Source organism: Micrococcus sp. IITD107 (assembly GCF_041927415.1).
Taxonomy (GTDB): Bacteria; Actinomycetota; Actinomycetes; order Actinomycetales; family Micrococcaceae; genus Citricoccus; species Citricoccus terreus.
This window is the reverse complement of the sequence record NZ_JBHFFN010000002.1, coordinates 507,870-565,540: the sequence shown is the minus strand read 5'-3', so window position 1 is coordinate 565,540 and position 57,671 is coordinate 507,870. Positions and strand designations below refer to the sequence as shown.

General features: G+C 70.4%; 42 protein-coding genes and 1 tRNA gene (1 of these 43 only partly in view). 14 read left to right on the top strand and 29 right to left on the bottom strand.

Going from position 1 to position 57,671, the window contains the following annotated elements:
• Nucleotides 1-29 precede the first annotated feature (29 nt).
• The gene (locus ACEXHE_RS06930; RefSeq protein ID WP_374785212.1) at nucleotides 30-515 is read left to right on the top strand and encodes an Rv3235 family protein; all 486 of its coding nucleotides are present in this window, start codon (nucleotides 30-32) and stop codon (nucleotides 513-515) included.
• Nucleotides 516-543: 28 nt separating this feature from the next.
• Here ACEXHE_RS06930 and secA read toward each other — a convergent pair whose 3' ends face one another.
• The 7 genes from secA to mtrA all read right to left on the bottom strand — a co-directional run bounded on the left by secA (nucleotide 544) and on the right by mtrA (nucleotide 10,801).
• Complete coding sequence (gene secA / locus ACEXHE_RS06925; RefSeq protein WP_374785211.1) at nucleotides 544-3,288, bottom strand: preprotein translocase subunit SecA; 2,745 nt, start codon at nucleotides 3,286-3,288, stop codon at nucleotides 544-546.
• 102 nt (nucleotides 3,289-3,390) lie between these two features.
• Entirely contained in the window at nucleotides 3,391-4,656 is a 1,266-nt protein-coding gene (locus ACEXHE_RS06920) for a winged helix-turn-helix domain-containing protein (protein ID WP_245760531.1), read from the bottom strand.
• 88 nt (nucleotides 4,657-4,744) lie between these two features.
• Nucleotides 4,745-5,419 (bottom strand): ribosome hibernation-promoting factor, HPF/YfiA family, encoded by a 675-nt coding sequence (gene hpf / locus ACEXHE_RS06915; RefSeq protein ID WP_374785210.1) that lies wholly within the window; start codon nucleotides 5,417-5,419, stop codon nucleotides 4,745-4,747.
• A gap of 184 nt (nucleotides 5,420-5,603) precedes the next feature.
• Entirely contained in the window at nucleotides 5,604-6,452 is an 849-nt protein-coding gene (locus ACEXHE_RS06910) for a ComF family protein (RefSeq protein ID WP_374785209.1), read from the bottom strand.
• A 196-nt stretch (nucleotides 6,453-6,648) separates the two neighbouring features.
• Complete coding sequence (locus tag ACEXHE_RS06905) at nucleotides 6,649-8,355, bottom strand: LpqB family beta-propeller domain-containing protein (protein WP_374785208.1); 1,707 nt, start codon at nucleotides 8,353-8,355, stop codon at nucleotides 6,649-6,651.
• Nucleotides 8,352-10,037, bottom strand: coding sequence for an MtrAB system histidine kinase MtrB (gene mtrB / locus ACEXHE_RS06900; RefSeq protein ID WP_374785207.1), 1,686 nt, complete (start codon nucleotides 10,035-10,037; stop codon nucleotides 8,352-8,354). Before mtrB ends, ACEXHE_RS06905 begins: the two co-directional genes overlap by 4 nt.
• 86 nt (nucleotides 10,038-10,123) lie before the next feature.
• Nucleotides 10,124-10,801 carry an MtrAB system response regulator MtrA gene (gene mtrA, locus ACEXHE_RS06895; RefSeq protein WP_356967687.1) on the bottom strand — a complete coding sequence of 226 codons (678 nt, stop codon included), beginning with the start codon at nucleotides 10,799-10,801 and terminating at the stop codon, nucleotides 10,124-10,126.
• 509 nt (nucleotides 10,802-11,310) lie between these two features.
• Between mtrA and ACEXHE_RS06890 the strand changes: the two genes are divergently transcribed.
• The 5 genes from ACEXHE_RS06890 to ACEXHE_RS06870 are packed head-to-tail and all read left to right on the top strand — an operon-like array spanning nucleotide 11,311 to nucleotide 16,821.
• Nucleotides 11,311-12,429 carry a hypothetical protein gene (locus ACEXHE_RS06890; protein WP_374785206.1) on the top strand — a complete coding sequence of 373 codons (1,119 nt, stop codon included), beginning with the start codon at nucleotides 11,311-11,313 and terminating at the stop codon, nucleotides 12,427-12,429.
• Between the two features lie 4 nt (nucleotides 12,430-12,433).
• Nucleotides 12,434-13,105, top strand: coding sequence for a DUF4129 domain-containing protein (locus ACEXHE_RS06885; RefSeq protein WP_374785205.1), 672 nt, complete (start codon nucleotides 12,434-12,436; stop codon nucleotides 13,103-13,105).
• Complete coding sequence (locus ACEXHE_RS06880; RefSeq protein ID WP_374785204.1) at nucleotides 13,102-14,421, top strand: DUF4350 domain-containing protein; 1,320 nt, start codon at nucleotides 13,102-13,104, stop codon at nucleotides 14,419-14,421. Before ACEXHE_RS06885 ends, ACEXHE_RS06880 begins: the two co-directional genes overlap by 4 nt.
• On the top strand, nucleotides 14,418-15,524 hold the full coding sequence (locus tag ACEXHE_RS06875; RefSeq protein ID WP_374785203.1) for an AAA family ATPase: 1,107 nt from the start codon (nucleotides 14,418-14,420) through the stop codon (nucleotides 15,522-15,524). The genes ACEXHE_RS06880 and ACEXHE_RS06875 overlap by 4 nt, the downstream gene beginning before the upstream one ends.
• 4 nt (nucleotides 15,525-15,528) lie before the next feature.
• The gene (locus ACEXHE_RS06870; protein WP_374785202.1) at nucleotides 15,529-16,821 is read left to right on the top strand and encodes a DUF58 domain-containing protein; all 1,293 of its coding nucleotides are present in this window, start codon (nucleotides 15,529-15,531) and stop codon (nucleotides 16,819-16,821) included.
• Nucleotides 16,822-16,860: 39 nt separating this feature from the next.
• Here the strand turns inward: ACEXHE_RS06870 and ACEXHE_RS06865 are convergent, their stop codons facing one another.
• The 7 genes from ACEXHE_RS06865 to ACEXHE_RS06835 form a co-directional block, all read right to left on the bottom strand.
• Nucleotides 16,861-18,045 (bottom strand): hypothetical protein, encoded by a 1,185-nt coding sequence (locus ACEXHE_RS06865; protein WP_374785201.1) that lies wholly within the window; start codon nucleotides 18,043-18,045, stop codon nucleotides 16,861-16,863.
• Nucleotides 18,042-18,437 (bottom strand): chorismate mutase, encoded by a 396-nt coding sequence (locus ACEXHE_RS06860; protein WP_277244978.1) that lies wholly within the window; start codon nucleotides 18,435-18,437, stop codon nucleotides 18,042-18,044. Before ACEXHE_RS06860 ends, ACEXHE_RS06865 begins: the two co-directional genes overlap by 4 nt.
• A 60-nt stretch (nucleotides 18,438-18,497) precedes the next feature.
• Entirely contained in the window at nucleotides 18,498-19,682 is a 1,185-nt protein-coding gene (mnmA, locus tag ACEXHE_RS06855; RefSeq protein WP_374785200.1) for a tRNA 2-thiouridine(34) synthase MnmA, read from the bottom strand.
• A gap of 4 nt (nucleotides 19,683-19,686) precedes the next feature.
• Nucleotides 19,687-20,943 carry a cysteine desulfurase family protein gene (locus tag ACEXHE_RS06850; RefSeq protein ID WP_374785261.1) on the bottom strand — a complete coding sequence of 419 codons (1,257 nt, stop codon included), beginning with the start codon at nucleotides 20,941-20,943 and terminating at the stop codon, nucleotides 19,687-19,689.
• A gap of 28 nt (nucleotides 20,944-20,971) precedes the next feature.
• Nucleotides 20,972-22,057: a diacylglycerol/lipid kinase family protein gene (locus ACEXHE_RS06845; protein ID WP_374785199.1), complete on the bottom strand. Its 1,086-nt coding sequence runs from the start codon at nucleotides 22,055-22,057 to the stop codon at nucleotides 20,972-20,974.
• A gap of 117 nt (nucleotides 22,058-22,174) precedes the next feature.
• Nucleotides 22,175-23,992 carry an HNH endonuclease signature motif containing protein gene (locus ACEXHE_RS06840; RefSeq protein ID WP_374785198.1) on the bottom strand — a complete coding sequence of 606 codons (1,818 nt, stop codon included), beginning with the start codon at nucleotides 23,990-23,992 and terminating at the stop codon, nucleotides 22,175-22,177.
• A gap of 269 nt (nucleotides 23,993-24,261) precedes the next feature.
• Nucleotides 24,262-25,209, bottom strand: a complete 948-nt coding sequence (locus tag ACEXHE_RS06835; protein WP_374785197.1) for a hypothetical protein — start codon at nucleotides 25,207-25,209, stop codon at nucleotides 24,262-24,264.
• A gap of 129 nt (nucleotides 25,210-25,338) precedes the next feature.
• On the opposite strand from ACEXHE_RS06835, the gene ACEXHE_RS06830 reads away from it, so the two are divergent.
• The 3 genes from ACEXHE_RS06830 to ACEXHE_RS06820 are packed head-to-tail and all read left to right on the top strand — an operon-like array spanning nucleotide 25,339 to nucleotide 28,594.
• The gene (locus tag ACEXHE_RS06830) at nucleotides 25,339-26,406 is read left to right on the top strand and encodes a DnaJ domain-containing protein (protein ID WP_374785196.1); all 1,068 of its coding nucleotides are present in this window, start codon (nucleotides 25,339-25,341) and stop codon (nucleotides 26,404-26,406) included.
• A gap of 2 nt (nucleotides 26,407-26,408) precedes the next feature.
• Entirely contained in the window at nucleotides 26,409-26,954 is a 546-nt protein-coding gene (locus ACEXHE_RS06825) for a tRNA (cytidine(34)-2'-O)-methyltransferase (protein ID WP_091693530.1), read from the top strand.
• A gap of 56 nt (nucleotides 26,955-27,010) precedes the next feature.
• Complete coding sequence (locus tag ACEXHE_RS06820; RefSeq protein WP_374785195.1) at nucleotides 27,011-28,594, top strand: anti-sigma factor domain-containing protein; 1,584 nt, start codon at nucleotides 27,011-27,013, stop codon at nucleotides 28,592-28,594.
• Nucleotides 28,595-28,614: 20 nt separating this feature from the next.
• Here the strand turns inward: ACEXHE_RS06820 and ACEXHE_RS06815 are convergent, their stop codons facing one another.
• Complete coding sequence (locus tag ACEXHE_RS06815) at nucleotides 28,615-29,382, bottom strand: PIG-L deacetylase family protein (RefSeq protein WP_374785260.1); 768 nt, start codon at nucleotides 29,380-29,382, stop codon at nucleotides 28,615-28,617.
• A gap of 73 nt (nucleotides 29,383-29,455) precedes the next feature.
• Nucleotides 29,456-30,970, bottom strand: a complete 1,515-nt coding sequence (locus tag ACEXHE_RS06810) for a S1C family serine protease (protein ID WP_374785194.1) — start codon at nucleotides 30,968-30,970, stop codon at nucleotides 29,456-29,458.
• 261 nt (nucleotides 30,971-31,231) lie between these two features.
• Between ACEXHE_RS06810 and ACEXHE_RS06805 the strand changes: the two genes are divergently transcribed.
• The gene (locus ACEXHE_RS06805) at nucleotides 31,232-33,379 is read left to right on the top strand and encodes a TPM domain-containing protein (protein ID WP_374785193.1); all 2,148 of its coding nucleotides are present in this window, start codon (nucleotides 31,232-31,234) and stop codon (nucleotides 33,377-33,379) included.
• A 146-nt stretch (nucleotides 33,380-33,525) separates the two neighbouring features.
• Complete coding sequence (locus ACEXHE_RS06800) at nucleotides 33,526-34,332, top strand: PspA/IM30 family protein (protein WP_374785192.1); 807 nt, start codon at nucleotides 33,526-33,528, stop codon at nucleotides 34,330-34,332.
• Between the two features lie 158 nt (nucleotides 34,333-34,490).
• Here the strand turns inward: ACEXHE_RS06800 and ACEXHE_RS06795 are convergent.
• From ACEXHE_RS06795 to ACEXHE_RS06785, 3 genes are all read right to left on the bottom strand, one after another.
• Nucleotides 34,491-34,564 (bottom strand) — tRNA-Met (locus ACEXHE_RS06795).
• A gap of 111 nt (nucleotides 34,565-34,675) precedes the next feature.
• Complete coding sequence (locus ACEXHE_RS06790) at nucleotides 34,676-37,624, bottom strand: UPF0182 family protein (protein WP_356967721.1); 2,949 nt, start codon at nucleotides 37,622-37,624, stop codon at nucleotides 34,676-34,678.
• A 310-nt stretch (nucleotides 37,625-37,934) separates the two neighbouring features.
• Nucleotides 37,935-39,008, bottom strand: coding sequence for a PDZ domain-containing protein (locus ACEXHE_RS06785; RefSeq protein WP_374785191.1), 1,074 nt, complete (start codon nucleotides 39,006-39,008; stop codon nucleotides 37,935-37,937).
• A gap of 261 nt (nucleotides 39,009-39,269) precedes the next feature.
• Here ACEXHE_RS06785 and ACEXHE_RS06780 point away from each other — a divergent pair, with 261 nt between their 5' ends.
• Nucleotides 39,270-40,775, top strand: a complete 1,506-nt coding sequence (locus tag ACEXHE_RS06780; RefSeq protein ID WP_374785190.1) for a zinc-dependent metalloprotease — start codon at nucleotides 39,270-39,272, stop codon at nucleotides 40,773-40,775.
• A gap of 33 nt (nucleotides 40,776-40,808) precedes the next feature.
• Here the strand turns inward: ACEXHE_RS06780 and ACEXHE_RS06775 are convergent, their stop codons facing one another.
• A complete protein-coding gene (locus tag ACEXHE_RS06775) occupies nucleotides 40,809-41,465 on the bottom strand; it encodes a M48 family metallopeptidase (protein WP_374785189.1) in 657 nt (218 codons plus the stop codon).
• A 160-nt stretch (nucleotides 41,466-41,625) separates the two neighbouring features.
• On the opposite strand from ACEXHE_RS06775, the gene ACEXHE_RS06770 reads away from it, so the two are divergent.
• A complete protein-coding gene (locus ACEXHE_RS06770) occupies nucleotides 41,626-42,648 on the top strand; it encodes a TOMM precursor leader peptide-binding protein (RefSeq protein WP_374785188.1) in 1,023 nt (340 codons plus the stop codon).
• A 10-nt stretch (nucleotides 42,649-42,658) separates the two neighbouring features.
• Here ACEXHE_RS06770 and ACEXHE_RS06765 read toward each other — a convergent pair whose 3' ends face one another.
• Complete coding sequence (locus tag ACEXHE_RS06765) at nucleotides 42,659-44,833, bottom strand: ATP-dependent DNA helicase UvrD2 (protein WP_374785187.1); 2,175 nt, start codon at nucleotides 44,831-44,833, stop codon at nucleotides 42,659-42,661.
• On the bottom strand, nucleotides 44,834-45,841 hold the full coding sequence (gene nudC, locus ACEXHE_RS06760) for an NAD(+) diphosphatase (RefSeq protein ID WP_374785186.1): 1,008 nt from the start codon (nucleotides 45,839-45,841) through the stop codon (nucleotides 44,834-44,836).
• 110 nt (nucleotides 45,842-45,951) lie between these two features.
• Between nudC and ACEXHE_RS06755 the strand changes: the two genes are divergently transcribed.
• Nucleotides 45,952-47,301 carry a macrolide 2'-phosphotransferase gene (locus ACEXHE_RS06755; RefSeq protein WP_374785185.1) on the top strand — a complete coding sequence of 450 codons (1,350 nt, stop codon included), beginning with the start codon at nucleotides 45,952-45,954 and terminating at the stop codon, nucleotides 47,299-47,301.
• Between the two features lie 18 nt (nucleotides 47,302-47,319).
• Here ACEXHE_RS06755 and ACEXHE_RS06750 read toward each other — a convergent pair whose 3' ends face one another.
• The 7 genes in view from ACEXHE_RS06750 to ACEXHE_RS06720 are tightly spaced (at most 50 nt apart) and all read right to left on the bottom strand, a layout consistent with a single transcriptional unit that may run on beyond the window.
• Entirely contained in the window at nucleotides 47,320-50,886 is a 3,567-nt protein-coding gene (locus ACEXHE_RS06750) for an ATP-dependent helicase (RefSeq protein ID WP_374785184.1), read from the bottom strand.
• Nucleotides 50,886-54,263, bottom strand: a complete 3,378-nt coding sequence (locus tag ACEXHE_RS06745) for an ATP-dependent helicase (protein WP_374785183.1) — start codon at nucleotides 54,261-54,263, stop codon at nucleotides 50,886-50,888. Before ACEXHE_RS06745 ends, ACEXHE_RS06750 begins: the two co-directional genes overlap by 1 nt.
• 50 nt (nucleotides 54,264-54,313) lie before the next feature.
• Nucleotides 54,314-54,730 carry an MGMT family protein gene (locus tag ACEXHE_RS06740; RefSeq protein ID WP_374785182.1) on the bottom strand — a complete coding sequence of 139 codons (417 nt, stop codon included), beginning with the start codon at nucleotides 54,728-54,730 and terminating at the stop codon, nucleotides 54,314-54,316.
• Nucleotides 54,727-55,413, bottom strand: coding sequence for a thiamine phosphate synthase (locus tag ACEXHE_RS06735; protein WP_374785181.1), 687 nt, complete (start codon nucleotides 55,411-55,413; stop codon nucleotides 54,727-54,729). Before ACEXHE_RS06735 ends, ACEXHE_RS06740 begins: the two co-directional genes overlap by 4 nt.
• 5 nt (nucleotides 55,414-55,418) lie before the next feature.
• Nucleotides 55,419-56,198, bottom strand: coding sequence for a hydroxyethylthiazole kinase (gene thiM, locus ACEXHE_RS06730; RefSeq protein WP_374785180.1), 780 nt, complete (start codon nucleotides 56,196-56,198; stop codon nucleotides 55,419-55,421).
• Nucleotides 56,195-57,580, bottom strand: coding sequence for an MFS transporter (locus ACEXHE_RS06725; RefSeq protein WP_374785179.1), 1,386 nt, complete (start codon nucleotides 57,578-57,580; stop codon nucleotides 56,195-56,197). The genes thiM and ACEXHE_RS06725 overlap by 4 nt, the downstream gene beginning before the upstream one ends.
• Nucleotides 57,577-57,671, bottom strand: the 3' end of a protein-coding gene (locus ACEXHE_RS06720; RefSeq protein ID WP_374785178.1) for a bifunctional hydroxymethylpyrimidine kinase/phosphomethylpyrimidine kinase. The gene runs 1,519 nt beyond the window's last position; the window shows 95 of its 1,614 coding nt (coding positions 1,520-1,614); the start codon falls outside the window, past its right edge; its stop codon occupies nucleotides 57,577-57,579. Before ACEXHE_RS06720 ends, ACEXHE_RS06725 begins: the two co-directional genes overlap by 4 nt.

Here is a 57,671-nt window from a genome sequence, read left to right as displayed (position 1 = left end):
ACCCCACCCAGACCTCTCCAGGAGCAGACATGACCATCGCCACCGCCACCCCGTCCGAGGCCACTCACACCGCCGTCGGCCCAGGACCCGGCGGCATTCCGTCGGCACTGCGGACCCCGACTGGTCAGTTCACCCCGCACCGCTCACTGCGCGAGGAGGGACTGCGGCAACGAGAACGCGAGCTGCAACGGCATATCCGCAGCCTGGCAGGCATCGTCGCCCAGGCCTGCGTGGAGGCCGAACGGGGCCTGAGGCCGGCCCGTCAGCTGGCGGCATGGCTGGATCTGGAGACGTACGGCAAGATGGCCCGCCGGGCTGACCTGGCCGAGCGCACCCGCACCGGCCGTTCCGCCCAGACCTCCCCCCGCACACTGCAGGCGCGGTGCTGCCAGGTCAGCCCCACCGTCTTCGAGGCCAGCGCCTCCGTGCGCTGCGGTGGACGAGTCCGCGCCCTGGCCATGCGCATCGAACTCCGCCGCGACCGGTGGAAGGTCACCGCTGTCGAGATGGGCTGACCCGTCCGGACGGACGACGGCAGGAGCGTCAGCGGCGCTTGCGCTTGCCGCGTCCCTTGCCGCCGGACGGCGCGTTCGGCGCCGCCCCCTCCTGGTCCTTCTCCGCGGCGGTACCGGTGCGACGCACCTGGGTGGTCACCTCGCCGGAGTCCGACGGGGCGGAGAACCGCAGCGTGGCCGGCTGCCGCGGAGCCTCGAGCCCCTTCACATTCAGCACCGGGGTCATGGTGGCCCCACGGCCGTCCTGCACCCCGGGCAGCGAGGTGGCCGGCTGCTGAGCCTGGACCTCCAGGTTGAACAGATAGCCCACCGACTCCTCGCGAATGGCCTCCATCATGGACTGGAACATGATATAGCCCTCACGCTGGTACTCGACCAGGGGCTCGCGCTGAGCCATGGCGCGAAGACCGATGCCCTCCTTGAGGTAGTCCATCTCATACAGATGGTCCTGCCACTTGCGGCCGATCACCGAGAGCACCACACGACGCTCCAGCTCACGCATGGCCTCCGAACCGATCTGAGCCTCGCGATCCTCATAGGCCAGCTTGGCGTCGGAGACCAGCTCCCGCTTGAGGTCAGCCGGCTTCAGCCGGCCCAGGCCCCCGGACTCCTCCAGCACATCGTCGATCTCGATGCCCACCGGATACATCTGCTTCAAGTCGGTCCAGAGCTGCTCCAGGTCCCAATCCGTGGGCGAACCGACTGCGGTGGTCTCATCCACCATCGTCCCGATGGCGTCCTCCAGGAAGTTCTGAGTCTTCTCGTGCAGGTCGTCGCCTTCGAGGATGCGACGGCGATCCGTGTAGATCGCCTCGCGCTGGCGGTTCATCACGTCGTCGTACTTCAACACGTTCTTGCGCTGCTCGGTGTTGCGGGACTCGACCTGGGACTGTGCGTTCTGAATGGCCGAGGAGACCATCTTCGACTCCAACGCCATGTCATCAGGCACCGAGGAGGAGTTCATGATCCGGGAGGCCGCCGCCGGATTGAACAGGCGCATCAGATCATCGGTCAAGGACAGGTAGAACCGGGACTCCCCCGGGTCTCCCTGGCGACCGGAACGTCCACGCAGCTGATTGTCGATTCGGCGCGACTCATGCCGCTCGGTGCCCAGCACGTACAGTCCGCCCAGTTCACGGACCTCGTCGTGCTCCTTCCTCACGGCTGCTTTGGCCGCCTCCAGCACCTCCGGCCAGACCTGTTCGTACTGCTCCGCGTTCTCCTCGGGGTCCAGCCCACGACGCTGCATCTCGGCCACGGCATCGAACTCTGCGTTGCCGCCGAGCATGATGTCGGTGCCGCGGCCGGCCATGTTCGTGGCCACGGTGACCGCACCCTTGCGGCCGGCCTGGGCGACGATGGCCGCCTCACGAGCGTGGTTCTTGGCGTTGAGCACCTCGTGGCGCACACCAGCCTTGCCCAGCAGCTTGGAGAGGTACTCGGACTTCTCCACCGAGGTGGTGCCCACCAGGACGGGCTGTCCGGCTTCGTGCCGTTCGACGATGTCCTCGACCACGGCGTCGAACTTGGCGACCTCGTTCTTGTAGATCAGGTCCGTCTTGTCGATGCGGTGCACGCCCTTGTTCGTGGGGATCGGCACCACACCGAGCTTGTAGGTGCTCATGAACTCGGCGGCCTCGGTCTCGGCCGTGCCGGTCATGCCGGAGAGCTTGTCGTAGAGGCGGAAGTAGTTCTGCAGGGTGACCGTGGCCAGGGTCTGGTTCTCGGCCTTGATCTGCACGCCCTCCTTGGCCTCGATGGCCTGGTGCATGCCCTCGTTGTAGCGGCGTCCGGCCAGCACGCGACCGGTGTGCTCGTCCACGATCATGACCTCGCCGTCCATCACGACGTAGTCCTTGTCCTTCTTGAACAGCTCCTTGGCCTTGATGGCGTTGTTGAGGAACTGGATCAGCGGGGTGTTCGCGGACTCGTACAGGTTGGTGATGCCCAGCCAGTCCTCGATCTTCTCGATCCCGGGCTCGAGCACACCGATGGTCTTCTTCTTCTCGTCGACCTCATAGTCGGTGTCCTTGGTCAGGCGCGGGACCAGTCCGGAGAAGACGGTGTACCAGCGATTGGCATCGCCCTGAGAAGGTCCGGAGATGATCAGCGGGGTGCGTGCCTCATCGATCAGGATGGAGTCGACCTCATCGACGATCGCGAAGTGGTGGCCTCGCTGGACCAGCTCGTCCAGCGACCAGGCCATGTTGTCCCGCAGGTAGTCGAACCCGAACTCGTTGTTCGTGCCGTAGGTGATGTCCGCGGCGTACTGCAGGCGCCGCTCGGCCGGGTCCTGGTTGGAGAGGATGCACCCGGTCTCCATGCCCAGGAACCGGAAGACACGGCCCATCAGGTCCGACTGGTAGCTGGCCAGGTAGTCGTTCACGGTGATCACGTGCACGCCCTTGCCGGTGAGAGCGTTCAGGTAGGCCGGGGCGGTGGCCACCAGGGTCTTGCCCTCACCGGTCTTCATCTCGGCGATGTTGCCCAGGTGCAGGGCGGCACCACCCATCATCTGGACGTCGTAGTGGCGCTGGCCCAGGGTGCGACCAGCGGCCTCTCGCACAGCGGCGAAGGCCTCCGGAAGCAGCGAGTCCAGGCTCTCGCCGTCGGCAGCCCGCTCCCTGTAGCGGTCCGTCTCGGCGCGCAGGTCGGCGTCGGTGAGCTCCCGGTACTCGTCCTCCAGGACATTGATGGCGTCTGCGAGCCCCCTCAACTGCTTGAGGATCTTCTTGTCCCCGGTCTTGAGGATGCGCTCGATGAAAGATGCCACGTGTGTCGACTCCCTGTCGCCTGCGAACCGGCATGCCGGCGTTCTTAGTGCTCGTCGTAGATCGTCCCGACGCCGTGGGTCCGGGCCGGGCACCCGCTCAGTCTACGGTCTGTTGCCTGAGAGCTCCCTCAGTGCCCTGGTCACCTCCGGCACCAGGTCCCCCGGCGCCTCCGGAGCCATCACCACCTCACCCAGGCCCAGCCATCCGGCCAGCTGCGCCAACTCCTCCACCAGCTCCCGGGAGATCTCCCGCAGAGGTGACCGGCCGTCGTCGGGACCGGTCTGCTCGGACCAGACTCCGCGCACGCTCAGCCGGCCGGCCGCGCGCTCCGCTGCCAGGTCCACCTGCGCCACCAGGTGCTCGCCGAGCAGGAACAGCAGCGGGTAGTAGCCGCGCGTGCGCTGGGCGGCCGGGGTGTAGATCCCGATCCGGTAGCGCACCCCGAACAGCTCCTCCACGCGAGGCCGGTGGAACACCTGCGGGTCGAAGGGGTTGAGCAGGGCGCGGGCCGTCACCGTGCGGGGCGTGCGCGCCGCGGCGTGTCGCCAGGCAGGACGCTCGGTGCCGCTCCAGGTCTGCAGGCGCACCGGTTCCAGTTCTCCGGTGCCCTCCAGGATCCCCACGGCGCCACGCACCTGGTCCTGCCGGATCCGGTAGTAGTCGGCGAGGGAGGCCAGGGTGGCCACGCCCAGGGCAGGTGCGGCGGCGCGCACCAGCTGCAGTGCCGCCTCCTCGGCGGAGGGCAGCCCCGCCGGGCCGGGCAGGGCGTCCGGGACAAGCACGCGTTCGGCCAGGGCGTAGCGGCGTTCGAACTGTGCGGTCCGTCCGGCGCTGGTCACGACGCCGTCCACGAAGAGGTCTTCGAGCACGCGTTTGACGTCCGACCAGTTCCACCCCCAATGGCCGGTGGACCGTGCCCCCGACTGCACCTTGGACTCCAGCTGGCGGGCGGTCAGCGGACGCGATGAGCGCAGCACCTCGATCACCTGTGCGGCGATCTCCTCTCGCCGGGACTCCTCCATCCGGTGGGCGCGCATCCACTCACGCCGCTGGAGGGTGATCAGCGCCGGCCGCAACGGACTGGGCACCAGCGAGGCCTCATGGGCCCAGTACTCCGTCCAGGTGCGCGGACTGCGCTGCCAGCGTCGGGTCAGCGCCTCCACGGGGTACGGGCCGAGTCGGGAGTACAGCGGCATCAGGTGCGCCCGGGCCAGCACGTTCACGGAGTCGATCTGCACCACCTGCAGGCGGTCCAGGATCCGTCCCAGATGGCGCCCGGTGGTCCGCTCCGGCCGCGGCAGGTGGAGGTGCTGGGCGGCCAGGGAGGTGCGCCGAGCCTGGGAGGCGGTGATCAGGGGTGTGCTCACGAAGGTGCTCCTGAGGGGTCCGCAGGGCCTGACACGACGGTGCCCGCCCCGAGTGGGGCGGGCACCGTGTCTGCAGGACCCAGAAGGGTCAGACGGCGGCGCGGTATCCGCGCTCGACCTCCTGGGGTTCGGCGTCCTGGTGGTCCGGGTCCAGGCTGATCACTCCGTAGCTCCAGCCGTGACGCCGGTAGACGGCGGAGGGGCGCTGGGTCTCGGCGTCCACGAAGAGGTAGAAGTCATGTCCGACCAGTTCCATGGCGTCCACGGCGTCGTCGGCGGTCATCGGGGTGGCGGGGAACACCTTCTCGCGGATGCGCACCGGTGCATCGGACTCGGCCTCCTCCGCGGCATCCTGCTGCTGCTGTGCCTGCAGGACCTGGTCCACCAGGAGCGTGCCGGTGTCTGCCGGCGGCAGATCCGCAGTCGCCTGACCCACGGAGCCCTGGCCCCGGCGGTGGTCCTTGCGGCGATCGCGCAGACGACGCAGGCGCTCCAGCAGCTTGCCGAAGGCGGTGTCGAAGGCGGCGAACTTGTCATCGGCCTTGGACTCCGCGCGAATGACCTTGCCCTTGCCCACCACGGTGAGCTCGACGGTCACGTTGCCCTCGGAGTGCCGGTGATGGGCCTCCTTCACCACCTTGATCTCCAGCCGCTGAGCACGAGTGGAGAGCTGCTCGATCTTGTCGAACTTGTCTTCGGCGTACTCCCGGAAACGGTCCGGGATGGCGATGTTGCGGGCAACGTAGTTGACGTCCATGGTCATTGTGTCCTCCTTGGCGCCTGTCGGCTCTCGAAGAATCCCAACCCGTGCGGGCCGGCACTGAGCCGGTGCTTAACGCACGACGGCGGCTGGAAGAAGTCCTCCTTCCCGCCGCCGGCTGGACGGATCCGCATCCGAATCCGTGATTCCACACTAGCCCTTCCGTCACCTGGAGTTAAGCCCCAGATCATGTTCGGTCAGACTGGCGTTCGTCCTGGTCGGCAGGCGGTGAGACGGCGGCCAGCACCACGGCACCGACCGGGACCAGGCCGGTCGAGGCCAGCGCCTGGACCGCGGCGGCGAGAGTGGAACCGGTGGTCATCACATCGTCCACCAGCACGATCGGCGGGACGGGTGCCGCCCTGCTGCCCGAGCTCAGCTGGATCGCCGCACGGGTCGGCCGGAAGCGACCCTGCCCCTGACGGCGACGGCCGGAGACGGTGGCCCCGGAGTGGCTTGCGCGCCCTATTCCACCGGACCGCAGCAGTGCGACGATCCCCTGCGGCGGGCTCCTCCACGGAGCGAGCAGACCGGGGCGCAGCTCCCAGCCGTGCGGGAGCGGGCCGGCCAGCAGTTCGGCGAGTGGATCGTATCCACGACGGCGGAACCCTGCGGCACGGCCCGGCATCGGCACGAGCAGCACCCTGGGCCACCGACCGCGAGGATCCCCACCGATCACGCCGGGGACCAGCTGCTCAGCGGCCACCATGGCCCGATGCAGTGCAGGACGCAGCACCACGGAGAGTCCGGTCCGACCGTGGTCCTTGAAGGCGAGCAGGGCCGCGGCCACCTCATTCCGGTAGGGCGCTGTGGCCACGACCGGGAGCGGCAGCAGATCCTGGCCCAGCAGAGGCAGAGCAGCGGCTCCCTCCTCCGCCCGGTACGGATGCAGGAGTGCGGCACGCAGCCGTGGCTCACAGTCCCGGCACAGGGTGCCCGGCGGACTCGTGCAGACAGCACACAGCGAGGGCAGCAGCAGGTCCATCAGGTCCGCGCAGGCCCCGCCGATCGCGCGGGCTGCTACGGAAGTGACCACGCGGTCCACCGCCTGGGCCCACCCCGTGGATCGGCGAGATCGCCTGCCCACCGCGCTGGCCGTCGTCGTGCCCTGTCCCATGGGGACAGTCCACCAGGGCACCCAGGGGACCGAGGGTGCCGCACCGCGCCCTGGGGACACCCTGCCGGCCCAAGTCAGCTGTGCAGGAGTGCGTAGGCACTCGTCTGCCCGGACCTCAGCCCGGGTAGGACAGGTCCGAGGCCTGGCCGGACTGGGCGCGCCAGTTGGTGCCCAGGCGCATCCAGACGGCGTCCTCCGTCTCGGCGTAGATCGAGTTGTCTCCCGGGGCAGCGGAGAACCCGGTCATCCCCAGCAGCGGCTTCAGGGTGGTCTGTGATCCGTCCAGTCCCAGGAGCTGGGCCTCCACCGGGTCGGTCTCGCTCGGTGCGGCGACGAGCAGCTCCCGCTCCGAGGACCAGTCGACCTCTGAGACCGGGACGCTGGCCTGGAGCCGGATGGGCGTGCCCAGGCCCCGGGGCACCCCTTCCGAGTCCCGGACCACACCGGCCACGAAGACGCTGGCCGACTCCGAATCGCCGGTCACCACGGCGGCCCGTGTTCCATCACGAGAGATCCGCAGGGCGTGCACCTGACGATCCCCCAGCCACTCCGCGCTCAGCTCCCGCCGGTCCTGGCCCCCGCTGCCCGCGCGGACAGCCACCATCTGGGGGGACTCGGTCTGGTCCACCGTCCAGATCCACCCCTCGGTGTCGATGCTGGGACGGGTCAGTCCCGTGCCCCGCAGGATCAGCTGCAGCTGCTGCTCGGTGGTGGCCTCGTAGAGCTCGTCGGAGTCCTCCGTGAGGAAGGCGAAGCGGGTGCCGTCCAGGTTCATGGCCGGCTCGACCGGGATGAGTCCGCCCAGCGCCGCCATCCCACCGATCGGCAGGACCGAGGTGCCTTCGAAGTACACCAGCTGGTCATCGGCGACCGCCACCTGGGTGGAGCCGGCTCCAGGGTCCACGGTGGCCGGCGTGAAGTCCGGCGAGGACTCCCCGATGTCCAGTTCGGCCTGGTCCACGGTCAGCTCGACATCGTTGACCGTGGACAGCCCGTCCAGGGTCAGGGTGATCTGTTCGAGCATGCGCCGCCGCGTGGCCGTGTCCGTCCCCTCCACCGAGGTGGAGGTCAGATCCACCTTGGCTGATCCGGAGCTGACGGGCACGGACTGCCGTGACAGTTCCGCGCCGGGTGGGAAGGCGCTGGTCACCGCGCCGGAGAGGTAGGGCGCCGGACCGTCCAGCAGGGCCGAGACCATGGCCGAGGTGGTGCCGGGCCGATTGACGAACCAGCGCACGTCCGGCACCGCATAGGTGAAGGTCTGGTTGTAGAAGTACAGCGACTGCGCGGCGAAGATGGCTCGGAACTGAGCGGACTCCAGCACCGTCCCGTCCGGCACCTGGGAGATCCTCCACTGACCGTCCACCTCGGTCAGGGTCATGTCGATCTCCTCGGTGGAGCTCTCCGGCATGTGGGTCATGATCCCGCTGTTGTCCACCACCGAGTCGACCTCCAGCTGGACGCTGAGGGCGGTGTCGTCTCCGGTCGGCACCACACTGGGCTGCGAGGTGTAGACCAGGGTCCGGGCGGTGGGCTGCCAGGTGGCCGCGGCCTCGGCGGTGAGGAACTCCCGGGCGGTGGCGTAGTCGTCCTGCACACCCGTGCCGGCGGTGATGAAGCCTCGGACGATCTCCTCCGGGCTGTCCCCCGGGGTGGGGCCTGACGGCGAGAACACGTAGTTGGGCTGGGCATCGGTCCCGCCGATCGGCTCCGCGGTCCCCACCGGGCCCCGGGACGGGATCTGAGCGCACCCGGTCAGGACCAGCACCAGGGTCATCAGCAGGGACAGCACGACGCCGGCCCGGTGACGTGGGGTGATCATGACTCACCGCCCTGAGTGGTGGGGTGGGGACGGAAGCGCTGCAGCGACTGCTCGCGGATGCGGTCCATCACCACGGGGGTCTCCTCCGGGTGGACGAAGTCCAGGTCGGTGGCCAGGCGCCGCTCCTCGGGGGCGAACCGCGGGGGCAGCGCGACCGGAGCATGGTCCACGGTCTGACCACGGCGCCGGGGCACCGTCAGGCGGAACGCCGATCCGGCACCGGGCTCGCCCCAGGCGTCCAGACGCCCGTGGTGGAGCCGGGTGTCCTCCGTGGCGATGGACAGTCCCAGTCCGGAGCCTCCGGTGGTCCGGGCGCGGGCCGGGTCGGCACGCCAGAATCGGTCGAAGACGTGCTCTGCCTGTTCGGTGGTCATGCCGATGCCGTAGTCCCGCACGGCCACGGACACGGTCTGCTCGTCGGATCCGACCACCACGTCCACGTCCCGCCCCTCCCCGTGCTCGATCGCGTTGTTGACCAGATTGCGCACGATCCGTTCGATGCGCCGGGGATCCACATCGGCCACGAAGTCACTGCCCAGCGGGACCAGGTAGATGGTGGAGCCGGCCTTGGCGGCCAACGGCTGGGCTGTCAGGACGACGTCCGCGGCAAGCTCGGTCAGGTCGGTCGGTTCGGCGGCCACGGTGGCGGCGCCGGCGTCGAACCGGGTGATCTCCAGCAGGTCGGCCAGCAGCGCCTGGAACCGCTCGACCTGGTGGTAGAGCAGCTCGGTGGAGCGCCGGTTGACCGGGTCGAAGTCGTCGCGGGAGTCGTAGAGGACCTCGGCGGCCATGGCGACGGTGGTCAGCGGCGTGCGCAGCTCATGGGAGACATCGGAGACGAATCGCTGCTGGATCTGGGAGAGGTCGGCCAGCTGGGTGATCTGGTCCTGGATGTTGTCCGCCATCTGATTGAAGGAGGAGCCCAGCCTCGCCATCTCGTCCTCACCCCGGACCTCCATGCGCACGCTGAGGTCTCCGGCCGAGAGTGATTCCGCGGTGGACGCCGCCTGGCCCACGGGCCGGACCACCGACCGGGTCACGTACAGGGCGATCAGCATGTTGAGCATCACCAGCATGGCGCCGGCCACGATCATCACGCGCATCATGTAGTCCAGGGTGGCCTGGTCGCTGGAGAGGTCGTAGACCAGGTAGAGCGCATAGACGTTGCCCGGGGGCAGCACCACCTGAGTGCCGAACGCCAGACCGGGGGCCGAGGAGTCCGGGCCGGCGGGGAGCTCGACGGACTGCCAGTATGTGCCCGAACCGTTGCGCACCGCATCATTGAGCTCGGTGGGGATGACATCGGAGGGCAGCCCAGAGGACATCTGCCCCACGTAGAGGTTCTGGGACCGGTCCAGGGGCACGAGCTGGAAGTTGCGCGTGATGGTGGCCCCGGTGTCCCCCGCCAGCGAGCCCAGGGTGCGGGTGACCAGGGACGCGGTGCTGTCCTCGTCGGTGGTGTCCGCGTTCTCGAACACGGATCGGACCTGGGTCAGGCCGCGCACGGCCTCGGACTCCACCTGGTCGAACCGTGCGTTGAACAGTCCCGCCGTGATCTGCTGGGTCAGGAACAGTGCCAGCACGGCTGCCGAGACCAGGGTCAGCAGCGCGGTGATGACCACGGTGCGCAGCTGGAGGGAGGTGCGCCACCGGTGACGGGCTGCACGGACCTGCCCGCGCATGGCTCGACGCGATCGGTCCAACCGCGCGGGGGCCGGACGACCGGGGTCCTCGGAGTCTGGTCCGGGCGTCGAATCGGTCACTGAGGTCAGTTCTGGCCGGCCTTGTATCCGACGCCGCGGACGGTGAGGACCACGGCCGGGTTGTCCGGGTCCACCTCCACCTTGGAGCGCAGACGCTGGACGTGGACGTTGACCAGCCGGGTGTCAGCCTGGTGGCGGTAGCCCCAGACCTCTTCCAGGAGCATCTCTCGGGTGAACACCTGCCACGGCTTGCGGGCCAGGGCGACGAGCAGATCGAACTCGAGGGGGGTCAGGGCGATGTCCTTGCCGTCGCGCGAGACCTGGTGTCCGGCCACATCCACGGTCAGGTCTGCGATCCGCAGGGTCTCCGGGGCCTTCTGCTCTCCCTCTCGCAGGCGGGCACGGACGCGAGCCACCAGCTCGGCCGGCTTGAAGGGCTTGGGCACGTAGTCGTCGGCACCGGACTCGAGTCCGCGGACCACATCCGAGGTGTCCGACTTGGCGGTGAGCATCACGATCGGGGTGTCCGACTCAGCGCGAATGGCCCGGCACACCTCGATCCCGTCCATCCCCGGGAGCATCAGGTCCAGCAGGACCAGGTCCGGGCGGGCCGAACGGAACGCGGCCAACGCCTGGGATCCGTCTGCGCAGAACGTCGGCTCGAAGCCGTCATTGCGCAGGACGATGCCGATCATCTCCGAGAGCGCCTCGTCATCGTCCACCACCAGGATCTTGGCCTTCACCACGAGTACCCTCCCAGAACACACACCAGAGCTGTCACGGACATCCAATACCGGCCTCAGGAGCACCGTAGACCCAGGCTCTGCGCTCGGACACGACGGCCCCTCGGGCCACCGCCCCAGCCTATCGGACGGCGTGCCAGTGGACGGTTATAGTCGAGACGTCGGAACGGCGAGCCGTGGGTCGCTCCTGGGACACCGCTTCATCGCCTCGATCACCGCCCCTCACCGGGCGCCTGGACCTGACCGCCAACGACGCCCTCGGGGGGACCGCCTTGGATCCACAGAACCGTCCCGACCACCTTCCGGACATGCCGCAGCGGCCGCCACAGGGGACCCCGAGCGCGTCCGGCTGGTCAGCTCCCGGCGCGCCGGACACCCCCCAGCCTCTGGCCAATCCCTATGGCCCACCCGTCCCCGCTCCCCTCCAGCCCACGCCGCCGATGCACCCGGGATCAACCGGGTACGGCGTCGGCCCCCAGGGCGGACCGGGCCAGCACTCCCCCTATGCCATGGCTCAGCGACCGGGGATCATTCCGCTCCGCCCGCTGAACCTCGGTGATGTGCTGGAGGCCTCGTTCGCCGCGCTGCGCCTGAGTCCGGCCGCGGTCCTGGGGACCATGCTCCTGGTGGCCCTGGCCGAAGCGATCCTGGTGGGCCTGCCGGTGGCCTATCTGGTCAACCTGCTGGGACAGAGCGATCTGTTCAGCTCGACGGGCGGGACCTTCGGCACGGCCAGCACGGCTGAGAGCTGGGAGCTGGTGAACGGCGTCCTGATGTTCTGGGGCATGCTGCTCGCCGCGGCGATCCTGGCCACGTTCCTGGGGACCATCGCCCAGGGCGTGCTCTCCGTGGTGCTCGCCCGAGGCGCCGTGGGCCTGAAGACCGGCCTGGGGCAGGCCTGGCGGCCCACTGCACCCACGATCTGGAGCCTGGTCGGTTTGAGCGCCCTCTACCTGCTGGCCGGTCTCATCTACATGGTCGTCCTCGGCGGGCTGCTGTTCCTGAGCCTGCTGCCAGCCATCACTGCCGACAGTTCACCCGGTGCACTGATCATGGTCTGGTTCCTGGTGGTGTTCGCCTCGGTGCCGCTGGTCCTGTGGATCTACGTCAAGGTGCTGCTGGCACCGGCAGCAGTGGCGATCGAGAAGATCGGGCCCTGGGCCGGCATCCGCCGTTCCTGGGGGCTGACCAACCGCTCCTGGTGGCGCACCTTCGGAGTCCTGCTGCTGGTGGGCCTGATCGTCGGCATCGCGGTCTCACTGATCTCCGGGGGCCTGACCAGCGTGCTGGGACTGTTCTTCCCCTCAGACCCCTCGAGTGCCTCGGTGGACGAGCTGCTGAACGCCACGGCGCTCTCCCTGGTCGTCTCCACCCTGATCACCACCCTCATCCAGTCGGTGGGCACCGCCTACCTCACCCTGGTGATGGCCGTGCTGTACATCGACTACCGCATCCGCCAGGAGAGCTTCGACCTGGACCTGGGCCAGATCGCCGCACAGTCCGGGACCGGGGACCAGGACTCCCGGTTCTCCACCACCGGAACGGTCTCCGGCGGATCCGGCACGGACGATCTGGTTCCCGGCCGGGCGCCACGACCTGTGACGGTGGGGCCGAGCGGCGGCCGGTGACCCCATGACTCCCGCCGCCGCTGCCCGAGGACGCCCGGCGCAGCCCTGGCAGCCCGAGCCTGAGGAGGCTCGTCGGCTGCTCGAGGACGAGCTGGCCAAGGACCGGTATCAGGCCGCCCAGCCCAACCCCGTCCTGGAGTGGATCAGAGACCGCTTCGACGAGCTGTTGGACTGGCTGGACTCGCTGGGACAGGGAGCCACCGGCGTGCCGAGCTGGGTGCTCCCGGTGCTGCTGGTGGTCATCGCCGTCATCGTGCTGATCCTGGTCAGGCCCCGCGCCAACGCACGCGGCCGTCGTCGGGACAGCGCCATGCTGACAGAGCGGGTCTCAACCCCGGCGGACCACCGTGCCGCCGCGGAACGGGCGCATGCGCGCTCGGATCACGGACAGGCACTGGTCAGCTGGTTCCGGGCCGCGGTGCGTGAGGCCGAAGTGCGCACCGTGGTGGATGAACGCCCCGGGCGCACGGCCAGTGAGGCGGCCCGTGAGCTGGCCCGGGTGTTCCCTCAGGAACAGGCTGAGCTGCCCCGTGTGGCCGAGGCCTTCAACGCGGTGCTGTACGACCACGCCACCGCCACCGCTGAGCAGGCCCTGGCGGCACGGGAACTGGACCGCCGTCTGGCGGCCGCTCCGGCGCCGGCCGCATCCGCATCCGACCTGACGGTGGCACGGTGAGCCGGCCGGCCGGGCCCGCGGAGGCCGAGGTCCAGGGAAGCGCTGTTCCCTCACCGTCCGTCCCCTCCGGCTCTCAAGTCGCCGCGCGGGTCTGGCGTGCCGGACGGGTGTGGCTGATCGTCGCCGCGCTGCTGCTGATCCTGGGGGCGCTGGCCCTGTTCCGTCCGGCCCCCACCGGAGGTGCCCTGCATCCGGAGTCCGCCCGCCCCACCGGCGGCATGGCGATCGCCGAGGTCCTGCGCGGACAGGGGATCCGGATCCATCACGCCGACTCGGCGGACCAGGCCCTCGAGCTGGCCCAGGAGCACCCTGAGGCCACTCTGCTCTTCCACGACCCCGCCGGGCTGCTGCCGGACCAGGGGCTGGATCGCCTGGCCGAGGGGACAGATCCTGCCCGGCGCGTGCTCGTGGAACCTGACCTGGCCCAGGTCCGTGCGCTGGCCACCGGCATCACCACCGGCCCCGGCCTGACCCCCTCGGAGGAGCCCCTGACCGCGGGGACGGACTGTGCTCTGCCGTTGGCTCGCCAGGCCGAGTCGATGGTGCGAGATGGTCGGCTCTACCGCGGTGGGACCGGCTGCTTCAACGGGATCTCCGCCCCCGCCGGCGCGGTCCGGCCCGCCCACGGAGTGGTCCGGTCCGACGACGGCACCTGGGTGATCGGCTCCGCTCAGGTCTTCGCCAACGCCGGTGCCGCCGTCCATGGCCATCCGGTCGTCGCACTGTGGACGCTGGGCCAGGGCGAGGACGTGATCTGGTACCTGCCCACGCTGGCGGATGTGCCGGTGGGTGAGGCCCCGACGAACCCGTCTGATCTGCTCCCGGCCTGGGTGGGGCCGGTCATCTGGTGGCTGGTGGTCTGTGCCCTGGTGCTGATGCTCTGGCGCGGACGCCGCCACGGCCCCCTGGCGATCGAACCGCTCCCCGTGGTGGTCCCGTCCTCGGAGACGGCTGTGGGCCGTGCTCGGCTCTACCAGAGCACCGGCCAGGCGGGGGCGGCCGCACGGTCACTGCACCAGGCCACCCGGCTCCGTCTGGCCCGGCTGCTGAGCCTGGGCCGCGGCGCCACCGCCCCGGCCCTCAGTTCTGCGGTGGCCGCCGTGACCGGACAGGACCCCGCTGCCGTGGCCCACCTGTTGGACGAGTCCACGGTGGACTCGAACGCCGCACTCGTGGACCGTGCCCGCGCCCTGCAGGGGCTCGAGCAGTCCGTCCACGCCGCTCTGGGCGCAGCCGGCCCGGCCCAGCCGGCGCCGCCGGCCCACCCTACTGACCTCAGCACCCAGGACCCGAGAGGACCCGAGACCACACCATGACCTCCCCCCACTCCCCGGAACCGGATCACGGCCAGCATCCCGCCGAGCCCGTCGGCTCGGCGGGTCCGGCCGACACCACCGGACGGGCACCCCAGGCGACCCCTCCAGCGCCCACGCGGGGGCCGTCGTCGGGAAGCCTGTCCGGCTCCTCTGACGACGAGCTGCGTCACGCCCTGCACCAGGTGCGCGAGGAGGTGGGCAAGGCCGTGGTGGGCCAGGCACCGGCGGTGACCGGGCTGCTGATCGGGCTGCTGTGCCGGGGGCATGTGCTGCTCGAGGGCGTGCCCGGTGTGGCCAAGACCCTGCTGGTGCGGTCCCTGTCCGCGGCGCTGTCCCTGGAGACTCGGCGCGTGCAGTTCACCCCGGATCTGATGCCCGGCGACGTCACCGGCTCCCTGGTCTACGACACCAAGTCCGGCGAGTTCGAGTTCCGTGAGGGCCCGGTGTTCACGCATCTGATGCTGGCCGATGAGATCAACCGGACCCCGCCCAAGACACAGTCGGCCCTGTTGGAGGCGATGGAGGAACGGCAGGTGTCCGTGGACGGGGTCTCCCGCCCCCTGCCGGATCCGTTCATGGTGGCCGCCACGCAGAACCCGGTGGAGTACGAGGGCACCTACCCACTGCCGGAGGCGCAGCTGGACCGGTTCCTGCTCAAGGTCACCCTGGACCTGCCCGGGCGCGAGGACGAGGTGGAGATCCTCTCCCGTCATGCCGCCGGGTTCAACCCCTCTGACCTGCAGGCCGCCGGGGTGCGTGCCGTGGCCGGCGCGGACACCCTGGTGGCGGCCCGTGAGGCGGTCTCCCGCGTGCGCTCCGGCCCGGAGGTGCTGGGCTACATCACCGACCTGGCTCGCGCCACCCGCACCTCGCCGTCCTTCCAGCTGGGCGTCTCCCCACGCGGTTCGACCGCCCTGTTGAACACCTCCAAGGCGTGGGCCTGGCTGAACGGACGGGACTTCACCACTCCGGACGACGTCCAGGCGCTGGCTCTGTCCTGCCTGCGCCACCGGGTGAGTCTGCGCCCCGAGGCCGAGCTGGACGGCGTCACCGCGGACCAGGTCATCTCCGGTCTGCTTGCCGCCGTCCCGGTCCCCTGGTGAGCTGATGGTCCTCTCCGGTCGACTCCTTGCGGTGGCTGTGGCCTGCCTGCTGCCGGTGGTCCTGATCCCGCGTGCCTCCACGGTGTGGTGGTGTCTTCTGGCGCTGGCCGTGCTGGTGCTGGCCGACCTGCTGCTGGCAGCCTCGCCCCGCCAGGTGGTGCTGGAGCGTGTGCTGCCCGCCTCAGCGCGACTGGACGAGACGGTGCAGAACGTGGTCCTGGTGACGAACCGGGGCCGGCGTCGGCTGCGCGGCTCCCTGCGGGACATCTGGCAGCCCACCGCAGGTCAGCAGGATGCGGAGCAGCCGGTGGACATCCCGGCCGGAGAACGACGACGCCACGTCACCTCCCTGAGGCCGCGCCGCCGGGGTGCGCTGCGGACCGAGACGGTGACCGTGCGGTCGTGGGGACCGTTGGGCGTGGCCGCTCGCCAGGTGGACCACCCCTGCCCGGGCACGCTGATGGTGCTGCCCCCGTTCCGCTCCCGGCGGCATCTGCCGTCGCGCCTGGCCCGTCTGCGGGAGATGGACGGACGGTCCGCGGTCCAGGTGCGCGGCGCGGGCACGGAGTTCGACTCGCTGCGTGACTATGTGCGCGGGGACGACGTCCGTTCGATCGACTGGCGTGCCACGGCCCGGCGCCAGGACGTGGTGGTGCGCACCTGGCGGCCGGAGCGAGACCGGCGCGTGGTGATCGTGCTGGACACCTCCCGCGCCTCGGCCGCCCGCGTGGACGAGGAGACCAAGCTGGACACCGGGATGGAGGCCTCCCTGCTGCTGGCCGCGCTGGCCTCTGCCGGCGGGGACCGCGTGGACCTGGTGGCGCTGGACCGCACCGTCCGCGCGCGCGTCTCCTCCACTGAGAAGGGGCACCTGCTGAACCGGATGGTCACCGCGTTGGCCCCGGTCCAGCCGATCCTGCTCGCCGCCGACTGGTCCCGGGTGCCGGTGGAGGTGGCCCAGGTGACCCGGCAGCGGTCCCTGGTGGTGCTGCTGACCGCCCTGGACGCCGCCTCCGTGCAGGAGGGTCTGCTGCCGGTCCTGCCTGCCCTGACCCGGCATCACCAGGTGGTGGTGGCCGCGGTGTCCGACCCGCAGCTGGAGCAGATGTCTCAGGTGCGCGAGGACGCCGAGACCGTGTTTCGGGCGGCGGCTGCCGAACGGGCCGGACTGGAGCGGGCTGCTGTGGCGCGTGAGCTGGAGATGCTCGGCGTGGAGGTGGTGGACGCTCCCCCGCACGAACTCCCCCCGGCTCTGGCGGACACCTACCTCCGGCTCAAGGCCGCCGGTCGGCTCTGAGGTTCGGCCGCCACGGCGATTCAGCCACCCGGACTGCCGTCAGCGTGCCAGCTCGCCGTCCACGCGCATCCGTTCCAGTGTCTCGGCTCCGCGCACCACAGCGCGGGTCACCTCCAGCGCACGGTCCGGTGTGGTGTCCGCCAGGCCGGGCCCGCGCAGGACCAGCTGTCCGAGCACTTCCTCGTCCAGCCCCATGCGCTCCCAGTCCTTCAGCAGTGCTCGGACGGTCGCCTCCACGGCGGCATGCGCCGCAGTTCCCGACGACGGCCGGTCCAGTCCCAGCACCACGGTCCGGCCCGCCTCGACCCAGCCGGCGATGACCTCCCAGCGGGCAGGATCGGCCCCGGGGCCCTCGAGCCGGGGCACCGGCAGGACGAGTCCTCGCAGCGGTGGGGCTGTGTCCGATCCGGTGGGCTCCGTCGCGGTCACCTCACCCACTGCGCCGCCTTCTGCCGGTCCCTCCACGGCGGACACGGACGCTGGGGGCAGGGACTCTGAGACCAGCAGAGCCAGATCGGTCCAGCTCGGTCCGCTGTCGTCGTCGCCCTGGGCGAGACCCGGTGCGAACATCACCCCGGCCCCGTTCTGTCCACCGGCCTGGGCCACCGCCGTCGCCACCGTGGACCAGGCCCGTCGCGCCTCCACGCGGGGCACTGACCGCACTGTCCTGTACCCACTGGCAGTGGGGACCTGTCCGCTCAGGACCTGGCCGGCGTCGGGCTCTGCCAGGACCACCGTCACCCGGTGAGCCCCGGTGACCGACTGGACCACACGGACCTGCTCGGCCAGGCCGGAGGCCAACGAGTCCGCCACATCCCGGCGCGCGCCGGAATCGGACAGTGCGCGTTCGCCGCCGGGCAGCCACAGCCGAGCCGCCAGGGTCAAGGGGCCGACGATCCGAAGGACGATCTCCTCGAGTCCCCCGCCGGTCTCTCCCACCGCGTCCGCCAGCCGGTTCAGGTCGGCACGCCATGTGGACGCGCCACGCCGGGCATCCACGCCGGGGGTGTCCGTGAGCCGCCACCCGTGGGGCTGCAGGTCCACGGCCAGCTCGTCCAGCATCACGGCGGTGCGGCCCGTGGGGTCTGAACCCGGCCCACGGGCGGGAAGTTCCGGGATGACCGGCAGGTGTGGAGCCCCGAGCTCCTGGACTGCGGCGGCCACGGCCTGTGAGGCGTCAGCTCCGGGCCAGGTGCCGGTCAGGGTGGCGCGGACGGGGCTCACGCCTGTGGTCCGGTCCCGGTGTCCGCAGACTGCGCGGGGACAGTGGGCACAGTGCCGGTGTCCTCGGCGATGGCCCGGTGGTGGCGGATGACCTCGGAGATGATGAAGTTCAGGAACTTCTCGGCGAAGGCCGGGTCCAGATCCGCCTCGGCCGCCAGTCTGCGCAGCCGGTCGATCTGCGCGGTCTCCCGGTCCGGGTCCGAGGGCGGCAACTGATGCTCGGCCTTGAGCCGCCCGACCTTCTGGGTGCACTTGAACCGTTCGGCCAGCAGATAGACGAGCGTCGCGTCGATGTTGTCGATGCTGCCGCGGATCGCGAACAGCTCCTCCAGGACGGCGGGGTCGGCGGAGGTCTGCAGGGAACTGGCGTGCGGGTCGTACTCGGCGCTCATGCGTTCCACCGTAGTGCGTCCACGTCTGTCTCCCCCGCCCATTGAGCCGTGCGTACGGGATCAGCCCTGGACGGCGTCCACGAGCCGCGCAGAGTTCACCGCGGAGTCGATCGTGGCCTGACCCAGCACCCGGGTGCCCTGGTACAGCACCGCCGTCTGGCCCGGCGCCACCCCCTGGAGCGGTTCGTGCAGTTCGATCACCCACCGGACCCCAGCGGATCCCGCCGCCGTGGCACCCACGGGTGTGACGTCGTCGGGAAGCTGGTCAGAGCCCTGCTCCACGCGGGCACGTGCCGGCACCGGGTCCCCGTGCGCACGCACCTGCAGGTGGCAGTCGAACCAGTCTCCAGTGGCCTCCTCCGGCACGGGAGCGCCGGCCCAGGAGGGACGGATGCCCACCACGCGGTCCACGGCGAGCATCTCGCGCGGACCCACCACCACGGTGTTGTCCTTGGGGCGGACCTCCAGCACGAACCGCGGCTTGCCATCCGCCGCCGGACGCCCGATGTTCAGTCCCTTGCGCTGGCCCACGGTGAACGCCTGCGCGCCGGGGTGGGTGCCGAGCACCTGGCCCTGCGCGTCGAGGATCTGCCCCTCGCTCATCTCCACCCGCTCGGCCAGCCAGCCGCGGGTGTCGCCGTCGGGGATGAAGCAGATGTCGTGCGAGTCGGGCTTGGTGGCCACGGTCAGTCCACGTTCAGCGGCCTCGGCACGCACCTGCTCCTTGGAGGGGGTGTCGGCCAGGGGGAACAGGGAGTGGGCCAGCTGCTCCGCGGTGAGCACGCCGAGCACATATGACTGGTCCTTGGCCCAGTCGGCGGCGCGGTGCAGTTCCAAGCCCTGTTCGCCTTCCACCACCTTGGCGTAGTGCCCCGTGCAGACGGCGTCGAAGCCCAGCGCCAGGGCCTTCTCCAGCAGGGCGGCGAACTTGATCCGCTCGTTGCAGCGCATGCAGGGGTTCGGGGTGCGGCCGGCCGCGTACTCGCCCACGAAGTCCTGCACCACGTCCTCGGCGAAGCGCTCGGAGAAGTCCCAGGTGTAGTACGGAATGCCCAGCTTCTCGCAGGCCCGCCAGGCGTCGCGTGAGTCCTCGATGGTGCAGCAGCCGCGCGATCCGGTGCGCAGGGTTCCGGGCATGCGAGAGAGCGCCAGGTGCACGCCCACCACCTCATGGCCGGCATCCACGGCCCGCGCTGCTGCGACGGCGGAGTCGACTCCCCCGCTCATGGCGGCCAGGACCTTCATGCGCTCAGTTCCTCTCCAGGTGGCTGTTGGCGGTGCGGATCGAGCTGACCCGGCCGGCCATCCCCGCGGTCAGGGCGGACTGGTGGACGCCGGGCAGCACGTCCAGAAGGTGGTCAACGTCGGCAGGCACGGATGTATGCCCCAGTGTGAAGCGCAGGGCCGATCTCGCCTCGGCCTCCTCCAGTCCCAAGGCCGTGAGCACGTGCGAGGGCTGGGCCACGCCCGCGGTGCAGGCCGATCCCGCTGAGCACTCCACTCCGGCGGTGTCCAGGCCGAACAGCAGCGAGTCGCTCTCGCACCCGGGGAAGGTGAAGTGCGCGTTCCCGGGCAGCCGCCGGGTTCCCGCCGGCAGCTTCTCTCCCGTGGCAGGGTCCCGGTCCTGCGCCCCGCGCAGCACAGCATTCCCGACGGCGGCCTGCACCTTCTCGATCAACAGGTCCCGGAGGGTGCCCAACCGGTTCCGCTCGGCGTCCAGGTGCTGGTGCGCCTCGGTGGCGGCGGCAGCGAATCCGGCCATCAGGGCCACCGGAAGGGTGCCGGAGCGGATCTGGCGTTCCTGTCCCCCGCCGTGCAGCACGGGCGTGAGCGTGGCATCGCGGCGGACGAGCAGGGCGCCGATGCCCACCGGCCCGCCGAGCTTGTGCCCGCTGAAGGCCAACGTGGTGGCACCGCTGGACGCGAAGTCGATCGGGATGGAACCCACGGCCTGCACGGCATCGGTGTGGAACGGCACGTCCTGGTCGGCTGCGATGGTGGCGGCCTCAGCCACGGGCTGGATGGTGCCGATCTCGTTGTTGGCCCACATCAGGGTGGCCAGTGCAGTCTGCTCTGGTGCCACGGCCAACTCAGCCTGCCAGGCCGCGAGGTCCACGCGTCCTTCAGCGTCCATGGGGACGAACACCAGCTCTGCACCGTCGTGCTGCTCCAACCAGGTGATGGTGTCCAGCACGGCATGGTGTTCAGCGCCGGTGAGGATGATCCGGGTGCGGTTCGGGTCCTGGGACCGCCGCGCCCAGTAGAGCCCCTTGAGGGCGAGGTTGTCCGCTTCGGTCCCTCCGGCGGTGAGGATCACCTCGGAGGGGTGTGCCCCCACAGTGGCGGCGAGGGCATCGCGCGCATCCTCCAGATGCAGCTGAGCGGACCGTCCGGAGCGGTGCAGTGAGGAGGGGTTGCCGAGACGCCGCGCGGCTTCGGTGTACGCCTCGAGCGCCACCGGCCGCATTGGGGTGGTGGCGGCGTGATCGAGGTAGACGCTGTTCATCCGCACCGGCCCAGTCTAGGGTTCCCGGTCATCTCGTCCCCTGACCCACGAGCAGGAGCAGCGCTCCCGGCGCAGCCGTGATCCGCACAGGAAGTCGGCCGATCGCCTCCCCATCGCCATGGACGATCGGCAGGGATGCCGCTCGGCGGTCTCCCCGGGTGTGAGTGATGGGCCCTCCGCTCTCCTCATCCGATGCCGCCACCTCCACGGTCTGCACCTGCGCCAGACGCACTTCCGGGACGGTGGCATGGCCGCCGGAGAATACGCGCGGAAACACCTGGAGGAATCTCGCCGGGCGCATGGCTGGAACCCACAGGGTGTCGATCAGGCCGTCGTCCACGCTGGCCCCGGGGGCAGCCTTCATCCCGCCGCCGAAGTAGGAGCCGTTCAGCACGCTGAGCACGAAGGTGCGTTCGGTCCCCACCTCGGTGGTCCCCTGCTGGTCCGTGGTGGAGACCGTGAGGGCCGGTGCGGTGTACCGCCACAGCTCCTGGAGCACGGCCACCACGTAGCGTGCACGTCCGGTGGGCCAGCGCAGTGCATTGGCCCGAGCGTTGACCACGGCGTCGAACCCCAGGTTGACCCCTGATGCCACCCAGCGCACCTCCACAGTGGTCTCCTCCGCCGCGGTGCTCGGCGAGGGAAGCGGACGCAGTTCCACTCTCGCCAGGTCCACTCTGCGGGGACCGGTGACGAGTGATGTGATGATCTGTTCCGCTGCCATGCGGACGGACAGTCGATCCACGCCGAAGTTCCTGGCGAAATCGTTTCCCGTTCCGGCTGGAACCAGGCCGAGGGGGATCTCGGTCTCTGCGAGGACGTTCACCGCAGCGTGGACCATGCCATCGCCGCCCACGACCACCACAGCGTCAGGTCGTTCCTGCTGGATGCTCGTACGGAGCGCATCCGTCAGGTCGCCGTGGGTGACCACACCGTGGGCGGGCACTCGGCTCACCCCGGTGACCGCCTGCGGGGCCGGGTCCACCACGCGGACATCGGCACCGGCACTCCTGAATCGGGCCACCGCCTCAGCCCCTGCACCGGCACCGCGGCCCGACCCAGATGCCGGATTGATGAACAGCAGCAGCCGCTGCGACGTGGCGGGATGACTCATGCCCTCATTATGGTGACCTGCTCCTCCCGGCTTGCTCCGCGGTGTCCGTCATGCCGATCTCATCCCCCGCGCGCTCATCCACGGAGTGGACGAACGTCCCTGAACGCGCGCCCCGCCTCACCATGGTGGTTCTGGGTGGTCGGCCCAGTACTGGTTGCGGGTCAGCTCCGGCTCAGCACCGGTCCTCGAGCTGGCCTGCATGCTCCGGGCGGTGGGGCTGGTGTCTTCGAACCAAGGGATCCCGTGGCGCATATGGATCCGATACTGGTCATGGTGCACCGCCTGGTGGTGGTGCTCGCACAGCAGCACCCCGTTCTCCACCGTGGTCGGACCCCCATGCTCATAATGCTGAACATGATGGACCTGACAATAGGTCGCCGGCTGCCCACACCCCGGAGCAGCACACCCCCGGTCCCGGGCAATGATCGCCCGCCGCAACGGAGCCGGGAACACCCTCCGAGCCGGCCCGGCATCCACGATCTGCCCCTGAGCCCCCAACACCACCGGCAGGATCTGCCCATCACAGGCCCACGCCCTGATCACCCTAGGGTCAATCGGACCAGAGAACCCCGCCGTCGACACCAAAGACCCCCGTAAGTCCACCCCACCGGCCGGTGGCTTCCCCGGAGACTCATACCCGGGCTCCCCTGGTCTGAGCAGCTCCGTCGGGATTTCAGGTCGTGGTGGTGGGTCGGGGTGGTCCAAGAGTCTGCCGGCCAGGGTGTCGTAGTCGATCACCGCCATCACCTGCGGGGCATACCCACCGGTGCCCGGCAACCCCGAATCCTTGATCCGCAACGCCGCAGTCAGGGCGGTGATCACCGCATCGACCTGACGACGATTCCGCTCCTCACCCCGCTCCACCCACGGAGCCAGATCAGCACAGAACACCTCGTCCTCAGTGGCCCGGTCCTGTTCTTCTGCGCCCTGCGTGGCCTGATCAAACAAGGTCAATGGATCTGGCGACAACCCACCGTCCTGACCAGCAGGCCCACCACCAGCGGCCTGTTGGTTCTTCCGCGCCCGCGGATTGGCACCGGCCGAAGCAACGGTCTTGAAGATCTCATGCTGGGCCTGGGTCAAGAACAGGTGCCACAGGAACAACCCGTTCTCCTCCCGCACAAACCGGGCAGCACGCCCCTGATGCACCACGCCCTGGGGTGGCTCACCGGTGGTGCGCTCCAGGGCCTCGGTGAACCGGATCAGCCAGCGCTTGCACACCTGGACCATCACCCCCGGACACTCCCGACGCGCCCGACCCATCAACTCCACCTCACCCGCAGCCACCTGCTGCTCCACCCAAGATCTCGACGCCCGCGCCGTGGCCGCCGCCGCGCGCCGGGCCTGGCCCAGAGTCCGAGTGATCACATCCACCACAGAAGGGCCCACCGCACCCGACCACAACGCACCAGAAACCTCACCCAGAGTGGTGTTGTACGGCGTGCCGTCCGCAGACGGCACCGGAGCCAAGTGGTGGGCGGCCCGGTTATCCCGCTCCCGGGTCTGCCGGGCCGGTGTGTGATGGGTCTTCTCCACGAAATCAGCCGAGGACCGGAACCCGGTCTTGCCCTGAGGCAGACCCAACCATCGGTGCCGGGCCTGAGGATCCTCAAACACCCGGGCCGTATGACCAGCCACCGCCGTCGCCGCACCCTCCACCACCCGCACCAGAGCAGCCACCTGCTCCTGCACCGCCGGCAACGTCACCGCCTCGGCCGCCAAGTGTTCCTGTGCCTCCGGCGAGGCCTCAGCTGGGTCCACCACCGGATTCAACGACTCCACAAAGTCCGGGCGCGCGAGGCGCCCCGTCAGCTCTCGAGTCAGGTGCCGAGTCAGCGACAGCAGCTCACCCAGACACAGAGCAGAGGCATCGACATGCTGGGCCGAAGTCAGCACATCTGCTACCTCATCCACCACCACTGCCACGACCACCACCACCTCCTCCAGCCGACCTCACGAGAACCCGTTCTCCTCGTACTGATATTCGAACACACCGCCCAGACACGTTAAGGCCCAGATCAGCCGATCGGGGATGAGAACGACGAACACGTCACCTGTGCAGGACTCGGAACCGAGTCATGGAATCGCTCACGGGCGCACGTGAACGAGCAGGATGCAGGCGAGTGGCGGGGATTGAACCCGCACTCCCCCAGGGCACCACCATGCGGCGGAGGCGGGAGGTCCCACGGAGACCAGATCCCCCGTCAGACAGACGGCGAGCGCCCGTTCACAGAATCGCTGAAGGGTCCCAACTCAGCGTCAGGGCGGATCGGCAGCGCCTCCAGGTCCGGATGCGAGCACAGCGCCCGGATCAGGTCCCACGACCCGGCGACCAGCGTCCAGCAGTCGTCGATCTCGGTGGCCATCGTCCAGGCCCGGTCCGGCGGCCATGCCAGGTTCGGCCACAGACGCACACCCTCGCCCGACAGGTCCGCCCGCGCACCCCACACGGGATCGCGCAGGCGAGAACCGTCGTCGCCCACCAGCAGGTACCTCCGGTACCCACCGATCACACTGAGCAGCCCCTCACCGGTCCGCAGGGCTTCCGCGGCGCTGTTCCCCAGCGGATGCCCGACGAAGTCACCTTGACCGCCGGCACCAACACCCGCAACGGAATCCACGCCGACGCTCAAGGAGTCCTTGCCCTCCCAGAGGCCCAGCACCAGGTCCACGGGTGTGGAGGTGTGAGCCAGCAGCACGTCCGCGAGCGCAGCAGCCCCCGGTCCGATGAACTCCCCGTCGGACACCTGGCCGTACTCCAGCCCCGGGCAGCTCCGGGAGGTGGCAAACCCGCCGGCTTCACCGCGGGCGAGGTCGGCCCACTGAGCAGAGGCGTGCACCTCGGTCCCCTGATCCGCCGCCACCTCCGCCCAGGTGGTCATCCCGTCTGCCATGGCACCGGGCTCAGTCGGCACGCGATCTGGCACCAGCCCGAGTGACTCCACGCATCGAGCGTTCGCCGCCGTCCACTCGCACGTCCAGGGGACGGGATGGAAGATCCGCGCGAAGGCCTCGTACGGCTGTGGCCGTCCTCTCGGCACCACGCGCGTCACCTCGTGCCGGAGCTGTGCGCCCTCAGCCAGCTGCTGAGCCAGCCAGGCCCCGGCAGATGGATCGAGGAGCGTCACCGGCACACGGCCTGAAGTGGTCATGGCGTCAGTATGCCCTGCCCCCTCCGCCACCATCCGCCCGGGAGACTCCCCGGTAGTCTGGACGGGCGTTCCGTCCACCGGACGCTCCAGCAACGCGCCCCGCCTGGCCGCTCATCCGAAGGGAGCCCCGTGCCCGACCACGGCTCGCGCCACCGCTCCCAGCACCAGTCGAGCACCCAGCGTTCGGCCTATGAAGTCCTCGGCGTCCCCTTCGACGCGGACGAGGCTGCCCTGAAGGCGGCCTGGCGCAAGGCCGCCCGCCGCACCCATCCGGACCACGGCGGCGACCCTGCCGAGTTCCGTGCGGTCAGCGACGCCTGGCAGCTGGTCAGCACACCAGAGGCCCGCCGCGCCTACGACCGCAGCTTCGCCAGCGCCTCGGTCCGCGGCGCCCCCACCGCCTCGCACCGTGGCCCCGCATCCGGCAGCGCTGCCTCCAACCCCTTCACCACCGGGCCCACCAGCACTGCTGGGTCCTCTGGCGTGCGCAGCGAGACGAGACGTCCACGCCAACGCTGGAGCCCGACGTCGGGCCCCTCCTCCCAGCGCAACGGCGCCTCAAGCCCTGCCGTCACCTATCACCCCCCGCTCAGCGAGGACGGACCGCTCGACGCGGAGCGCAGCGCCCAGCAGATCCACGGCGCTCCCCGCAAGCGCGGCATCCTTCCGGCCGGCGCTCGGCTGGTCCGTGAGGCCCGCACCATCCGCGTCCTGCAGAACCAGGTCCTCAACGCCCTCCCGGCGGCCCGCCTGATCACCGGCCTCTCGCTCTCAGCGGGACGGGTCAGCTCCGGCGCCATCGATCACGTGGTGCTGTGCGGAGACCGACTGGCCGTGGTGGGCTCACTCCAGGTGCCGGACGGGGTCTACCGCTGGGACGGGGCTGAGCTGTGGAAGGGAGACCGCCCGGTCAGCCCACCCTCGCTCGCACCGGCCATGGTCGCCCTGCAGCGGGCGTTCCCCGAGTGCACCGTGGGCGGCTTCGTGCTGGTGCTGGCCAGCGAGGACAACCCCCATGCGCCGATCATCGAGCTGGACCGCACCCGCTCCTTGGAGACGGACGCCGCGTTCCTCACCGATCCCCCGGCCAACGCCCTGCAGCTGGGCCGGGACCTGAAGATGTTCCTGGGCACCGGATCCCAGGCCCATACCGTGGACCGCCGGGTCCTGGCCCGACTCCTGGGAGCGATGTACTGACCATGAACCGCCAGAACCCCCACCTGACCGCCCCGCGCGAGCCTGCCCCCGGCACGCCCGGTTTCCGCATCCTCTTCCACACCCCGGAGATCCCCGGGAACACCGGCAACGCCATCCGCCTGGCGGCCATCACCGGGGCCGAGCTGCACGTGGTGGAGCCCTTGGGATTCGACCTCTCCGACGCCAAGCTGCGCCGAGCCGGGCTGGACTATCACGACCTGGCTGTGCTCACCATCCACCCGGACCTGGACGCCGCCTGGACCGCTCTCACCCCGCCGGACGCCCCGGCCCGCGTCTTCGCCTTCACCGCCCACGGAGACACCCTCTACACGGACGTGGACTACCGCCCAGGCGACGTCCTGCTGTTCGGCCGCGAGTCCACCGGCCTGCCGGACGAGGTGCTCGCCGACCCCCATGTCACCGCCCAGGTCCGCCTGCCCATGCAGCCCTCGCGCCGCTCCCTGAACCTGGCCAACACCGCCTCGATCGTGCTGTACGAGGCCTGGCGCCAGCACGGTTTCGCCGGAGCCGGCCCCGCCCAGCCCTGACCCCCGCCGCGTGGCAGCCCGCCGAGCGCGCCACTTCTTCCTATCCTGGAGAGACCATGGACAAGCGCACTCCCGGTGGCCCCGGATCCTCCTCCTCTGCTGGCGTCCCGACGACGGCCGGCACCGCCCAGCATCAGCGCACCGGTGCCTCCGCATACGGCGATCTTCCGGGGCTGGACGAGCTGCTGACACTGGCCGCCGAAGGCGATCAGGCCTCCTTCGCCGCGTTCTATGACTCCACGGCGCCCTGGGTCTACGGACTGGCGAGCACGATGTTCGCCTCAGACTCAGACGCCTTCGAGGCCACCGCCCTGACCTACCTGCAGGTGTGGGAGCAGGCCGGGGAACCGCAGTTCGACGACGACACCCCCGCAGCACGTCACCGGGCAGTGCTCAGCTGGCTGCAGGTGCTGGCCCACCAGACCATGACCTCGCTGCTGCGCCATGACTCCCTGCCGGGCGTCGGGGACGGGCTGCTGCCGGACCGTGCCGGACCGGCCCCGTTGGGCGAACGTGAACAGCTGGGCCCCCTGGAGGCATTGACCCCGGCGCAGTTCGCCGCACTGGACGCAGCCTGGTCAGGCGGACGCACCTACCGCCAGGTGGCAGAAGAGCTCGGCGTGGCCGTTCCCACGGTCAAGTCCCGACTGCGTGATGCCGTCCAGCGCATCTCGCACCGCTACCAGGAGAAGTTCCTGGGCCGTGTTCAGGAGCGGGACCCGGTCATGATGCGCGCGGTCACCCCGGAGATCGCCGCTCGGACGGGACGCACCCGGAACTTCACCCTGGACCTGGCCCAGGACGTGGAGAACGGCCTGGGCCGCGAGCTGGCGGATGTGGCAGCCCTGGACGCCCTGGACCGTGATGAGCTGTTCGCCCTCGAAGGGGCCGTGGACCGGCAGGGCCCGGAGAACGCCACCCTGTGGCGGGCTCGCCTGGAGACGGCGCGGCGCACCGTCACCTGGGCCTTCAAATCCCAGGCGACGGAGCCGCCGTCGGACCTGTTGGAAGATCTGCTGCTGCGCCTGCCGGCCCAGGACGTGGGCATGGGGCTGGTGGATGGGCTCGGTCCGTCTGAACCGAAGGACCAGGAGGGTCCGACCTCGGAGAAGAACCGCCCCCTGAAGAAGTGGATGCTGGTGGTAGCCGGTCTGCTGGTGCTGGCGCTCGGCCTGTTCATGGTGTGGCGGCTGATCGTGGGACCAGATGTGGTGGCCACGGTGGATCGGGCGGAGGACTCCTTCACCACCCAGGACTACCAGCTGACCGACGGCGGAGTGATGCAGGGGCATGTCTCCAAGGAGCGGGACATGGCGTATGTGACTTTCTCCGGCATGCCCGATCCCGGCGCTGGGCATGAGTACCAGCTGTGGCTGCACCCGGCCGACGGGTCCTCACCGGCCAGTCTGGGCACCTACGGGTTGGACGATCTCCAGGATCCGGTGACCTTCCGTGGACTCTCCGGCTACCAGGACCTGACGGTGACCGTGGAGCCGGACGGAGGATCCGAGGCCCCCACCACCCAGGCGCTGGGCAGCCTGGACCTGGTGCATCAGGTCACCCGGGGACTGCAGTACGGCGGGCACCCCAACAGCACTCCCCCCGCGACGAACAGCACGCCGGCCGAGGGGTCCGACTGACCTCCTGAGCAGGGGCCGTCTCAGAATCCGCTGATGGTGTCGGCGGCGTTGACCTCCACCAGATGGAACGCCTCGGCGTAGCGGACGGACTCGTCCATGGGTGCGGCTGCACCGCGGTGCAGCTCTGACATGGTCCCCAACACGAACTCCTCCATGCGAGCCACGTCCGGGTGCTGGGAGAGGTGATGACGCAGCGCGGCGAGCTTGTCCTGCTCGTGGCCGGTGACGTCCAGGAACAGGTTGTGGTGGATGTGAGGACCGCCGAAGAGCAGCAACCAGCGCAGATGGAACGGCTCCAGGCCCTGATCGAGCAGCTCAGGGTAGGCGAACGGGTTCTCCACGGCCGGGTAGCTGGCACGCACCACCGCCTCACCGGCGGCCAGGTGGTCCGGGTGGGAGCGCTGCAGCCGGGTCCAGTCCCGTTCCGGGTGCATGCCGATCACCAGATCCGGACGGTGCCGGCGCATCAGGGCCACGACCTGGGACTGCACGCGGTGGTTGGGCTCGAGGTACCCGTCCCGCTCCCCCATGAACTCCACGTCGCTCACACCCAGGTGGGCGGCGGCATCACGCTGCTCCTGGTGGCGCCGCTCGATGATGGTGTCGTGGGTGTGGGCATCGAAGCCACCGGCGTCGCCGTCGGTCATCACGCAGTAGGTGACCTCCACTCCCGCCCGGGTCAGTCCGGCAACGGTAGCGGCGGCGCCGAAGTCCAGGTCATCCGGGTGGGCACCGAATGCCAGGACACGACGCCAGCCGAAGCGTTCGGCTGCCTCGGCGGGGGTCATCAGGGGCGCATCAGGATTCACGATCACAGTCTCGGTAGCCACAGAGGGACCATACCGCCACCCCGAGTGTCACTCACTCATCTCCCTGCTGCTGCGCGGTCCCTGAGGCGAAGGTCACCTCAGCTGACTGCTCCTGTCCGTCGCGCAGGTAGTGCACGGTGGCGGTCCCGCCCTCCGGGTACTCCTTGACGATCGCCGTCAGGGACCGGCTGTCGCTGACCGAGCGGCCCTCCACGCCGGTGATCACATCACCCTGCTGCAGGCCGGCGTCCTCTGCCGGGGATCCGGGCACGACGTCGCGCACCAGGGCACCGGCACTGAATCCTCCTGAGGCGGCACCGCCGGGACCCTGCTGCTGGGCCGGGCCCTGTTCGGCGTCGGGGCTCGGCTGGGACTGCCCCTCCGGTACGGCCGGCTGGGCCGTGACCGTCACGCCGAGCAGTCCATGCGTGGCTTCCCCGTGCTCGATCAGGTCCTTCGCCACGCGCTGGGCGTAGTCCACGGGGATGGAGAAGCCCACGCCGATGTTCCCGGCCTCGCCGGAGGCTCCCCCGGCGGAGGCGATGGCCACGTTGATGCCGATCAGCCGTCCCTGGGCGTCGAGCAGCGCGCCGCCGGAGTTGCCCGGGTTGATGGCCGCATCGGTCTGGATCACGTTGATGTAGATGGAACCCTGGGAGCGCTGCTGGGGCATGCCCGGGATGCGGAACTCGAACTCACCGGGGCCGCCCGGCCCGGACTGGTCGTTGTCCTCCGGGACGGCTGAGGAGGCCACGGAGATGGTGCGGTCCAGGGTGGAGACGATCCCGTCGGTGACGGTCCCGGTCAGTCCCAGGGGCGCGCCGATGGCGATCGCCCGGTCTCCGACGTTCAGCTCTCCTGAGGAGCCCATCTCGATGGGGGTCAGCCCCTGAGCGTCGATCTTGACCACGGCGAGGTCCGAGTCGGGGTCCAGCCCCACGATCTCCGCCGCGTAGATCTGGCCATCGGCCGTCTGCACGGTGATGTTCGGGTCCGGCGCCTGGCCGCCCATGGTGACCACATGGGTGTTGGTGAGGATGTGCCCCTGATCGTCCAGGATCACGCCGGAACCGGACCCGGCGCCCTGGCCGTTCGTCACGGAGAGCGTGACCACCGAGGGGGCGGCCTTCGCGGCAGCCGCGGTCACGGCGGTGGCGTCCTCGCTGCGGTTGATGTCCAGGCCGGTGCCCTGCTGGACCTGTTGAGTCGGCTCCACGGTTCCCGGCCCGTCGTCCAGGGCGGCATTGACACCGGCGGCCACACCACCGCCGGCCAGTCCTGCCAGGAGCATGCCGGCCACCAGGGCTCCCACGCCCACGGTGCGGCGTCCTGAGCGCTCCTCCTGGCCGGCACCGGTCACGCCAGGATGAGGTCCATGCGTGGCCTCAGTGTGTGCGCCGTCCGGGCCGAGGGCTCCGAACTGCTGGGTCTGCGCCGAGGGCTCTCGCGAGGCCGAGACGGAGGCCGGACCAGCGTGCAGGGCCCCTGCCGGCGGGGTGTGCAGATGAGGAGGGATCCCTCCTCCCGTGGACTCGTCACGGGACTGCTGGTCGTACGGATCTGACATCGTGTTTATCTCCTGCCTCGTCACCTGCTCACGCCGAAGGCGCCCCACCATGATGGTGCACCCTGCTGGACGTTGAACGAACACTGACTGAGCGCTGGCTGGGTGGTTCCTGGTCGCCGTCGGGAATCTCCAGGGCGAGCCGTCCGTTCGCCGGTGGCGCACCCGATTCCGTGGCGTGCGCCCCCGGAGCCACCCTAGACTGCCAATGAACGCTATGGCCTGGACGGCCACGAACGGCCTCCGGGCCACGAAGGGTGATCGATGACCGCGACCTCTCACAGCTGGCAGCCCGTCCGCCTCTCCCCTGCGGTGCTCACTGCCGGAGCCCTGGTCGGCTCTGCCGTGACCGTGGGCGCAGGTCTGACGATGGCCTCCTCCGCCCAGGCGGCGGCTCCCGTGGAGATCCCGCCGGGCGTGTTCGTGGTGGACGAGGCCCAGGTCCTCACCGCCCTGGAGGAGACCCAGCTCGAGGAGGAGATCGCCCAGCTGCGGCGCGAGGAGGGCCAGAGCCTGTTCGTGGTGTACGTGGACGGCACCAATGCGCCCCTGGACCAGTGGATCACGGCCGTGGCACGCCAGAAGGGGCTCAGCCAGTCCGATTCGATGATGGTGATCGATGTGGCCGAGCGCCAAGTGCGTTACGCCGCGCATGACGCCAACAGCATCGAGGTCTTCGAGGACGACATCATCCAGGACTATGTCTTCCCGGCCCTGCCGGCCCGCGGGGAGGATGACTGGGCGGCGGCCGGGTCCGCCGCGGTCGAGGGTGTGCTGGCCGCCTCCACCGGCGCCCTCGGCTCCGGTTCCGGGTCTGGAGCCAACGACGGCGGCACGTCGCGTGAGCAGACCGGCTCCGGTGACACCGGGGCTGGCGGATGGGTCGCCGGAGGGCTGGTCACCGCGGCCCTGGTGGGCGGCGGCGTCGCTCTGGCCAGCCGGAAGAAGAAGGGCAAGGACAGCTCTCGGGGACGCTCCGTGGAATCCGCGCAGGGACCCCAGGATCCGCTGGATGCGATGTCCGTGGAGGATCTGCGCAACAAGGCCGGCTCCATGCTGGTCGCGGCGGATGATGCCATCAAGTCCTCTGAGCAGGAGCTCGGCTTCGCCATGGCCGCCTACGGTGACGACTCGGTGACGACCTTCCGGTCGGACATCGAGGCGGCCAAGGCGCACATGATGGAGTCCTTCAAGCTCCAGCATCAGCTCGATGACCACATCCCGGACACCGAGGAGCAGCAGCGTGCCTGGCTCAAGGACATCATTGCCCGGTGCGAAGCCGTGGGAGCCTCGCTGTCCGAACACCAGCAGGAGTTCAACGAGCTGCGGGACCTGGAGAAGAACGCCCCGGCGGCGTTGACGGCCCTGGAGCAGCGGGCCGGCGAGCTGGCCCAGCCGGTCAACGAGGCGGAACGACGTCTGGTGGACCTGCACGCCCGCTACGCGGACAGCGCGCTGGTGGAGGTCAATGACAACGCCTCCGATGCACGGGAGCGCCTGGAGTTCATCTCCTCGGCGGTCGCCAAGGCGCGGCAGTCGCTGGAGGCCTCGGACCTGTCCACCGCCGCTCTGGCCATTCGAGCCGGGGAAGAGGCAGCAGCCCAGGTCACCACCCTGGTGGAGGCCGTGGGCAAGGCCAGCGATCACCTGGACCGGACCATGCAGAACGTCACCACGGGTGTGCGGCAGACCGCGCAGGACCTGGCGCAGGCCCAAGCCCTGGTCAACGCCGGACAGCATCCCGAGCTGGCCGGGCCGATCGCCGGTGTGGAGCAGGCCCTGCGCTCGGTCCAGACCGGCATGGCCAGTGGCAAGCCCGATCCCATCGACCTGCTGCATGACCTGGAGAACGCCCATCGTCAGTTGGACGCTCAGCTCGGCGGCATCCGCGACCAGCAGGAGCAGAGCCGTCGTGCCGCCGCCCAGCTGCAGCAGGCCATCCTGCAGGCCCAGGCACAGATCGACGGCACGCAGGACTACATCGCGGCTCGCCGTGGCGCCGTGGGCAGCCAGGCCCGCACCAAGCTGGCCGAGGCCGACCGCACCCTGCAGCAGGCCGTGCAGCTGTCCGGTTCCGACCCGGTGACGGCACTGAACATGGCCCAGCAGGCCGGTGCGCTGGCTGAACGTGCCAGCCGGATGGCCCAGCAGGACCTGGACGACTGGGGCGGCTACGGTGGTGGCGGCTTCGGCGGCGGAGGCTACACCCGCCGAGGCGGTGGCGGATTCGGCGGCAGCTTCGGCGGAGGCCTGGGAGGCGCCATCCTCGGCGGCATCCTCATCGACAGCGTCCTCGGCGGCCGCTCAGACCACAGCGACTGGGGCGGCGGCGGATTCGGCGGATTCGGCGGCGGTGGCCTCGGCGGGGGCGACTTCGGCGGATTCGGCGACATCGCCGGAGGAAGCTTCTGACAGACCCGGTGGTCTCCACCCGGAGATCACCCCACAGACTCTGAGGTCTCACCACCTCAGGACCCTCTTCCCGGAACCGGGGGCGGGAGAAGAACGGCGACCGGAGCATCCGGTGGTCACAAGGATCAGATCGAAAGGCGACATCCATGGTCAAGCAGTCCATTTTCGGCCGCATCGCAACCCTGGCCAAGGCCAACATCAACGCCATGCTGGACAAGGCGGAGGATCCCCAGAAGATGCTGGACCAGATGGTCCGCGACTACACGAACAACATCTCTGAGGCGGAGGCGGCCGTCGCCCAGACCATCGGCAACCTGCGGATGATCCAGGACGACTACAACGAGGACATCGACGCCGCCAAGAGCTGGGGCCAGAAGGCTCTGGCCGCCTCCCAGAAGGCCGACGAGTTCCGCACCCAGGGCGACACCGCCTCCGCGGACAAGTTCGACAACCTGGCCAAGGTCGCCATCGAGCGTCAGATGGACGCTGAGCGTCAGGCCAAGGCCGCCGAGCCGACCATCGCCTCGCAGTCCGAGATCGTGGAGAAGCTCAAGACCGGTCTGGAGCAGATGAAGGGCAAGCGCCAGGAGCTGGTCTCCAAGCGCGACGAACTGGTGGCGCGTGCCAAGTCCGCCCACGCCCAGTCCGCGGTGCACGATGCTGTGAAGTCGATCGACATCATGGACCCCAGCTCCGAGGTCAACCGTTTCGAGGAGAAGGTCCGCCGCGAGGAAGCTCGCGTACGCGGGCAGAACGAGCTGGCCGCGTCCTCCCTGGACGCCCAGTTCGAGTCCTTGGAGGACCTGGGTGAGAAGACCGAGGTCGAGGCCCGTCTGGCCGCGCTGAAGGCCGGTCGTTCCGGGAACCAGGCGATCACCTCCGGTCAGGCCTCGGATGAGATGGAGCTGGACTACTCCGAGGGCGCTGCCACGGAGACCCCCACCGCTCGCTGATACTCACCCTGACATCCGTCGCTGTCGACAGATCGGGCCTCGGACTTGGTGCTCTCCGCACCGGGCCGGGGCCCGATCTGTGTGCCTGGATGGATCCTGCGCATCGGGCCCGACATGCGAAAAGACCCGGACCTGATGGTCCGGGTCTTTTCTCTGCGTTGCGGGGGCAAGATTTGAACTTGCGACCTCCGGGTTATGAGCCCGGCGAGCTACCGAACTGCTCCACCCCGCGGCGACTCAGATGACTATACGGGGTTCTCTCGGTGATCTCAAATCGAGGACGCCCCGCCGGTTTCCGGCTGGTCAGCCGGTGCCCGACGGGGCGTCCTGTTGAGTCCACCGATCAGCCGTCGGTTCCCTCACCCTCTGAAGCAGCGTCCTCAGGTGCGGCTTCACCCTCGGTGGCACCGTCCTCTGCTGCGGGGTCCGGTGCACCGATGGCCTCACGGATGGAGTCGTCGGCCTCTGTGGCGCGGCGCAGCGCGTCGTTCAGCTGGCTCTGAGCCTCACCGTAGGCGGCCCAGTCACCGGTCGCCATGGCGGTCTCGGAGGCCTCGATCGCCGACTGTGCGTCAGCCAGGGCCTCACTCAGACGCTCCTGATCACTCTGTGCCAGCGGCGGCGTCGGGTCTGCCCCGGGCTCGCCTTCACCTGGTGCTGCTGGCGGTTCACCGGTGTCCACACCGGAGTCTCCACCGAAGACCTGGTCCAGGGACTCCTGCAGCGTGTCGCCGAAGCCCACCCGGTCACCGAATGAGACCAGCACCTTGCGCAGGGTCGGGTACGAGGTCGAACCCGTGGACTGCACGTACACCGGCTGGACGTACAGGATGCCGTTGGCCACCGGCAGAGTGATCATGTTGCCATTGATCACGTCCGAGGCGCCCTGGCGCAGCAGGTTCAGCTCACGCGAGACCTGGTCGTTCGAGTCGAAGTTGGCCTGCGCCTGGCCGGGGCCAGGAACCGCCGTCGACCGCGGCAGCTCAAGCAGCTGCAGGTGGCCGTAGGACTCGGCCTTCTCACCGTCCTTGCCCGTACCAGCATCGCCATTGGCAGAGAGGAACCCATACAGCACGTTGCGCTGGGTACCGGCCTCCCGCAGCTGCGGGATGAAGGTGGTGGTCAGCGAGAACGCCGGCTCATCCTTGCCCGGCATCTGCAGGGACATGTAGTACGGCGGCTGCTTCACGTCGGCATTGCCCTGCGTGGGGTCAGCCGGCACCGACCAGGCGTCGTTGTTCTCGTAGAAGTCACCGGGGTTGGTGACGTGATAGCGACCCAGCAGCTCACGCTGGACCTTGAACATGTCCTCCGGGTAGCGGACATGGTCCATCAACTCGGCAGTCATCTCCGAGTACGGCTTGAGCGTGGAGGGATAGACCTTCTGCCAGGCCTGCAGCAGCGGATCCTCCTCCCAGGCGTAGAGGGTGACCTCTCCGGAGTAGGCATCCACGGTGGCCTTGACCGAGTTGCGGATGTAGTTCACCCGGCCGCTCAGGTTCGCGGCCACATCGGTGTTCAGGGCGTCCCGAGTGGCCGAATCCAGCTGCTCCTGCTTGGAGTAGGGGAAGGCATCCGAGGTGGTGTAGGCGTCCACGATCCACTGGATCCGCCCGTCCACGATCGCCGGGTAGGAGTTGGAATCCACTGTCAGGTAAGGGGCGACCTTCTCCACGCGCTGCACGGGGTTGCGATCGTAGAGGATCTGGGACTCAGAGTTGATGTCCGTGGACAGCAGCAGCTCGGTGGAGCCGAACTTGATGGCGTACACCAGCTTGTTGAACAGGTTGCCTACACTCGGACCGCCGTCACCGGAGAACGTGTAGGTCGTGTCCTCGGTGCTGTCGGCGTCCTGCGGTCGGTCACGTTCGCGTTCCGGGGCATTGTCCGGAGCACCCACCACGGAGTACTGCGGCGAGTTCATCCCGAAGTAGATGCGCGGCTCATAGTCGGCGTCCGATCCCAGATCACCTCGTGAGGGGATGCCGGACAGCAGGAAGGACGGACGTCCACCAGCCGATACCTCGGAGGCGTCGGCGGCGACCATGCCATAGCCGTGAGTGTAGATGATGTGCTGGTTCACCCAGGAGGACTCACGGTCCACGTTGACCTCACGGGCGGCGATGATGGTGTCCTTGGTCTCCCCGTCCACCTCATAGCGGTCCACGTGCAGCGTGTTCGGGAACCCGTAGTACGGGCGGAACTGCTGCAGCTGACCGAAGGTGCGCGAGAGCAGGTTCGGGTCCATCAGGCGGATGTTCGCCGTGTTGGTACTCTCCCCCGTCAGACCGCCTTCTTCCGCCTCGGTCTCACCGGCGTACTGGGTGTTCTCGATCTCGTTGAGCCCGTAGGCCTCACGGGTGAGCTCGATGTTGCGCTTGATGTACTCGGCCTCGCGAGTCTGCTCCGAGGGCTTGACCTGCCACTCCTGGATGGCGAATGGGTAGGCGCCACCGGCCACGATGGCACCGATGATCAGCACCACGGTGCCGATCAGCGAGATCCGCCAGCGGCCGGTGATGATCGTGACCACGAACAGGATCGCCACCAGCACGGCGGCGACGGCGAGGATGGTGCTCGTGGGGATCACGGCGTGCACGTCGGTGTACAGGGCACCGGCCCACTGGCCCGACTGGGACTGCAGGGTCCGGTAGCGGTCCAGCCAGTAGTTGGCGCCCTGCAGGATCAGGAACAGTGCTGCGAAGACGCCCAGGTGGATGCGGGCGCCCTTCTCCACAGTGATCCCGCCGCGCTCCTCCACACGGATGGATCCGTACAGGTAGTGCACCAGCAGACCGGCGATGCCAGCGATGAGCACCACGGAGATCAGGTAGCCCACCAGGATGCCGAGCATCGGCAGGGTTGCCATGTAGAAGCTGAAGTCCATCCCGAACTCGGGGTCGACCTTGCCGTAGGGAACCTGGTTCAGGAACAGCAGCACATCCTGCCAGGCACTCATCGCAGCCGAACCGGCGAAGAAGGCCAGCAGTGCCGGGACGCCGATGAACACCAGACGGCGGATCGGCTCGAGCTGCTGCTGATACTGCGCCAAGGTGTCCCTCGTGCGGTCGCCCAGGTTCTTGGGCCGGGAGCGCCAGGCCAGCCACATGGCCGCCCAGGTGGCTCCGCCCATCACCAGCGCGCCGATCACGAAGAGGACGGCTCGGGTGATGTGCTCGGTCCAGAACACCTCGGAGTACCCGATCTGGTTGAACCAGAGGATTTCGGTGTACACGCCGGAGAACAGCACGAACAGTGCCACCAGGGCAGCGACGATGATGATCGTCAGCATCAGTGCCGACGGTCGCCCGGGCCGCCGCGGTCCGGAGGACGAGCTCCCGTCATGCCGCTGGGGACCACCGGGACGTCCCGGTCCACCGTTCCCTGGCCCTGCTGGTCCTTGGCCGCCGAACCAGTTGCCGGGACCGCCTGGTCCGCCGGGAGCCCCGCCATCGCGGCCCCCTGAGCCGGGCGTTCCGCCCCGCCCGTCCTCCGGGCCGCCGAACAGCCCTCCGAATCCCTGTCCGAAACTCACGTTGTTACCTCATCTGCGAGCCAGCGGCCCGTCTTGTCCTGCGTGTGGTCGTTCTGTGGTCGTTCTGTCATCCGCATGTCTGGGCGCCCTCCGGCTCCCGGTCCTGCCCCAGGTCTTCGACGACCTGCCGTGCCTGTCCCAGGTTGGAGACCGAGTAGACGGTGATGCCCTCCGGCACCCGTCCTGTCAGCTCAGCGCAGTGTTCAGCAGGGGTCAGGAAGGCCTCAGCACCGGCGTCTGCGGCTCCGGAGACCTTCTGCACGATCCCGCCGATCGGCCCCACGGTCCCGTCTGGGTCGATGGTGCCCGTCCCGGCGATGTGCCGCCCGCCGGTCATGGCGCCGGGCGTCAGCTCATCCACCAGCCCGAGGGCGAACATCATGCCGGCGCTGGGGCCGCCCACGTTCTCCAGGGTGATGGAGACGTCCAGGGGGAAGTCGAAGGCTGAGTCCAGGTAGACACCGATCAGCCAGGTCTCGTTCGGCCCGGGGTACACGGGGATCTGCACGGTCATCTGGCGCCCGTCCCGGATGATGCCCAGTTCCACCGGCTCCCCGCGGGACTCGTTCAGCCGGCGCTTGAGTCCCTGCAGCCCGGTGACTTCCTGGCCGTCGGCACTGATCAGCTGGTCCTCGGGCCGCAGCAGGTCCTGCGCCTGGGTCTCCGGTGTGAAGCCGGCGACGAACAGCTCCTGGCGGTACTCGATCCCCAGCTCCTCCAGTGCTGCGGCCACGGCCCAGCTCTGCGAGGTGGCCATGGCCTGCGAGTTCTGCTGGTCCACCTGCTCCGAGGTGGTCCCGGAGGGGTACACCACCTCCTGCGGCATCAGCGCGATCGTCGGATCCACCCACGCCTGGGCGACCTCCGCGAAGGTGGTCCATCCGGTGGGCGCCCCGGAGACGTAGACGGTGGTCAGGTCGAGCCGGCCCTCCGTGGGGTAGGTCTCGGCGCCGTCCACGGTGATGACCGGTGAGCCGTCGAAGTCACCGATGGTGTTGAAGGTGGGGCCGGGAGACTCGGTGATGTAGGGGCTGGGCAGGGCCACAGCGGTGAGCACCAGCAGGCCGGAGACGGCGCCGGCGGCGGTCTTGAGTCGGCGGAGGCGGCGCTCTCGGGTGCTGACGTTTCCAGGCACGTTCATCGAGGGCTTTGGCGGGTGTCCGGTCAATGACACGTCAGGGCACCTGTCTGCTCAGCTGGACTCGATCGACTCCGCCTCCTGCCTGACGGGGCTGTCCGTGCCGGGACCACGGGGACTGACGGCGTGGCAGGGCGGAGAGGTCTGCCCTCCATTCTACGGGCTGGACAGGCCACGTCCCGACGACGGCCGCTCGCCTGTGCCCACAGCGAACCTCCCAGCCCACTCGGGACACGTCCAGGGCACGCCACTACCCTGGTGGACATGACGACTCCCCCGAACCGACCTGGCTCTGGATCCGGCAGCTCCGACGAGGGCGCAGGCGAGGATCCACTCGCCGAGATGCTCCGCAAGATGTTCGGCGGCAACGCCCCGGACCCTGAGGAGCTGCGCCGCGCACTGGGTGAGATGGGCGGACCGGGCGCCGGGTTCACCGGCGTGCCGGGCTCCTCGATGCCCGGTGCCGGCGGCCAGGGCGGCATGCCGGGGATGCCCGGCGGCCTGCCCTTCGACCCCTCCATGATGAACCCGGAGATGATGGGTCAGATGATGCAGCAGTTCCAGGCGATGATGCAGTCTTCGCCGGAGGACGGCCCGGTGAACTGGTCGTTGGCCCGCCAGGCCGCACGTCAGGCCAGCGCCGGGCAGGACCCCTCGGTGGGCACCTTCGCCCGCCGGGAGATCGAGGAGGCGCTGCGCCTGGCCGAGCTCTGGCTGGACGGTGTCACCGAGATCGAGTCGCCCGGGATCCTGGGTGTGGCCTGGTCTCGAGCCGAGTGGGTCGAGGCCACCATGGACAACTGGCGTGCCATGACCGAGCCGGTCGCCGTCGCCATGGCCGAGGCCATGAGCCGGGCCCTGAGCGAACAGCTCCCGGACCAGCTGCCCGAGGAGATGCGCGGCATGTTGGGCGGGCTGGGGCCGATGCTGCAGAACATGGGCGGCACGGTGTTCGGACTTCAGCTGGGCTCGGCCATCGGCGCCCTGTCCCAGGAGGTCCTCTCCGGCTCGGACTCGATGTTCCCGGTGGCCGGCCACCGTCTGGCCATGGTGCCGGTCAACATCGAGGAGTTCGGCGACGGCCTGCAGGTCCCGGACGATCAGATCCGGATCTACCTGGCGCTGCGTGAGGCCGCTCGGATGCGTCTGTTCATGCGCTCCTCATGGCTGGAGCGGGACCTGCGCGCCGCGATCGAGCAGTACGCCACCGGCATCCACATCGACGTCGCCGGGATCGAGGAGGCCGCCCGCTCGGTGGACCCGATGAACCCGGAGTCCATGCAGGAGGCCCTCTCCGGCGGCATGTTCATCCCCGAGCCCACAGGTACGCAGAAGGCAGCCCTGGAGCGCCTCGAGCTCACGCTGGCCCTGATCGAGGGCTGGGTGGATGTGGTGGTCACCGAGGCGGCGAAGCCACTGGAGTCCAACGCCGCTCTGCGCGAGACCATCAACCGCCGCCGCGCCTCGGGTGGTCCCGCAGAGCATGCCTTCGGCACCCTGGTCGGCCTGGACCTGCGTCCGCGCCGACTGCGCGAGGCCGCCACGCTCTGGGAGCTGGTCGGCCAGGAGAAGGGCACCGAGTACCGCGACGCCATCTGGAGCGACCCGAGCCTGCAGCCCACCGCGGAGGACCTGGACGACCCCACCGGGTACTTCACCCGCCGCGAAGAGCGGGAGAAGGCCTCGCAGTCCATGGACGACGAGCTGCGCCGCCTGTTGGAGGGCGGGTACGACGACGGCCCCCAGGGTCGCACTTCACCGCAGGGCTGAGTGCCCCGCAGGTGGGCTCCCCACCGCTGCTGATCAGTCGACCAGGTCCTCCGGGACCTGGTCGACCTCGTTCTGGCCAGCTGCTGCCCCGGCTCCGCCCCGCCCCCGGGCGTAAGTGACGCCGGCCAGGAAGGCCATCGCCTCGGCCTGGCGGGGGTAGCGCCCGGCCATGTCGTGGAACTCCCGGGTGTGTCCGGTGTGCTTGAGGTGTGTGAGCTCGTGCACGATCACCGCGTCCAACACCCAGTCCGGCATCTCGGCCAGTTCGGAGGAGATGCGGATCCGACCGGTGCTGGGGGTGCAGGATCCCCACCGGTGCTGCTGCCGGGTGGACCAGACCACCTCGGTGGGCTGGACCTCACCGTCCAGGTGGGTGCGTGCCAGCCGGAGAGCACGCTGCAGCAGGTCCTGGTTCGCCCCGGGACGGGAGGCGGGGTTGGCCTGGACCTTGGTCAGCATGCGGTCCACCCAGTCCTGCTCGGCCTGCTCGGACAGCCCCCAGGGCAGGTTCACCTGCAGGCGCCCCTCACGCCAGGCCGCCGAGACGGTCTTGGTGCGCTTGGATGACCGGACCACCCGGACAGGAGTGCCCCGCACCTCCACGTCCACGCTCTCGCGCACCGTCGGTCCGGCGAAGCGGGCAGGGCGGTGCGATCGGCGGGATCCTCCGGGCCGGGCAGCGGGTGTCATGCCTCCATTGTGCCGCCGCCACCGTCCACCCGAGGACCTTGTCCCCATCCTGTGGACAGGCACCGCACCATGGTCGTCGCCCCTGACACCATGTGCTGAGGCACACCGGCTGCAGCCCCTGCCGGTGTCCGGCAGTGAACGTCGACCAGGAGGAGCGGACATGAGATTGAATCCCGGACTGCATGTGGTGCCGATCGGCGAGGGCACCGTCCTGATCGGCAGCGGCGCACGGACCGTTCAGCTCACCGACTGCACCCCTGCGGTCCTGCAGGTCCTGGAGCGTCTGGCCCACGGCGTGCCGGACGGGACGGAGGTCGAGCTGCTGCGCCGCTGCGGTGTGAAGGAGCCGGCAGTGGCACCGTTGCTCTCCCGGCTGTCCGAGGTGCTGGTTCCCTCCGCCGAGGAGCCGGGACCCCAGCTCGGGCACCTGCGGGACCTGCTGGCTGCCGATGCCGCGGCGGTGTGGGCGCGCGACGGCCATGCCGACCGGATGCTTGAGCGGCGATCCGGCTCCACGGTGCAGGTCATCGGGCTCGGCCGCACCGGCGCGGTGGTGGCCCAGGTGCTCGCCGCCGCCGGGATCGGCCAGCTCCTGCTCGTCGACCCACTCTGTGTCACGGTGGCGAACCTGGGAACCGGGTACCGTTCTGTCGATCTCGGACGAGTCCGTGCGGTGGCCCTGTCCCGGCGGCTGGATCCGGAGGACCGATCGCTGCTGGTCTGGCCGGCTGTGGGCGTGGGGCCCGCCGAACTGCAGGGGGACCTCACGGTGGCGGTCAGCCTCGGCGCCCTGGACCGGTCCCTGGTGGCGGCCGCCCGAGCCGCCGACCATCCGCTGCTGCCGGTGGTGGTGCGGGACGACGACGTGGTGATCGGCCCCTGGGCAGACCCTGCCCGGCCCGGCTGCCCCGAGTGCTGGGATCTGTGGTCCACCCGCACAGACCCCGCTCAGTCCGACCGCACTGCGGCACTGGCCAGCGCCCGTGCCGGCTGGGAGGAGACGGCGTTGTCCCATGCGGCCGGGGCGATGGCCGCCGGACAGGTGCTGGCCAGGGTCGATGCTGGACAGCAGGCAGGGGCCAGCGGACACGTCCTGCGATTGAGCGCGACCGGTCAGGCCCGGACGAGCACCGTGGAACCGCACCCGGACTGCGGCTGCCTGCTCGCCGCCGCCTTCTCCTGACGGACCCGGGTCAGAGGTGCCGGCCCTCCAGCAGCTCCAGGACATCCGTCCCGTATTTCTCCAGCTTGGACCGTCCGACGCCGGGCACCTTGAGCAGTTCCGCTGGCGTGGACGGGCGGGACTCGGCGATGGCCACCAGGGTGGCGTCGGTGAAGACCACGAACGCCGGGACGGAGGCCGCCTGCGCGGTGGTGAGACGCCAGGTCTTCAACGCTTCGAACAGGGCCTCGTCGTAGGTGGCCGGGCAGTCGGCGCAGCGGCCGATCTTGCGTTCGGCGCCTGTCTCCAGGGTCTTGCCGCAGGTGCGACATGTCACCGGGTGAGGTCGCCGCCTGCCGGCGCGGCCGCCGTCGGGAGAGCGTCTGCTGCCCTGGACCGAGCGCTGGGCGCCGTGGCGCTGGGAGGCCTGCGGGTCCAGGCCGGCCAGGAACCGGGAGGGCTTGCGCGTGGAGCGGCCGCCCGTGCCGCGGGCCAGGGTCCAGGTCAGGTGCAGCCGGGTGCGGGCGCGGGTGATGCCCACGTAGAGCAGTCGGCGTTCCTCGTCGATGTCCTCCTGGGTGTCGGCGAAGCTGATCGGCATCAGCCCCTCGGACAGTCCCACCAGGAACACCGCGTCCCACTCCAACCCCTTGGCGGCGTGCAGGGAGGCCAGGGTGACGCCCTGGACGGTGGGGGCGTGCTGGTTGGCGGCGCGCTCGTCCAGCTCGGCCACCAGGTCGGTCAGGGTGAACCCCTCGCCCCGGGTGGCGGCCAGCTCCTCGGACAGGGCCACCAGCGCCTGCAGGGACTCCCACTTCTCCCGGACCGCACCGGAGACCTCCGGGGCGGTGTCCGAGTAGCCCAGGGAGGCCAGCACGTCCTTGACCCGTTCGGGCACCTGCTCCCCGGTCACGTCCTGGGCGGCCCGCGCGGCGGCACGCAGCTGCAGGATGCCCTCGCGCACCTCCCGGCGGGAGAAGAACCGTTCGCCGCCGCGCAGCTGGTAGCCGATCCCGGCCGCAGTGAAGGCCTGCTCGAACGCCTGGGACTGGCCGTTGGTGCGGAAGAGCACGGCAATCTCCGCCGGTGCCACACCCTCCTCGATCAACGCCTTGGCCTGCTGGGCGACCCACCCGGCCTCGGCTTCGTCATCGGTGCACTCGGCGAAGACGGGAGCGGGACCGTGGTCGCGCTGAGAGACCAGCTCGAGCGGCTCGGACCAGCGGGGCATGGGGCCGCGGCGTCCGTCCGGTCCGGGCACGGGGACGGTCTGGGCGGTGCGCTCGGCCAGCAGCCGGTTGGCCAGGTCCACCACCTCGGGGGTGGAGCGGTAGTCCCGGACGAGCTTGACCACGGTGGCGTCCGGGTACTGGGAGCGGAAGTCCAGCAGGAACTTCGAGGTGGCGCCGGTGAAGGAGTAGATGGTCTGGGAGGCGTCCCCCACCACGCACAGCTCCTTGCGCTCGCCCAGCCACAGGTCCAGCAGGCGGTGCTGCAGCGGGGAGACGTCCTGGTACTCGTCCACCACGAAGGTGCGGTACTGGTCCCGGACCTGGGCGGCGATGCGCTCCTCGGTCTCCAGGATCCCCACGGTCAGCAGCAGCACGTCCTCGAAGTCGATCAGGTTGCGACTGGTCTTGACGTCCTCGTACGCCTGGTAGAGCCGGGCCACCATGGTGGTGTCCCACCCGGCGGGCATCTCCCGTCCGGCGGCGGCCCGTGTGTAGCCGTCCGGGGTGTGCAGGGAGACCTTGGCCCACTCGATCTCGCCGGCCAGGTCCCGCAGGGAGGCGCGGTCGGTGGTCATGCGCAGGCGCCGGGCGGCCTCGGCCAGCACCTGGGCCTTGTGGTCCACCACCTCCGGCAGTGCCCCGCCCACAGCCTGGGGCCAGAAGTACTGCAGCTGGCGCAGCGCCGCAGAGTGGAAGGTGCGGGCCTGTACGCCGTGGGCGCCGAGGTCCCTCAGCCGGGCGCGCATCTCCGAGGCCGCGCGGGCGGTGAAGGTGACGGCCAGGGTGCGGTGGGGGTCGTAGACGCCGGTCTGCACCCCGTAGGCGATCCGGTGGGTGATGGCCCGGGTCTTGCCGGTGCCGGCGCCGGCAAGGATGCACAGGGGTCCCTGGAGGGTGCTGGCGGCCTGGCGCTGTTCGGCGTCGAGTCCGGCCAGGATGTCCTGGGGGTCGTGCTGGGGGGAGGCCGGGTTCACTCAGTTCTCCAGGGTGCGGGGTTCGGGCAGCGGTCCACCGTACCAGTGCTCGATCAGGGCACGGGAGATGGAGGCGGCACCGGGGACGGTGACCTCGCCGGACTCGACCGTGCGGCGCAGCTCATCCCGGGTGAACCAGCGGACCTCGCGCATCTCGTCCTGGTCCGCGCGGGCGTCCTCCGGGTGGTCGGTGACGGCGGTGTAGCCCAGCATCAGGGACTGGGGGAAGGGCCAGGGCTGGGATCCCAGGTACTGAGGTGAGTGGACCACGAGGGCGGACTCCTCGTGGATCTCCCGGACCACGGCGGTCTCCGGGGACTCCCCCGGCTCCACGAATCCGGCCAGGGTGGAGAAGCGCCCGGGCGCCCAGGCGGCGTTGTTGCCCAGCAGCACCCGTCCGTCCCGGTCCGTCACCGTGACGATCACGGCTGGATCGGTGCGCGGGAAGTGCTCGGAGCCGTCCGCCGGGCAGCGCCGGACCCAGCCAGAGCTGACCGGCTCGGTGGGGGTGCCGCAGCGCGGGCAGTGCGTGTGGGTGGCGTGCCAGTTGGCGATCGCCACGGCCTCGACGAAGATCCCGGCGTCGCGGTCGGTCAGGGCGGCCGAGACGTCCCGCAGTCCGACCCAGGAGATCTGACCGGGGTCCTCCACCGGCTGGCCTCCCGCCTCCGGGTGGGCTCCCTCGGCGGTCAGGTCCGGCTGGTCGGCCACGGGGACCAGCACCAGTTCGGCGTGGGGCTGCTCATCCGTCCCGTTGGCTCCGGCGTGATGCTCCGAGCGGCCCATGTAGACCGCTCCCTCCGGCAGCTGCCCCTGCGGACGGACGAGCACGATCTGTCCGCCGATCACCGGGGCCCGGCCGCCGAGCAGCCACAGCACGCGGGTCTGGGGCTGTGCCCAGACGGTCTGCAGCCACCCGTCCTGCGCGCGGACCTCACATCCTCGGTCCACGTCTTCGCGGGCGAGGGGAAGCCGTCCCAGGGGCGGCAGGAGGTGTGCGGAGCTCATGTTCTCCACCGTACCGCCGACCCCGGACACGCAGTGGCGGTCTCCACAGCTGTCCGCCCACGGCGTGCCAGGACAGCACCGGCACGCGCGGTGCCAGTACCGTGGTGGGTGTGAATCGTACGCCCATGGAGCTCGCCGCCCTCGCCAGTGCCGCCATCCCGGGCCTGTCCCCCACCGGTGTGGCAGGGTCCCCGGATGATCCGCGGGACTTTGACGCCGCCGTCGTGTTGGACCAGGAGGGAAGCCACTGGCGGGTGCGCTCACCGCGCAACCAGGAGGCGGCCATGCGCCTGGAGACGGAGCTGCAGGTGCTCTCCGGGTTCACGCCTCGGGTCCGCGCCGGGCTGCCGTTCCGGGTCCCCTCGGTGGCCGGTGCCGTCCGGTTGGAGGGTCTGCGCACCTTCGTCTATCACGATCTCCCCGGCCGCGAGCTGGACCTGGAGGAGCTGACCGGGCTGGGCGAGCACATCGTGGCGGACATCGGACGGGTGATCGCCGCGATCCATGCACTGCCCGCCGCAGTGGTGGAGAACGCCGATCTGCCCTCCTACACCGCCGAGCAGTTCCGCCAGCGCCGGCTCAACGAGCTGGACCAGGCCGCCACCACGGGCCGGATCCCTCCGGTGCTGCTGCGCCGCTGGGAGAACGCGCTGGAGGAGAAGGAGCTGTGGGACTTCACCCCGGTGGTGGTCCACGGTGATCTGCATGAGGACAACCTGCTGGTGCACCGTGGCCGGCTGGTGGCAGTGACCGGCTGGACGGATCTGCACGTGGGCGACCCCGCGGACGACTTCGCCTGGCTGGCCTCGGCCGGTGACCAGGACTTCGCCGAGTCCGTGCTCGCCGAGTACACCGGGCACCTCACGGGTGAGGGCGGCACGGGCACCGCCCCGGAGATTCCCGGCAGGTCAGGTGCAGGCCTTCCCGACGACGACATCCCGGCTGATCCGTTCGGCTCACCTGCACCGGTGGTCCCCCGGTCCGGGCCCGATGAGCATCTGCTGCGCCGTGCCGCGCTGGCCGCGGAGTTCGCGCTGGCCCAGTGGCTGGTGCGCGGCATCAACGCCGGCGACGAGGGCATGGCCAGCGAGGCCCAGGAGATGCTGCGTGAGCTCCAGCTGGACGTGGAGCAGCACGGCGGTCAGGAGATCAGCCTGAGCGAACCGGTGCCGCTGCCCGCCGATGCCCCGCTGGCGCACGCGGGTGAGGACGTGTCCGCGGACGTCGAGTCTGAACCCGAGGATCTCGAGAATGACGACGAGGATGACGATCTCGAGGACGGTGCGGTGATCACCGATGCCGATGCTCGAACCGGGTCCCACGCCGCTGGTGAGGCCCCCCGCGCATCGACCGACGAGCCCGCAGAGTCAGCCGCCCAGACGGCGGAGCGCGAAGAGGCGGAGCGCTCGGCCTCACAGGCGGCCCTGGCCCGACTCCGTCAGCGCCACACGGACTACTGAGAGGTCGAGCCGACTGGCTCAGCGCAGCCGTGCCGGTGATCCCTCCGTCTCCTGACCGGTGGCCTGGCGCAGGATCTGTTCCAGCTCCTCTTCTCCGGCCAGGTGATGGACGGTCTTCTCGGTCCCGTGGGCCACGTAGACGAAGCTCGCGCTGATGTTCTCCAGCGGGATCCCGTGGAGTCTGGACCAGGCCAGGCGGTAGACGGCCAGTTGCAGTCCACGGATCTCCAGGGTCTGGCCAGAGGGAACAGCACCGGTCTTCCAGTCGACCAGTTCCCACTGTGCCTCCGGGTCGAAGGGCACTTTCGGGTCTCCCCCGGTGCGGTAGACGGCGTCGATCCGTCCGCGCAGGGTGATCCCCCCGACGGTCGTCTCCACCGCGGCCTCGACGGCGGCCGGGACGCGATCGGCCCAGCGGCTGCCCAGGAACCAGTCCTTCATGGGAGCCAGATCCAGGGAGTCGTCCACCCAGTGGTCGGCGGCGTCCTGCGGGTCCTCGAAGTCCAGCATGGCGGTGGCGCCGAATCGGTCCTCCACCCACGCGTGGAACGCGGTGCCTCGGCGCGCCGCCTGCGCGGGCGGACGCGGCATGGGGCGGCGCAGCTGGCGGGCCAGAGCCGTGGGGTCGTCGGCCAGGTCCACATAGGCCGAGGCGCTGAGGTGGCTGGGCAGCTCCACCGCTCCGGTGTCCTCCTGCCCCACGCCGGTGCTGCGATCCAGCACCCAGCCCACCTGACGGGCGAGCTCGGCCTCCTGAGGTGACCGGCCGTCGTCGGGACGGTCTGCGGAGGGGGCGGCCAGGGAACTGGCCGCGTCCAGCGGATCAGCGGTGGAGACCCAGGCGGCCGCGGTCTCCACCGCCGCGCGGCGGGGGCGGGACCGAGGAGGAACCGGCGTGGCGAGGGTGAGGTCCTCAGGGTGCTCGGGGTCCAGGACCACGACCTCGGGACCGTTGAGGGGATCGAAGGGCCAGATGGCGGCGGTGCTGCGCTTCGCGAACGGGTTGGTCTCCCCCGCGTCCTCGGGCTCGGTCCAGACACCCAGGGTGGCAGCGCCGGTGGTCTGGGCGAGCTCGTGCAGCTCGTCCAGGAACGCCGAGCGCTGGGTGGGCTTGGAGTTCTCTCCGCGCCAGTGGCTGCCGCTGAGCAGCAGCAGGGTCCGGGCCCGGGTGAACGCCACATAGGCCAGTCGCCGCTCCTCGGAGAGTTGGTGGGCGGCCACCAGGTCCCGGTAGGCGTCCGGGTACCCCTCCTTCTGGTGCTTGAGGGTCCAGGACTTGGCGGCGTCGGCCCAGTCGCGGCGCGTGGACCAGTCACGGTCCCACTGGGGCAGGCTCTCCCGGTCACCGCGCAGGTCCCAGGGCAGGTGTCCGGAGGAGGGGCCCGTCCAGAGGTCCACGGTGGAGCTGGGGAACTGTCCGACCACCAGTCCGGGCACGGCCACCAGGTCCCACTCCAGCCCTTTGGAGGCGTGGGCGGTGAGCAGCTGGACGGCGTCGGTCCGCGGCACGGCGCCGGATCCGACCAGGCTCAGTCCCTTCTCGTGCTCCTCGGCGGACTCGAGCCAGGACAGGAAGGCGGCCAGGTCGGTGCCGTGCCCGGCGGCGGCCTCCTGGGCGGGGCTGAAGTCGTCGGCGGCGTCCAGGAACGCATCCAGGTGGCGGCGGGCTGCGGCACCGGCGGCTCCGGGGCGCGCGGCGACCTCCACGTCCAGGCCGATGGTGCGCTCGACCAGCCGGATCAGGGTCACCAGGTCCAGGCTGGTCTGGGTGGAGAGCATGCGCAGCTCGCGGCGCAGGTGCGTCAGACGCGAGTGGCTCTCGGCGCTGAGGGTGCGGCCGGACCGGCCGGTCCACTCGGGGCCGGGCAGGAAGTCCAGGGCCTCGATGAGGGAGGCGGACTCGGCCTCCTCCTCCGGCGAGGTGTCCTGCAGATCGACAGCATTGTCTGCGGCGGTGCTGTTCGGGCCGTTCCGGGTCTGCCGGCGGGTCATCTCCCGGGCGCGTTCAGCCAGCACGGTCAGGTCGGCCGGTCCGATCCGCCACCGGGGGCCGGTGAGGATGCGCAGCAGGTGGTCCGAGCGAGTGGGGTCGGCGATCACCTGCAGGACCGAGACGAGGTCGGCCACCTCGGGCACGGCCAGCAGTCCGGACAGGCCCAGCACCTCGTAGGGCACGCCGGCGTCGTCCAGGGCGTCCATGAGCGCGGGGAACTGGCTGCCCTGGCGGCACAGGATGGCCCGGGTGGCGGGCGTGCCCTGCTCGGCCAGATGAGCCCGACCGGCGGCCTGGAGGGATGCGACGACGGCCCGGGCCTCGGTGACCGAGTCCGGGTACCAGTCGAGCCTGACATCTCCGTCCACGGCGAAGGGCGAGGGACCGAGCGGCTTGAGCTCGATCCCCTCCTGACCTGTCTGGCGCAGCGGAGCGGCCACGGTGTTGGCGGCCTGGAGCACGTTCAGGGAGTTGCGCCAGGCCACGGTGAGGTGCCGGACGGCGGCGGGCGCACGTTCGCCGTCTGAGGTGAGGCGGGGGAACTGGGTGGGCATGGAGAACAGCTGGCCAGCGGAGGCCCCACGGAAGCCGTAGATGGACTGGTTGGGGTCGCCCACGGCGGTCACCGGGTGGCCGTTGCCGTAGAGACCGCGGAAGAGCACCATCTGGGCGTGGGAGGTGTCCTGGAACTCGTCCAGCAGCACCACCTTGAACCGGGACCGTTCAGCGGCTCCGACGGCGGGGATCCGCTGGGCGATGTCCGCGGCGTGGCGGACGAGATCGCCGTAGTCCATGACGCCGGCTTCGGCCTTGGCCTGCTGGAACGCGGCGACGAGATCGGCCATGGCGGCCCGGGCACGCAGCGAGGAGATCAGGGCGTCGACCTCCTTGCTGGTGCCCTCGACCTTCTTCTCCGTGTACGGCAGGGACAGTCCGTGCTCCACGATCCGGTCCAGGTGCTCGCGGACCTGCTCGGGGGCGACGAGGTGCTCGGCACAGTCCCCCGCCAGGCGCATAATCCCGGAGACGAGGGTGGAGAAGGAGCTGGTGAGGAAGGACAGATCGCCCTCGTAGGAGCGGGCCAGGCGCGCGGCGAGCTGGTAGGCCTGGGCCTCACCGATCAGCTCGGTGTCCGGTTCGATCCCGATGCGCATGCCGTGGTCCCGGACCAGGGTGTTGGCATAGGAGTGGTAGGTCGAGACGCTGGCTCGGCCGGGCCCGTCCTCCAGGAGCAGCTCGTCCGGGTCGGCGTCCTGCTCCGGCGTGGGTTCGGCTGCGTCCCGCGGGATCTCCAGTCCGGCCTCGGCGAGCTTCTCGAGCTTGCCGTTGATCCGTTCGGCGAGCTCACCGGCGGCCTTGCGGGTGAAGGTCACACCCAGGACCTCATCCGGCTGGACGTAGCCGTTGGCCACGAGCCAGACCACGCGGTCGGCCATGGTGGCGGTCTTGCCCGAGCCGGCACCGGCGATCACGAGCATGGGCTCCAGGGCCGAGCTGATCACCTCGGACTGCTCGGGGGTGGGTGGGTTGCCGCCCAAGACCTGGGCGAGCTGCTCGGGCGTGTAGCGGGGGGCGTGCGTCCAGGTGCTCATCAGCGGCTCCATTCGGTGGTCTGGCGTCCCTGGCTGCACAGTGGGCACACCTGCGGGACACGGCAGAAGACCCGGCCGGGCGGGTGGATGGCCAGGAACCGGGGCCCGACCATGCGTTCGGCGGCGGTGAAGACCAGGTCCTGGGCCCAGGTGTCCTGCGGTCCGACGGCGTCCTGCTCCTGGACCTTGACCTTGGCCGTGGTGGCCCCCAGTTGGACCAGGGCGGCCCCTCCGGGCTCGTGGGCGCGCAGCGTTCCGGCGTCCGCGATCTTCTCCAGTGCCTCGTCCAGACCGCCGGCGGCGATGGAGGCCTGGTAGGCGCCCAGCTGGGCCTGGCGTTCCATCTCGGCGACGGTGGGGGTGGACTTGCCGGTCTTGAGGTCCACCACGAACGGGCGGCCCTCCGCATCGATCTCCAGGCGGTCGATGATCCCGCGCACCGTGACGTGCAGGTCCTCACGGTCCATCTCGGCGGCGAAGGGCACCTCCACACCGGCGATGCGTCTGCCCGTACCGGGCAGGGTGAGCAGGTACATGCCGAGCTTGGCCACCATGTGGCGCACACGGTCCAGGGCCTGGTCGGTCTCCCAGCCCGGTTCCAGGTCCAGCTCGGGCAGACGGCGTTCGAGCTCCGCCTGCAGGGCCTCCAAGGGTCCGCTCGGATGGGCCTCGGCCACGGCGTGGACCAGGGTGCCGATCGACTGGGCGGCGGTGGCCACGGGCTGGGAGCCGATCTGGTCCATGAACCAGTTCAGCGGGTTGTCCAGAGCGGCCTGCACGCGGGAGGGTGAGACGGCGATCCGTCCGCCGGGCTCGGTGAGGGGTGCCTCGGTGCTCAGCGGCAGCAGACCCCACCAGTGGTCCGGGGCGGCTCCAGGCAGGCCGGACGCGGCGAGCCGGGCCAGGGCCGCGGCCACCAGCGCCACGTGCTGCTGGTCCGCCCCCGTGAGCTCCTGAGCAGGATCACGGTGCAGCCGGTGGGCGGTCTCCTCGAGTTCGCGGCGCAGCCGGGCCACCAGGGCGCTGGCGGTGAGCGGGGTGGGCACGGCGGTGACGGGACGGGAGAGGATCCCCTGCTCCGCCTGCTCGGGGGTGGGGTGCCAGGGCGCGAGCAGGTCCAGGAAGTCACTGGGCAGCAGATCGGCCGAGGCCACACCGATCCCGACCACCCGGACCCGGGCACGGGAGAGGGCGGTGGCGAAGCTGCGCAGCTCGTCCTGCCGGACCTCGGCCACACGGGTGCGGTGGTTGGAGGTGGTGGCACGGCCGGAGGCGATCTCGGCGAGGTCGGTGGCACCGAGCAGCTGTCCGCGCAGGCGGGTGTTGGGCCAGATCCCGTCCTGCAGACCGGCCACGATCACCACATCCCATTCCCGGCCGGCGGCCGAGGCGGGGGTCAGCACGGACACAGACTCGCCGTGACGGGACTGGGCCGCCAGGGAGTCCATGGGCAGGTTCTGCGCCTCCATGAAGTCGGCGAAGGCGGCGGGGCCGGCTCCCGGGAACTGGTCCACGTAGCGTTCGGCGGCCTGGAAGAGCCCGACGACGGCGTCCAGGTCCATATCGGCCCGGCGGGCGGCGTGCCCGGTCCCGGTGACGGCGAGATCCTGCCAACGCGCAGGAGTGTCCGTGGCGTCCCAGAGGGCCCAGAGCACGGTCTCAGCGGTGGCTGCGGGATCTGCCGCAGCGGTCCGGCCGGCGCGCAGCATCCGCCCGATCCGGGCCAGGCCGTCACCCACCACGCGGATGCCCTCCAGCAGGGCAGGGTCCTCCAGGGCGGCCAGGAGCAGCTCGTTGCTGGAGCGGCGCCCGCCGGCGGCGCGTTCCTCGGCGAGCAGCCGTTGGCGCAGCTGGCGCACGTGCAGGGCGGTGGAGCGTCCGTAGCGGCCGCTGATCAGGTCCAGCACGGCGTCGATGTCCAGGGTGGGCTGATCCTCGGCGGGCGCCTCGGTGACCATGCGCAGCATCCCGAGCAGGGGTGCCACGGCGGGTTCGGTCTTGAGCACGGAGTCGCTGATCGTGCGGTCCACGGGGATGCCCTCGGCCTCCAGGTACCGGCCGAGATCGGCCACCAGGGGCCCGGAGCGGGCCATCACCGCGATCCGGTGCAGCGGGACCTGGTGCCGGTGGTGCAGCTCGAGGATCTGCTGCAGCACCAGCTGGTCCTCGTGGGCGGGTGAGGCGACCAGGTGCACGGCGGCACCGGTGATCGGGACCGAGTCCTCTCCCGGCTCCACGGGAATCAGTCCGGCGCGCAGCTCTGCCGTGCGCCGGTCCGCCGGGATCCGCCGGGTCACCCGCTGGTAGGCCTGCACCAGGTCCGGGGCCATCCGATGCCCGGTGGTCAGGGTGATGGTCTGCCCGCCTCCGGATCCGGCCAGTGCCTCGAACCCCGGCAGGGTCTGGGCCCGGACCAGGGCGTCCGGGTACTGCCGCAGCAGGTCCGGACGGGCGCCGCGGAAGCCCTGGACCACGGTGTCCGGGTTGGCGGTGGCCACCACGTCCTGCCCGTGGCCCAGCACGCCCAGCAGGGCGTGGATGGCGGGGGTGGCCTCCTGCAGGTCGTCGATCACCAGCACCGAGAGCCGTTCGCGTTCCTGCTCGGCCAGCTCGGGCTGGTCCTGCAGCAGCTGGCGCGCGGTGGTGATCAGCCCGGCGGGGTCGAAGGCCTCGGCCATGCCCAGATCCAGCCGGTCCCGGTAGTCCTGCAGCAGCTCCGCTGCGGCATCCCACTCCGCACGGCCGTGCCGGGCCGCCAGCTCCTGCAGGTCCCCGGGCTCGATCCCGTACTCACTGGTGCGGTCGATCAGCTCGCGGACCTCCTGGCGGAAGCCGCGGGTCTGCACGGCCTCGTCCAGCTCCTCCGGCCAGTCCGGTCCGGGCCGCTCCCCTGCGGCGTAGGTCTCCAGCAGTTCGGCGATCACGGTGTCCTGCTCGGCGCCGGAGAGCAGCCGCGGTGTGCGTTCCACCTGCGGCAGGAAGCCCTCCACCCGGGCTCGCCGGATCAGGTCGAAGGCATAGGCCGCCCAGGTCCGCACCGGTGTGGACGATCGGGTCCCCGCACCGCCCCGGTCCAGCCGCACGGAGAGGGCATCCCGCAGCCGGGCGGCGGCCTGGCGGGTGGGGGCCAGCATGAGCAGCCGGTCCGGGACCAGTCCGGCCTCGATCCGTGCCGCGGCGTACTCCACGGCCACGGTGCTGCGCCCGGTGCCGGGCCCGCCCAGCACCAGCACGGAGCCGTGTCCGGGCGACTGTGCCAGGTCCACCACGGCCTGCTGCTCGGCGTCCAGGGGCAGCTCGGCGGCCTCGGTCTGACGGGGGACGGTCAGGCGGAGGGTGGGCTGCTCGGCGGGCTGCTCGGGGGTCTGCTGGGCCATACGGTCATTCAATCAGCCGGGCCGGACAGGATAAGGATCCGCCCCGGAGATCAGCCGATCCGCTCCCGCAGCGCCCGCAGCAGCAGCGCGTCCTCCGCACCGGGTGACCACCGCGCGCAGGCGAGGTCCAGGCGAAGGTGTTGGCCGTCGTCGGGAAGGCCTGCGGAGGAGTGTGCGCGCTGGGTCGTGCCTTCAGCGCGCCAGTGCGCGGCGGCACGGGAGGCCAACGACGGCGGCAGCGAGCCATCCGCTCGCACCACCCGCCACCACGGGGTCCCCTCCGGCGCGCGGGACATGGCGCGCCCGGCCTGACGGGGGCCGCCGGCACCCAGCGCGGCGGCCAGACCGCCGTAGCTGGTCGCCTGGCCCGGTTGGATGAGGGTGGCCGCGAGCGCCAGGGCCTCATCCAGTTCGAGCGGCCCGTCCGGCCAGTCGGTGGGCCAGAGGGAGTCCGGTGCGCCGGTCACGTCCATGGGCGGTGGGCCTGGAAGGCGGTGAGCACGTCCTGCACCACAGCGCCGGGGCGTTCGGCGTCCATGATCGAGCGGACGATCGCCACGCCGGCGATCCCGGTGGCGGCGAGCGCGGGGACGTCTGCCGGGGTGATGCCGCCGATCGCCACCACGGGCAGGCCGGTCAGGGCCACCAGCTGGGGGTAGCCGTCCACACCGAGTGGGTCGCGGCCGGAGTCCTTGGTGGGGGTGGGGCGGAACGGGCCGGCGCCGATGTAGTCGATCACCTCGGCGAGCTCGTTCGCAGCCCGGACCAGCTCCGGGGTGCCGGTGGTCAGCCCGATCACCGCGCCGGCCCCCAGGATCTGCCGTGCGGCGGTGACCGGGAGGTCGGTCTGTCCCAGGTGCACCCCGTGGACGGCGGCTCCGGCCAGGCGAGCGGCGGCGGCCACGTCCGTGCGGTCGTCCACCAGCACGCGCGTGGTGGGGTTGGCCTGCTGGACGGCGTCCGCGACCGCCACGGTCAGGTTGAGCAGCTCCCGGGCGGTGGCGTCCTTGGCGCGGACCTGGACCACTCCGGTCCCTGCGGCGGCGGCCTCGGCGGCCACGTCCACAGTGCGCTGGCCGGCGCCGGAGGTGACCAGGTAGCAGCGCAGGTCCAAGGGGTCGGGGATGTTCATGGCGTCTGCGGGGTTCATGGGGTTCATCGTCCGATCTCGTCCAGGGCGTCCAGCAGGTGCATGCGGAAGCTGCCCGGGCCGGCGGCCCGTGCGGCGGCGGTCTCCCCGGCCAGGTCCATCCAGGTGGTGGCGGCGAGCGCAGCCTGGACCGGGTTCGGCTCCACGGCCGCGCAGGCTGCCGTCAGTGCCCCGAGCAGGCAGCCGGTCCCGGTGACGCGGGTGAGCAGGGGGGTGCCGCGCTCCAGCCGGAGTTCGCGGTGCCCGTCCAGGATCAGGTCCACCGCGCCGGAGACCGCCACCGCTCCCCCGGTCTGCCCGGCCACCGTCAGGGCGGCCTGGTGGGCGGCGTCCGTGGTGGCGCCGGAGTCCGCACCGCGGCCCCCGGTGCCCTGGTCTGCCAGGGCCAGCACCTCGGAGGCGTTGCCACGCACGACGACGGGCCCAGAGTTGAGCAGCTCCCTCGCCAGGGGCGTGCGCACCGGTGCCAAGCCGATGGCCGTGGGATCCAGCACCCACGGGCGGTCCTGCCGCACGGCGACCTCCACAGTGGCCGGGATCCCCTCGACGGCGTCGGTGCTCAGGGTGCCGAGGTTGATCAGCAGGGCGTCCGCCACCGTGGTGAGCGTGGGAGCCTCGATCGCGGTCTCGGTCATCATCGGGCGGGCGCCGGCGGCCAGCAGTCCGTCCGCCACGACCCCCATGGAGACGGTGGCGGTGATGCAGTGCACCAGGGGCGCCTGTTCGCGCACAGCGTGGATGGTGTGCTGCACGCGCTGCAGGTCCGGGTCGGCGGTGGGGGTCATGCCCTCGATCCTTCCGCATCGGCACCTCTGACGGCGACGTCCCCGGTGAGTCCTGCAGCCACGGTGTCGATGTCCGCGTCGAACTCCCGCGGTGCCAGCCGGGGTCCCAGGGCGGCGCCCAGCACCAGCAGTGTCCCGCCGAGCACCACCATGGCCATGACCGAGCCGTGCCGGCCCAGCAGCGGCTCCACCACCGGCAGGTAGAAGGGGTAGAGCGCGGGCAGCACCAGGGAGAGGCTGTAGCCCATCCCGTAGCCGGTGGAGCGCACCTCGGTGGGGAACCGCTCGGAGAGGTAGGCCGCCACTGGTCCATACGCCGCCACCGTCAGCACCTGCAGCAGTGCCGCCAGGGCGGCGGCCTGGACCAGGGAGCCGGAGGTCACGGCCAGCCACCACACGAACGGGGCGAGGGTCGCGGCCACCACGCCCCAGATCAGGAACAGCCGGCGCCGCCCGGTCCAGCTGGAGAGGTGCCCGGCGGCGGCCATGGCGATCGCCTGGAACACCGAGGCCACGCCCATCACCACGGACACCCCGGTGGCGGGCAGCCCGGCGTCGGTGGCCAGGCGGGCGGTGAGCAGCAGCACGGTGCTGTTGGTCAGCAGCCACAGCCCGGTCATCAGCAGGAACACCTGCCAGAACGCACGCGCCCACCGTCCGGCCAGCACGTCCTTCAGTCCGGCGCGCGGGCGGACCGGGACCTGGCTGGCCCGGCGGTGGAACACGGGGGCGTCGGCCACCTGGCGCCGGTAGTACAGCAGCATCCCCACGGAGAGCAGGGCGCCGAGCACGAACAGCAGTCTCCAGCCCCACGCGGCGTAGGCGTCTGGCCCCAGCAGCACGAGCAGCCCGGCCACGCTGAACGCGATGGTCGCCTGCGCCCACGGCGCCATGGAGAGGGTCAGTCCGCTCATCAGCCCGCGCCGGCGCGGTGCGGACCACTCCATGGCCAGGGGGATGGCCGCCGAGTACTCCCCTGCCACGAAGATCCCGCCCACGAACCTCAACGCCAGGATCAGCGCCACCGTGCCCGGGCCCAGCAGCTCATGGGTGGGCATGGCCGCGATCGCCAGCGCACAGGCGGCCGTCCCGCCGATCGCGATCCGGGTGGTCCGGGTCCGCCCCAGCCGGTCGGCCAGGCGCCCGAACACGATCCCGCCCACCGGCCGACCCAGCAGCATGGCGATCACGATCAGCGCCCCGGTCCCCGCCGCGGCGGCCGGCCCGGCCAGCACCACCATCGCCGGGGCGAGAGCGGTCAGCGGCAGGAAGACGTGGATGTTGTCGATCCAGTTGCCCACCACCCCTGCCCGCAGCGCGGCGCGACCTTCCCGCGGAAGGTGCGTGGCCGTCGTCGGGCCCTGTGTCTGCAGGGTGCTCACTGCCCGGGCTCGATCCGCAGGCCCTGGTCGAAGAACTCCAGCTCGTGCCGGCAGGCGGTCAGGTAGGCCCGGGCTGCCTCGGCGCGAGCGG

What these genes read in the sequence shown, in the direction of transcription:
- ACEXHE_RS06930 (WP_374785212.1), top strand. Translation starts at nt 30, where the DNA reads ATGACCATCGCCACCGCCACCCCGTCCGAGGCCACTCACACCGCCGTC.
- hpf (WP_374785210.1), bottom strand. Translation starts at nt 5,419, where the DNA reads ATGACCATGGACGTCAACTACGTTGCCCGCAACATCGCCATCCCGGAC.
- ACEXHE_RS06905 (WP_374785208.1), bottom strand. Translation starts at nt 8,355, where the DNA reads ATGATCACCCCACGTCACCGGGCCGGCGTCGTGCTGTCCCTGCTGATG.
- mtrB (WP_374785207.1), bottom strand. Translation starts at nt 10,037, where the DNA reads ATGCGCGGGCAGGTCCGTGCAGCCCGTCACCGGTGGCGCACCTCCCTC.
- ACEXHE_RS06890 (WP_374785206.1), top strand. Translation starts at nt 11,311, where the DNA reads ATGGCTCAGCGACCGGGGATCATTCCGCTCCGCCCGCTGAACCTCGGT.
- ACEXHE_RS06885 (WP_374785205.1), top strand. Translation starts at nt 12,434, where the DNA reads ATGACTCCCGCCGCCGCTGCCCGAGGACGCCCGGCGCAGCCCTGGCAG.
- ACEXHE_RS06875 (WP_374785203.1), top strand. Translation starts at nt 14,418, where the DNA reads ATGACCTCCCCCCACTCCCCGGAACCGGATCACGGCCAGCATCCCGCC.
- ACEXHE_RS06870 (WP_374785202.1), top strand. Translation starts at nt 15,529, where the DNA reads ATGGTCCTCTCCGGTCGACTCCTTGCGGTGGCTGTGGCCTGCCTGCTG.
- ACEXHE_RS06860 (WP_277244978.1), bottom strand. Translation starts at nt 18,437, where the DNA reads ATGAGCGCCGAGTACGACCCGCACGCCAGTTCCCTGCAGACCTCCGCC.
- mnmA (WP_374785200.1), bottom strand. Translation starts at nt 19,682, where the DNA reads ATGAAGGTCCTGGCCGCCATGAGCGGGGGAGTCGACTCCGCCGTCGCA.
- ACEXHE_RS06850 (WP_374785261.1), bottom strand. Translation starts at nt 20,943, where the DNA reads ATGAACAGCGTCTACCTCGATCACGCCGCCACCACCCCAATGCGGCCG.
- ACEXHE_RS06845 (WP_374785199.1), bottom strand. Translation starts at nt 22,057, where the DNA reads ATGAGTCATCCCGCCACGTCGCAGCGGCTGCTGCTGTTCATCAATCCG.
- ACEXHE_RS06835 (WP_374785197.1), bottom strand. Translation starts at nt 25,209, where the DNA reads ATGACCACTTCAGGCCGTGTGCCGGTGACGCTCCTCGATCCATCTGCC.
- ACEXHE_RS06825 (WP_091693530.1), top strand. Translation starts at nt 26,409, where the DNA reads ATGAACCGCCAGAACCCCCACCTGACCGCCCCGCGCGAGCCTGCCCCC.
- ACEXHE_RS06820 (WP_374785195.1), top strand. Translation starts at nt 27,011, where the DNA reads ATGGACAAGCGCACTCCCGGTGGCCCCGGATCCTCCTCCTCTGCTGGC.
- ACEXHE_RS06815 (WP_374785260.1), bottom strand. Translation starts at nt 29,382, where the DNA reads ATGACCCCCGCCGAGGCAGCCGAACGCTTCGGCTGGCGTCGTGTCCTG.
- ACEXHE_RS06810 (WP_374785194.1), bottom strand. Translation starts at nt 30,970, where the DNA reads ATGTCAGATCCGTACGACCAGCAGTCCCGTGACGAGTCCACGGGAGGA.
- ACEXHE_RS06805 (WP_374785193.1), top strand. Translation starts at nt 31,232, where the DNA reads ATGACCGCGACCTCTCACAGCTGGCAGCCCGTCCGCCTCTCCCCTGCG.
- ACEXHE_RS06800 (WP_374785192.1), top strand. Translation starts at nt 33,526, where the DNA reads ATGGTCAAGCAGTCCATTTTCGGCCGCATCGCAACCCTGGCCAAGGCC.
- ACEXHE_RS06790 (WP_356967721.1), bottom strand. Translation starts at nt 37,624, where the DNA reads ATGCTGACGATCATCATCGTCGCTGCCCTGGTGGCACTGTTCGTGCTG.
- ACEXHE_RS06785 (WP_374785191.1), bottom strand. Translation starts at nt 39,008, where the DNA reads ATGAACGTGCCTGGAAACGTCAGCACCCGAGAGCGCCGCCTCCGCCGA.
- ACEXHE_RS06780 (WP_374785190.1), top strand. Translation starts at nt 39,270, where the DNA reads ATGACGACTCCCCCGAACCGACCTGGCTCTGGATCCGGCAGCTCCGAC.
- ACEXHE_RS06775 (WP_374785189.1), bottom strand. Translation starts at nt 41,465, where the DNA reads ATGACACCCGCTGCCCGGCCCGGAGGATCCCGCCGATCGCACCGCCCT.
- ACEXHE_RS06770 (WP_374785188.1), top strand. Translation starts at nt 41,626, where the DNA reads ATGAGATTGAATCCCGGACTGCATGTGGTGCCGATCGGCGAGGGCACC.
- nudC (WP_374785186.1), bottom strand. Translation starts at nt 45,841, where the DNA reads ATGAGCTCCGCACACCTCCTGCCGCCCCTGGGACGGCTTCCCCTCGCC.
- ACEXHE_RS06750 (WP_374785184.1), bottom strand. Translation starts at nt 50,886, where the DNA reads ATGAGCACCTGGACGCACGCCCCCCGCTACACGCCCGAGCAGCTCGCC.
- ACEXHE_RS06745 (WP_374785183.1), bottom strand. Translation starts at nt 54,263, where the DNA reads ATGGCCCAGCAGACCCCCGAGCAGCCCGCCGAGCAGCCCACCCTCCGC.
- ACEXHE_RS06735 (WP_374785181.1), bottom strand. Translation starts at nt 55,413, where the DNA reads ATGAACCCCGCAGACGCCATGAACATCCCCGACCCCTTGGACCTGCGC.
- thiM (WP_374785180.1), bottom strand. Translation starts at nt 56,198, where the DNA reads ATGACCCCCACCGCCGACCCGGACCTGCAGCGCGTGCAGCACACCATC.